52 protein-coding genes (1 of these 52 cut by a window edge) are annotated in these 57,671 nt (G+C 44.4%); 24 read left to right on the forward strand and 28 right to left on the reverse strand.

The features are described from left to right. Positions 1–402: 402 nt before the first annotated feature. Entirely contained in the window at positions 403–3,258 is a 2,856-nt protein-coding gene (locus L4C44_RS08280; RefSeq protein WP_428804840.1) for an FAD-binding and (Fe-S)-binding domain-containing protein, read from the forward strand. A gap of 134 nt (positions 3,259–3,392) precedes the next feature. Here L4C44_RS08280 and L4C44_RS08285 read toward each other — a convergent pair whose 3' ends face one another. Next, complete coding sequence (locus L4C44_RS08285; protein WP_102299817.1) at positions 3,393–3,635, reverse strand: hypothetical protein; 243 nt, start codon at positions 3,633–3,635, stop codon at positions 3,393–3,395. 24 nt (positions 3,636–3,659) lie between these two features. Continuing rightward, a complete protein-coding gene (locus L4C44_RS08290) occupies positions 3,660–4,529 on the reverse strand; it encodes an AraC family transcriptional regulator (RefSeq protein WP_428804841.1) in 870 nt (289 codons plus the stop codon). Between the two features lie 115 nt (positions 4,530–4,644). On the opposite strand from L4C44_RS08290, the gene L4C44_RS08295 reads away from it, so the two are divergent. The 3 genes from L4C44_RS08295 to L4C44_RS08305 all read left to right on the forward strand — a co-directional run bounded on the left by L4C44_RS08295 (position 4,645) and on the right by L4C44_RS08305 (position 7,498). Continuing rightward, on the forward strand, positions 4,645–5,793 hold the full coding sequence (locus L4C44_RS08295; protein ID WP_428804842.1) for an aminotransferase-like domain-containing protein: 1,149 nt from the start codon (positions 4,645–4,647) through the stop codon (positions 5,791–5,793). 301 nt (positions 5,794–6,094) lie between these two features. Next, positions 6,095–7,084 (forward strand): oxygen-dependent tRNA uridine(34) hydroxylase TrhO, encoded by a 990-nt coding sequence (gene trhO, locus L4C44_RS08300; protein WP_428804843.1) that lies wholly within the window; start codon positions 6,095–6,097, stop codon positions 7,082–7,084. Between the two features lie 156 nt (positions 7,085–7,240). Next, a complete protein-coding gene (locus tag L4C44_RS08305; RefSeq protein ID WP_009846137.1) occupies positions 7,241–7,498 on the forward strand; it encodes an HP1242/YdcH family protein in 258 nt (85 codons plus the stop codon). A gap of 90 nt (positions 7,499–7,588) precedes the next feature. On the opposite strand, the gene L4C44_RS08310 is transcribed toward L4C44_RS08305, so the two are convergent. Both L4C44_RS08310 and L4C44_RS08315 read right to left on the reverse strand, forming a co-directional pair. Then, the gene (locus L4C44_RS08310; protein ID WP_428804844.1) at positions 7,589–8,851 is read right to left on the reverse strand and encodes a sensor histidine kinase; all 1,263 of its coding nucleotides are present in this window, start codon (positions 8,849–8,851) and stop codon (positions 7,589–7,591) included. Beyond that, positions 8,823–9,491 carry a response regulator transcription factor gene (locus L4C44_RS08315; RefSeq protein WP_017072378.1) on the reverse strand — a complete coding sequence of 223 codons (669 nt, stop codon included), beginning with the start codon at positions 9,489–9,491 and terminating at the stop codon, positions 8,823–8,825. The genes L4C44_RS08310 and L4C44_RS08315 overlap by 29 nt, the downstream gene beginning before the upstream one ends. Before the next feature lie 84 nt (positions 9,492–9,575). Between L4C44_RS08315 and L4C44_RS08320 the strand changes: the two genes are divergently transcribed. The 3 genes from L4C44_RS08320 (at position 9,576) to L4C44_RS08330 (ending at position 14,302) form a co-directional block, all read left to right on the forward strand. Beyond that, positions 9,576–10,748 carry a DUF5666 domain-containing protein gene (locus tag L4C44_RS08320; protein WP_428804845.1) on the forward strand — a complete coding sequence of 391 codons (1,173 nt, stop codon included), beginning with the start codon at positions 9,576–9,578 and terminating at the stop codon, positions 10,746–10,748. A 145-nt stretch (positions 10,749–10,893) separates the two neighbouring features. Continuing rightward, positions 10,894–11,373: a GNAT family N-acetyltransferase gene (locus L4C44_RS08325; RefSeq protein ID WP_428804846.1), complete on the forward strand. Its 480-nt coding sequence runs from the start codon at positions 10,894–10,896 to the stop codon at positions 11,371–11,373. A 247-nt stretch (positions 11,374–11,620) separates the two neighbouring features. Beyond that, positions 11,621–14,302: a hypothetical protein gene (locus L4C44_RS08330; RefSeq protein ID WP_428804847.1), complete on the forward strand. Its 2,682-nt coding sequence runs from the start codon at positions 11,621–11,623 to the stop codon at positions 14,300–14,302. A 115-nt stretch (positions 14,303–14,417) separates the two neighbouring features. Here L4C44_RS08330 and manA read toward each other — a convergent pair whose 3' ends face one another. The 6 genes from manA to L4C44_RS08360 form a co-directional block, all read right to left on the reverse strand. After that, the gene (gene manA / locus L4C44_RS08335) at positions 14,418–15,623 is read right to left on the reverse strand and encodes a mannose-6-phosphate isomerase, class I (protein ID WP_428804933.1); all 1,206 of its coding nucleotides are present in this window, start codon (positions 15,621–15,623) and stop codon (positions 14,418–14,420) included. Positions 15,624–15,916: 293 nt separating this feature from the next. Then, positions 15,917–17,257, reverse strand: coding sequence for an MFS transporter (locus L4C44_RS08340; RefSeq protein ID WP_428804848.1), 1,341 nt, complete (start codon positions 17,255–17,257; stop codon positions 15,917–15,919). A gap of 8 nt (positions 17,258–17,265) precedes the next feature. Further along, the gene (gene uhpB / locus L4C44_RS08345) at positions 17,266–18,762 is read right to left on the reverse strand and encodes a signal transduction histidine-protein kinase/phosphatase UhpB (RefSeq protein ID WP_428804849.1); all 1,497 of its coding nucleotides are present in this window, start codon (positions 18,760–18,762) and stop codon (positions 17,266–17,268) included. After that, the gene (gene uhpA / locus L4C44_RS08350) at positions 18,762–19,370 is read right to left on the reverse strand and encodes a response regulator transcription factor UhpA (RefSeq protein ID WP_017061545.1); all 609 of its coding nucleotides are present in this window, start codon (positions 19,368–19,370) and stop codon (positions 18,762–18,764) included. Before uhpA ends, uhpB begins: the two co-directional genes overlap by 1 nt. A 217-nt stretch (positions 19,371–19,587) precedes the next feature. Next, on the reverse strand, positions 19,588–20,982 hold the full coding sequence (gene uhpT, locus L4C44_RS08355; RefSeq protein WP_428804850.1) for a hexose-6-phosphate:phosphate antiporter UhpT: 1,395 nt from the start codon (positions 20,980–20,982) through the stop codon (positions 19,588–19,590). A gap of 402 nt (positions 20,983–21,384) precedes the next feature. Then, complete coding sequence (locus L4C44_RS08360) at positions 21,385–21,723, reverse strand: DUF1840 domain-containing protein (protein ID WP_146492573.1); 339 nt, start codon at positions 21,721–21,723, stop codon at positions 21,385–21,387. 314 nt (positions 21,724–22,037) lie between these two features. Between L4C44_RS08360 and L4C44_RS08365 the strand changes: the two genes are divergently transcribed. After that, positions 22,038–23,228 carry a GGDEF domain-containing protein gene (locus tag L4C44_RS08365; protein ID WP_327784963.1) on the forward strand — a complete coding sequence of 397 codons (1,191 nt, stop codon included), beginning with the start codon at positions 22,038–22,040 and terminating at the stop codon, positions 23,226–23,228. 25 nt (positions 23,229–23,253) lie between these two features. Here the strand turns inward: L4C44_RS08365 and L4C44_RS08370 are convergent, their stop codons facing one another. Further along, entirely contained in the window at positions 23,254–23,538 is a 285-nt protein-coding gene (locus L4C44_RS08370) for a hypothetical protein (RefSeq protein ID WP_285954832.1), read from the reverse strand. A gap of 158 nt (positions 23,539–23,696) precedes the next feature. Here L4C44_RS08370 and L4C44_RS08375 point away from each other — a divergent pair, with 158 nt between their 5' ends. Next, positions 23,697–24,569, forward strand: coding sequence for a pirin family protein (locus L4C44_RS08375; protein WP_428804851.1), 873 nt, complete (start codon positions 23,697–23,699; stop codon positions 24,567–24,569). A gap of 184 nt (positions 24,570–24,753) precedes the next feature. On the opposite strand, the gene ppnP is transcribed toward L4C44_RS08375, so the two are convergent. Next, positions 24,754–25,035 (reverse strand): pyrimidine/purine nucleoside phosphorylase, encoded by a 282-nt coding sequence (gene ppnP, locus L4C44_RS08380; RefSeq protein WP_017057600.1) that lies wholly within the window; start codon positions 25,033–25,035, stop codon positions 24,754–24,756. Between the two features lie 307 nt (positions 25,036–25,342). Here ppnP and L4C44_RS08385 point away from each other — a divergent pair, with 307 nt between their 5' ends. Together L4C44_RS08385 and L4C44_RS08390 are read left to right on the forward strand one after the other, a co-directional pair. Further along, positions 25,343–25,807: a DUF2850 domain-containing protein gene (locus L4C44_RS08385; RefSeq protein ID WP_261886660.1), complete on the forward strand. Its 465-nt coding sequence runs from the start codon at positions 25,343–25,345 to the stop codon at positions 25,805–25,807. Positions 25,808–26,208: 401 nt separating this feature from the next. Continuing rightward, on the forward strand, positions 26,209–28,749 hold the full coding sequence (locus L4C44_RS08390) for a glycosyl hydrolase family 18 protein (RefSeq protein ID WP_428804852.1): 2,541 nt from the start codon (positions 26,209–26,211) through the stop codon (positions 28,747–28,749). A gap of 119 nt (positions 28,750–28,868) precedes the next feature. Here the strand turns inward: L4C44_RS08390 and L4C44_RS08395 are convergent, their stop codons facing one another. Together L4C44_RS08395 and L4C44_RS08400 are read right to left on the reverse strand one after the other, a co-directional pair. Beyond that, positions 28,869–29,717 (reverse strand): alpha/beta hydrolase, encoded by an 849-nt coding sequence (locus tag L4C44_RS08395; RefSeq protein ID WP_428804853.1) that lies wholly within the window; start codon positions 29,715–29,717, stop codon positions 28,869–28,871. Between the two features lie 146 nt (positions 29,718–29,863). Next, a complete protein-coding gene (locus tag L4C44_RS08400) occupies positions 29,864–30,457 on the reverse strand; it encodes a TetR/AcrR family transcriptional regulator (protein WP_428804854.1) in 594 nt (197 codons plus the stop codon). A gap of 161 nt (positions 30,458–30,618) precedes the next feature. Here L4C44_RS08400 and L4C44_RS08405 point away from each other — a divergent pair, with 161 nt between their 5' ends. After that, positions 30,619–31,575, forward strand: a complete 957-nt coding sequence (locus L4C44_RS08405; protein WP_428804855.1) for an AEC family transporter — start codon at positions 30,619–30,621, stop codon at positions 31,573–31,575. A 122-nt stretch (positions 31,576–31,697) separates the two neighbouring features. After that, a complete protein-coding gene (locus L4C44_RS08410) occupies positions 31,698–32,738 on the forward strand; it encodes an acyltransferase (RefSeq protein WP_428804856.1) in 1,041 nt (346 codons plus the stop codon). Between the two features lie 123 nt (positions 32,739–32,861). On the opposite strand, the gene L4C44_RS08415 is transcribed toward L4C44_RS08410, so the two are convergent. Both L4C44_RS08415 and L4C44_RS08420 read right to left on the reverse strand, forming a co-directional pair. Continuing rightward, on the reverse strand, positions 32,862–33,740 hold the full coding sequence (locus L4C44_RS08415) for a 6-pyruvoyl trahydropterin synthase family protein (protein ID WP_428804857.1): 879 nt from the start codon (positions 33,738–33,740) through the stop codon (positions 32,862–32,864). Positions 33,741–33,973: 233 nt separating this feature from the next. Then, the gene (locus tag L4C44_RS08420; RefSeq protein ID WP_428804858.1) at positions 33,974–34,798 is read right to left on the reverse strand and encodes an AraC family transcriptional regulator; all 825 of its coding nucleotides are present in this window, start codon (positions 34,796–34,798) and stop codon (positions 33,974–33,976) included. Positions 34,799–34,908: 110 nt separating this feature from the next. Here L4C44_RS08420 and L4C44_RS08425 point away from each other — a divergent pair, with 110 nt between their 5' ends. Beyond that, on the forward strand, positions 34,909–35,385 hold the full coding sequence (locus tag L4C44_RS08425) for a YHS domain-containing (seleno)protein (RefSeq protein ID WP_327784589.1): 477 nt from the start codon (positions 34,909–34,911) through the stop codon (positions 35,383–35,385). A gap of 162 nt (positions 35,386–35,547) precedes the next feature. Beyond that, on the forward strand, positions 35,548–36,174 hold the full coding sequence (locus L4C44_RS08430; protein ID WP_428804859.1) for an START domain-containing protein: 627 nt from the start codon (positions 35,548–35,550) through the stop codon (positions 36,172–36,174). A gap of 34 nt (positions 36,175–36,208) precedes the next feature. Here L4C44_RS08430 and L4C44_RS08435 read toward each other — a convergent pair whose 3' ends face one another. The 4 genes from L4C44_RS08435 to L4C44_RS08450 all read right to left on the reverse strand — a co-directional run bounded on the left by L4C44_RS08435 (position 36,209) and on the right by L4C44_RS08450 (position 38,946). Further along, on the reverse strand, positions 36,209–36,739 hold the full coding sequence (locus L4C44_RS08435; RefSeq protein ID WP_146492591.1) for a DNA mismatch repair protein: 531 nt from the start codon (positions 36,737–36,739) through the stop codon (positions 36,209–36,211). Between the two features lie 8 nt (positions 36,740–36,747). After that, entirely contained in the window at positions 36,748–37,134 is a 387-nt protein-coding gene (locus tag L4C44_RS08440; protein ID WP_428804860.1) for an MAPEG family protein, read from the reverse strand. A gap of 607 nt (positions 37,135–37,741) precedes the next feature. Then, entirely contained in the window at positions 37,742–38,209 is a 468-nt protein-coding gene (locus tag L4C44_RS08445) for a YjiG family protein (protein ID WP_004737023.1), read from the reverse strand. Then, on the reverse strand, positions 38,209–38,946 hold the full coding sequence (locus L4C44_RS08450) for a nucleoside recognition domain-containing protein (RefSeq protein WP_048610036.1): 738 nt from the start codon (positions 38,944–38,946) through the stop codon (positions 38,209–38,211). Before L4C44_RS08450 ends, L4C44_RS08445 begins: the two co-directional genes overlap by 1 nt. A 530-nt stretch (positions 38,947–39,476) precedes the next feature. Here L4C44_RS08450 and L4C44_RS08455 point away from each other — a divergent pair. Both L4C44_RS08455 and nhaD read left to right on the forward strand, forming a co-directional pair. After that, positions 39,477–39,647 (forward strand): hypothetical protein, encoded by a 171-nt coding sequence (locus L4C44_RS08455; protein ID WP_167373185.1) that lies wholly within the window; start codon positions 39,477–39,479, stop codon positions 39,645–39,647. A gap of 235 nt (positions 39,648–39,882) precedes the next feature. Continuing rightward, positions 39,883–41,322, forward strand: coding sequence for a sodium:proton antiporter NhaD (gene nhaD, locus L4C44_RS08460; protein ID WP_428804861.1), 1,440 nt, complete (start codon positions 39,883–39,885; stop codon positions 41,320–41,322). Here nhaD and L4C44_RS08465 read toward each other — a convergent pair. The 3 genes from L4C44_RS08465 to L4C44_RS08475 form a co-directional block, all read right to left on the reverse strand. Beyond that, positions 41,319–41,705, reverse strand: coding sequence for a hypothetical protein (locus tag L4C44_RS08465; protein WP_086714579.1), 387 nt, complete (start codon positions 41,703–41,705; stop codon positions 41,319–41,321). The genes nhaD and L4C44_RS08465 overlap by 4 nt on opposite strands. 171 nt (positions 41,706–41,876) lie before the next feature. After that, positions 41,877–42,359 (reverse strand): methylated-DNA--[protein]-cysteine S-methyltransferase, encoded by a 483-nt coding sequence (locus L4C44_RS08470; RefSeq protein ID WP_428804862.1) that lies wholly within the window; start codon positions 42,357–42,359, stop codon positions 41,877–41,879. A 65-nt stretch (positions 42,360–42,424) separates the two neighbouring features. After that, positions 42,425–43,801: an AlkA N-terminal domain-containing protein gene (locus L4C44_RS08475; protein ID WP_428804863.1), complete on the reverse strand. Its 1,377-nt coding sequence runs from the start codon at positions 43,799–43,801 to the stop codon at positions 42,425–42,427. Positions 43,802–44,037: 236 nt separating this feature from the next. Between L4C44_RS08475 and L4C44_RS08480 the strand changes: the two genes are divergently transcribed. After that, positions 44,038–44,241 carry a hypothetical protein gene (locus L4C44_RS08480; protein WP_146492599.1) on the forward strand — a complete coding sequence of 68 codons (204 nt, stop codon included), beginning with the start codon at positions 44,038–44,040 and terminating at the stop codon, positions 44,239–44,241. A gap of 197 nt (positions 44,242–44,438) precedes the next feature. Here L4C44_RS08480 and L4C44_RS08485 read toward each other — a convergent pair whose 3' ends face one another. Beyond that, a complete protein-coding gene (locus L4C44_RS08485) occupies positions 44,439–45,329 on the reverse strand; it encodes a LysR family transcriptional regulator (protein WP_017630336.1) in 891 nt (296 codons plus the stop codon). A gap of 154 nt (positions 45,330–45,483) precedes the next feature. On the opposite strand from L4C44_RS08485, the gene L4C44_RS08490 reads away from it, so the two are divergent. Together L4C44_RS08490 and nagB are read left to right on the forward strand one after the other, a co-directional pair. Further along, entirely contained in the window at positions 45,484–45,837 is a 354-nt protein-coding gene (locus L4C44_RS08490; protein ID WP_019819999.1) for a MaoP family protein, read from the forward strand. Positions 45,838–46,401: 564 nt separating this feature from the next. Beyond that, positions 46,402–47,202 (forward strand): glucosamine-6-phosphate deaminase, encoded by an 801-nt coding sequence (nagB, locus tag L4C44_RS08495; protein ID WP_008216780.1) that lies wholly within the window; start codon positions 46,402–46,404, stop codon positions 47,200–47,202. Between the two features lie 296 nt (positions 47,203–47,498). Here the strand turns inward: nagB and L4C44_RS08500 are convergent, their stop codons facing one another. The 3 genes from L4C44_RS08500 to L4C44_RS08510 all read right to left on the reverse strand — a co-directional run bounded on the left by L4C44_RS08500 (position 47,499) and on the right by L4C44_RS08510 (position 51,310). Then, positions 47,499–48,035, reverse strand: a complete 537-nt coding sequence (locus tag L4C44_RS08500) for an MltR family transcriptional regulator (protein WP_222433371.1) — start codon at positions 48,033–48,035, stop codon at positions 47,499–47,501. A gap of 50 nt (positions 48,036–48,085) precedes the next feature. Beyond that, positions 48,086–49,234 (reverse strand): mannitol-1-phosphate 5-dehydrogenase, encoded by a 1,149-nt coding sequence (locus L4C44_RS08505; protein WP_146492603.1) that lies wholly within the window; start codon positions 49,232–49,234, stop codon positions 48,086–48,088. A 183-nt stretch (positions 49,235–49,417) separates the two neighbouring features. Then, positions 49,418–51,310: a PTS mannitol transporter subunit IICBA gene (locus L4C44_RS08510; protein WP_146492605.1), complete on the reverse strand. Its 1,893-nt coding sequence runs from the start codon at positions 51,308–51,310 to the stop codon at positions 49,418–49,420. Positions 51,311–51,885: 575 nt separating this feature from the next. On the opposite strand from L4C44_RS08510, the gene L4C44_RS08515 reads away from it, so the two are divergent. The 4 genes from L4C44_RS08515 to norW all read left to right on the forward strand — a co-directional run bounded on the left by L4C44_RS08515 (position 51,886) and on the right by norW (position 56,674). Then, complete coding sequence (locus L4C44_RS08515) at positions 51,886–52,752, forward strand: glycerol kinase (protein WP_146492607.1); 867 nt, start codon at positions 51,886–51,888, stop codon at positions 52,750–52,752. A gap of 339 nt (positions 52,753–53,091) precedes the next feature. After that, entirely contained in the window at positions 53,092–53,748 is a 657-nt protein-coding gene (locus tag L4C44_RS08520; protein WP_428804864.1) for an NAD(P)H-dependent oxidoreductase, read from the forward strand. 264 nt (positions 53,749–54,012) lie between these two features. Further along, entirely contained in the window at positions 54,013–55,518 is a 1,506-nt protein-coding gene (norV, locus tag L4C44_RS08525; protein ID WP_372385466.1) for an anaerobic nitric oxide reductase flavorubredoxin, read from the forward strand. 1 nt (position 55,519) lies between these two features. Further along, positions 55,520–56,674: an NADH:flavorubredoxin reductase NorW gene (gene norW / locus L4C44_RS08530; RefSeq protein ID WP_428804865.1), complete on the forward strand. Its 1,155-nt coding sequence runs from the start codon at positions 55,520–55,522 to the stop codon at positions 56,672–56,674. 201 nt (positions 56,675–56,875) lie between these two features. On the opposite strand, the gene gltS is transcribed toward norW, so the two are convergent. Further along, positions 56,876–57,671, reverse strand: the 3' portion of a protein-coding gene (gltS, locus tag L4C44_RS08535) for a sodium/glutamate symporter (RefSeq protein ID WP_146492613.1). The gene runs 431 nt beyond the window's last position; 796 of the gene's 1,227 nt are visible here — the last part of the coding sequence; its start codon lies beyond the right edge, outside the window — the gene reads right to left on this strand; the stop codon is at positions 56,876–56,878.

A 57,671-nucleotide genomic window follows, 5' to 3' on the forward strand; every position in this document is an offset into this window, starting at 1 on the left:
GACTAATGCTTTGGTCTACTTAGACTGAAGTTCAATCGGTGTCACAGCAATTCCACTGCCGTTGTGACACCGTTTAAGCACTGGAAAATAAAATAAAAACTAGGGCGTGTTGATCTTTCGAGCTGATTTTTGCAGCGAGTTGCTGGGTATTTATACAAGGCAGAGGCGTCGATGTGTAGCTAGCCTACATGAGAAGCCGATAACGTAGTAGAAATGGCCAGCAAACGCTGCCCGAAGGGTTCAGCTAAAAGCGTTTTACTCTTTGTTGAGGGGGATTTGCTTAGAGTGACTAGGCTACTTCCCCCTCGCCGCGATTAAAACGCTTTTATCTTAAACAAAATTTAACCACGAAAGGTCAACACGCCCTAACCAGTGCCAAATAAGAAGCACAAGGAAGCAAAGATGGAGACAAACACATCCCATGAGCGAGTAATAGATGCACAAGCTTATCAGCAGCTTGAAGCGATACTGGCTCAAAAAATAGAAACGGAACGCATTGTCACACAAGAGGCAAAGCGCTTGGCTTACGGCACCGATGCGAGTTTTTATCGCTTGGTGCCGAAAATGGTTCTAAGGCTCAAGAACTTAGACGAAGTCATATTCACCATTCAAAGTTGTCGCGAACTGGGCATTCACTTTACCTTTCGCGCCGCTGGCACTAGCCTTTCAGGGCAAGCGGTTTCAGACTCGGTACTCATCACACTAACCGACGACTGGCGTGGCCACGAGATCGTCGATAACGGTAATCAAATCATTCTGCAGCCCGGTGTGATTGGTGCAGATGCCAACAAATACCTCGCCCCTTTCCAACGTAAAATCGGCCCAGATCCGGCTTCAATCAATACTTGTAAAATCGGCGGTATCGCTGCGAACAACGCAAGCGGCATGTGCTGTGGTACGGCGCAGAACTCCTATCGTACTGTCGAGAGCATGAAAATCGTATTGAGTGATGGTTCCCTACTTGATACAGCGGATAACGCCAGCGTTGAGGCTTTCAAGCAATCACACAAAGCGCTATTTGAAGGCATTGTTGATTTACACAGACAGACCAGCTCAAACCAAGAACTGGCAGACAGAATCCGCCACAAGTACCGTCTTAAAAACACCACCGGCTACGCGCTTAACGCATTGGTCGATTATCAAGAGCCAATCGAAATCATTAAACACCTGATGATTGGTTCAGAGGGCACGCTAGGCTTCATCGCCGAGATCACTTACAACACGGTGGTTGAACACCCGAATAAAGCTTCTGCTCTGCTGGTGTTTTCCGACATCGAGCAAGCAAGCAAAGCCGTGACTACGCTATCAAAAACACCGGTTGCTGCGGTTGAATTGATGGATGGCAGAGCACTTCGTTCAGTAGCTGACAAACCGGGCATGCCTGCGTTTATGCCGAGCTTAGATTTAGAAGCCGCGGCAATTTTGGTTGAATCACACGCCAGCTCCCAGCAGGACTTAGATTTACAATGTAAATCAATTTTGGGCGCATTGACTGAATACACGATTGTAGAATCGGTTCCTTTCACTTCTGATCCAAAGACAGTCGCAACACTATGGGGCATTCGAAAAGGCATGTTCCCTGCCGTTGGTGCGGTTCGTGAAGTCGGCACAACCGTTATCATCGAAGACGTGGCTTTCCCTGTCGAAAACCTCGCTAACGGCATTCGAGAGCTGCAAGAGCTGTTCGATAAATACAACTACAGCGAAGCGATCATTTTCGGCCATGCCCTCGAAGGCAACCTGCATTTTGTGTTTACTCAAGGTTTCGACAGCCAAACAGAAATCGATCGCTACGGCGGTTTCATGGATGACGTTGCCGAACTGGTTGCCGTCAAATACCAAGGTTCTCTGAAAGCAGAACATGGCACTGGCCGTAACATGGCACCTTATGTCGAATTAGAATGGGGCAAAGATGGCTACGCCTTGATGCAACAAATCAAAGCCTTGTTTGACCCAGAAAGACTGCTCAATCCCGGCGTTATTATTAACGACAATCCAAATTCACACATCACCAATTTGAAGCCAATGCCTGCTGCTGACGACCTTGTCGACCGCTGTATTGAATGTGGCTTCTGTGAGCCTGTTTGTCCGTCTCGTACCTTAACCCTATCGCCTCGCCAACGTATCGTGCTGTACCGCGAGTTACAACGCCGCCGTGCTGCAGGTGAAGAAATAGAAGCAAGCGAACTAGAAAAAACCTTCGAATATCAAGGTATTGATACCTGCGCCGCAACTGGCCTATGTGCCGAGCGTTGCCCAGTGGGCATCAACACTGGCGACTTGGTCAAGAAGCTTCGTGTTGCTAAGTATGAGAAATTCACACCAATCGCTAAGTGGACAGCGGATCATTTCTCGACCACCACTAAACTTACCAAGGCCGGCCTCAAAACCAACCAAGTGGCGAGCAAAGTATTAGGCGCAAATACTGTCGGCAAGCTAACCAACGGCTTGCGCTCAATAACTAAAGGTGCGACACCCGTTTGGATGCATGAGATGCCACAATCCAATAGCCACTCGCTAGTCTCATCACCAGTGACGCCAAAATCCTCAAGCAATCATAAAAAGGTGGTTTACCTCGCTTCATGTGCCAGTCGAACCATGGGGCAACAGAGCGATGCGGGCGATCAACGTCCTCTTACTGAAGTGACCATGTCTCTGCTCAACAAAGCTGGTTTTGAAGTCATCCTGCCAAAAAAACTAGACGACCAATGTTGTGGTATGCCTTACGACAGTAAAGGGATGAACGACCTAGCCCAATCGAAAGCGCAACAGCTCGAAGAAGTGTTGTGGCAAGCGAGTCGTCAGGGTGAATACCCAGTCTTGATGGACACAAGTCCATGTGCCAAACGCAGTATTGAGCAGTTCACCAAGCCGTTAGAAGTTCTAGAACCGACAGGGTTTGTGAATCAATACTTGCTAGAGCACCTGACGCTTGAGCCACTGAAAGAAACCGTAATGCTGCATGTCACTTGTAGCTCTCGCCGAATGGGCTTAGAAAGTGCGATGCTAAACCTCGCTAAAGCCTGTACCGAAGAAGTGATTGTTCCAGAGCATATTCAATGTTGTGGCTGGGCGGGTGACAAAGGCTTCACTACGCCAGAACTAAATGAAGCGGCAGTACATCCACTCAAGGAACAAGTGCCGAGAAACTGCACTCGCGGCTTCAGTAACAGCCGAACCTGTGAGATCGGTTTGTCGCACCACAGTGGCATTCCGTATCAATCGATCTTGTACTTGGTGGACGAAGTGGCGCAGTAGCTTCACTCATACTGCGAGCAATGTGCTCTAGTTTAAAACGAAAAATGGCAGCCCAATCAGGCTGCCATTTCTTTATTCGGCTGAAATATATTATTGAAATAAATGCTATTAAGCGAGAGCTACAGAGCCTTATGTTATTGAGCTAAGCGCATCAACTCTTCTGGCGAGTAGTGTTCTGCCTCTGCACCTTTGGCGATTAGGTCAATCACTTGGAACTCGCTCATATCCCCAAACTCCTTGGTCAAGTAATCACGAAACGCTTTCTCATTCGGCCATTTACCTCGCACGATATAGCCCTCTTCTTTGTCAAAATCTTCTGTTTCAAAGAATGAAAAGTCGGTCATACCAATATTGTGGCAATACAAAACGAGATACATAATTATTCCTCAAAAACGGGGTTACTAATAAAAGCTCACAGGTAGATAGAAATCAAGCTCAAACACTTCATCCGTGTTAAGAAAGTGATTCCGATGATAATGCACATAGGCTGGAGTTGAGCGCTGTTTGAAACCAGAGGCCGGTAACCATTTTTCTAATACCATACTGATCTGTGGTAGCAACTCACCGTAGCGGCCATTAAGTCGAAACACAGCATGCAAACCGCCGGGAATCACCATCTGATTGACGACACTTCGATACTTAATCGGTTCATCAATCGCGATGCACGCTACATAGCGACACTGATCCATTTCAACCCAAGCGGGATTGGAGTGATGCAAGCCAAATTGACTCGAAAAATCACGCAGTTCAGAGTTCGCCCACGCTTTCAATATCAACCACGCATTACGAATAGATCGGTTATAGCCAGTATGTCGAACATAGGCGGCCATGCGGTCTGACACTTCAACAATTTTAGGTTCCGGCAATTCCCGCTGCGCGACATTTTGATAGCCCGCCGCCACTTCGGGATCTTTCAGGTAAGGTTTCTCTGCTACTTGTAAATCGTGCTTACGCCACTCACCTGGCGACATGTTAAAGGTCGCTTTAAACGCGCGGCTAAACGAAGACACCGAACTAAAACCACACTTACTGGCGATTTCCACCACCGAGGATGTGGTATCGAACATCAATTGATTGGCCGCATACTCCATTCGGGTGCGTCGAATGTATTGATGTAACGACTCCCCAACCACACTTTTGAACGTGCGATGAAAGTGTTGCTCTGAATACGCAGCAATCTCAGAGAGCGCTTTTGCCGACAAAGGCTGACTGATGTCTTGGTGAATATGGAACAAAACATCATTGATTCGCGATATGTGTTGACGTGACATCGTTTAAATAGCATAAATGGACATGTCTAAGAGCATAAACGGACACGCTACTTTTTACAATTGCCGTGTAATATCAAGCGATAGAATAAAAACGACAAACGACGAGACACAACACATGGAAATCGCACAGTCATTACAACAGATTCAATCATCATACATTCGAGAGATCCTCGCAGCCGCAAGTGATCCAAATGTCATCTCATTGGCCGGTGGTTTACCGGACGAGAAAACATTCCCTATCGATTTGATGAAGCCAACGCTAGAAAACCTAGCGAACATGCCTGAAGTTTTCCAATACGGTTCGACCGCAGGTTACGGCCCGTTGCTTGACCACCTGACGCAAAGCTACCAATTGCCAGAGACTCACACAGCGATGATCTGTACCGGTTCTCAGCAAGGTTTGGATTTGATTGCCCGTGCCTATGTCGATCCAGGTGATGTGGTTGTGATGGAAGCGCCAAGCTACTTAGGTGCGATGCAGGTGTTTGGCCTAGTTCAAGCAAACATCGCGACCGTGTCTCAAACTGAATTTGGCCCGAACCTAGACGAACTGGAAACGTGCTTTGCACAGCAATCACCGAAGATGTTCTATGCCGTGCCTGATTTTCACAACCCAACCGGTGTGTGCTGGGCAACAGAAACTCGTCAAAAAGTGGCTGAGCTGTGTATCAAATACAACGTGGCATTCATTGAAGATGCGCCATACCGCGAGCTACGTTTCACAGGTACGGAACTGCCGTTGGTCTCTTCATTCTGCCCTGATAACTCTATCGTTCTTCGTTCATTCTCTAAGATTGCATCGCCAGGCCTACGTATTGGTGCTGTAACAGGCAAACGTAGTTACCTTGAACCACTAATCAAAGTGAAACAAGGTGCCGACTTACACTCAAGTGTACCGATGCAAGCGCTGCTTGTCGGTCTTCTAAAACATGAAGACTTCAACCTGCATATGGAAAGCATTCGCACACTGTACAAATCTCGTTATGAAGTGCTGTTCTCAGAGCTAGAAAAACAACTGCCTACAGATTGCGTGTTAAAAGCCGTAGATGGCGGGATGTTCATTTGGGTTGAAATCCCAGAGTGCGATACCTTCGAATTAGCTAAGACTTTGCTATCGAATGGCGTCGCGGTAGTACCAAGCCCAGTATTCTATCCACAGGCCGATGAAGCAAAAGCCGCACTGCGCCTAAACTTCACTAATGCCAACCCGGAAGAGTTGACGGAAGCGGTGAAACGCTTAGCGGAAGTACTTAACCAAGCGTAATCGCTGCTTAAGTAACACAGACTAGATACCAAAGCCCTGCTGTATTATTACAGCAGGGCTTTTTTGTGTAATGTCGCCTCCAAGAAAGATGGTGAAATAACTCGGTTTCTTAAATAGTAAATCCACATAACATTTGTTGATAAATAGCCCTACCTTTGGTTGGTTTTTGTCCCGTACCGCCTTAGTTATACTGCGGCTGATTTTAATAAGCCAACAGACTGAACTAAGTTGAAATACTAAGTTTTGATCAAAACAGGCAACCGCTCTGGATTTACGTTCCAGCTCGCAGAAAGGAAAAACCATGTCTCAATATGTTGTATGTGCTCTGTATAAATTCGTAGCACTTGATGATTACCAAGAAATTCGCCAGCCACTCACTGATGTTTTAGAAGCCAACCAAATCCGCGGTACTTTGTTACTTGCGAGTGAAGGTATCAACGGCACCGTTGCAGGTAAGCGCGAATCTATCGACGCTCTTCTTAAATGGTTCAAACAAGATTCTCGTTTGGCTGATGTGGTTTACAAAGAGTCGTTCAACGAAGAACAACCATTCAACCGTACCAAGGTTAAGCTTAAGAAAGAGATCGTAACCATGGGCGTTGAGGGCATCGACCCACGCCACGTTGTCGGCACTTACGTGAAACCAAACGAATGGAATGCGCTGATTTCTGATCCAGATGTGATTCTGGTTGATACTCGTAACGACTACGAAGTGGACATCGGCACATTCAAAAATGCTGTAAACCCAAACACAGAAACCTTCCGTGAATTCCCTCAATACGTTGAAGACAATCTTGATCCTAAGAAGCACAAGAAAGTTGCGATGTTCTGTACTGGTGGTATTCGTTGCGAAAAATCAACAGCCTACATGAAAGAACAAGGCTTTGATGAGGTTTACCACCTTGAAGGTGGCATTCTTAAGTACCTAGAAGAAGTACCAGAAGAAGAAAGCATGTGGGAAGGCGATTGCTACGTATTTGACGGTCGTGTTGCTGTTAACCACCAGCTAGAAAAGAGCGGCTACGATGTGTGTAACGCTTGTCGCTTACCAATCACTGACGAAGACAAAGCTTCTGAGCACTTCGAGAAAGGCGTAAGCTGCCCTAAGTGTATTGATAAGCACAGCGACGAGCAAAAAGCGCGTTTCCGTGAACGTGAAAAGCAAGTTCAGCTATCAAATGCGCGTGGAGAAACACACGTAGGTGGCGAAGCTGCTCACCTTATCGAGCAACGCAAAAAAGAGAAGCTTGCACACAAAGAGCAACAACGCTCTAGCAAGAAAGCGAAGTAGTATTTGCTCCTACTAAAATAACGAAGGGCATTAGCGCATCCACAATGGAACGCTAATGCCCTTTTTTGATCCTGCTCTCGCTTTGTGTTTAGGAACACATTTATCTTCAAAAATAGGCTCTATACTGAAGTTAATTAGACAAGTGAGGAAGTGCCAATGCTCAATGAAAACCATGCCTTTATCTTAGATTTCCCAGATCTTAAATTAGACATTGTTCAGCTCAACCACGACGACGAAAAATTCAAAGCAGACATGCAGAAATACCACCAACTAGACTACGACATCCGTCAGCTAGAAATCTCTGGCAGCCCTATCGATGACGACAGCATGCACAACCTCAAAGTAGAACGCATGGAGCTAAAAGACTCGCTACACAAACAGCTCACACGCCATCACGCGCTTAAGATCGTATAACAACTCATATGCTAGTGTGGCTAACTTAGCCACACTACTCTCCTTCTCAATGGGTTCATTTTTTGTAATCGAAACTACCTGCTACCCAACCTAATTATCCACTGAGAAATCTAAGTAAGTACTGAATTGAAGCCCATCATCTTGAGTTTCAAAACTCCAACCCATTCGCTCACAAATTCGTTGCACAATCACTAGGCCACAACCATAGCCAGCATTGTAAGTCTCGTTGCCATCATGACGGTTAGTGATCACTAATTGAGAACCTGTCACCACAATTCCAACATCGCCAATACTGTAGCTAAACGCATTTTTAATTAAGTTATTCAATACAATAGTAATAAAGCTCTCTGGCGCATACACAGTGACAGTCTCTTTGACGTCCAGATCATAACTCGCATCCTGCTTGGCAAACAAAGGCGCCATTTCAAGCAACTGATTCTGAACTTCGACTGCCAAGTCATAGTGACCGAAATAATGCTCATCGATACTCTCTTTACCAAGCAGCAAAAACATCTCAGTCAGCACTCGCATCTGTTCACTCGCTTCTTGCAAGCGATTAATCGCTTTTAACGCAACAGGAGGTTGATTGGGTACTTTAGTTAGCAGCTCTGCCGACCCTTTTATCACCATTATCGGGGTTCTAAGTTCATGAGAAGCAAATCGATTGAACTCTTCTTCCCGCTGAAAAAAACCTGAAATATGATTCTTCGAATCTAAAAGTGTTTGCTCAATATGTCGTGTTTCAGCGTAAGATGTCTCAACTTCAAAACTTGGCTGCTCAGGGTGCATTTGCCCTATTTTCTTTTCTATTTGATTAAGTGGCCTCGACAGCGAGCGTACAACATAGATCCCATACAGAACCATGAAGATGGAGGTTAAGCCACCTAGTATGAGGGTGTAGTTGTGGAGGCTCCATTCATACTCGTCGAGGTAGTCGTCGGCGTCATCTTGAAACAAGATATACATCAGCCCTTTGCCTGACGGGTGTTCGAATACGTAAAAATGTTTATCTTCTGTACCTAACAGATGTTCATAGAAGCCGGGCTCTTTGTATCGAGCTAACCAATTGGGCAGTTCACTTTCGCTCCAATAGGTTGAAAACTCATTTTCATTCGGCAACAACGCATCTTCGCCAAGCGACTGATATTCAGACGTATAACGGTTAGCTTCAGTGTCTAGCCAGTGATGGAGGCTGATCACTTCCATCTGGTTTTCAGCGATATAAATCACTGTCCAGAAAAGCCCGAACATGACCAAGGTCATCAAGCCAAAGCTGCGGCGGATTTTTCGGTAGATGCTCGGGTAATCGCCGTGGCTTGAGCCGTTATGCTTTGAGTCGGTAACCTTGTCCATGAATAGTCTCTAATCGTGAATGTTCAAACCCTTTATCGAGCGCGTTACGCAGGCCATAGATATGACTTCGAAGTGCATCACTGCTTGGCGATTCATCCCCCCAAACGGAATCAATCACTTCAGTTCTTGAAACAATCGCTGGCGCGTGTCGCATAAGGACTTTTAGTATTTTTAACTGGATTCGACTCAACTTAATTAGCCTACCTTCTCGGTATACCTCGTCGGTCTGCGAGTTGAGAGAGATATCGGCAAAACTCAGCTTTCCGATATCTTGGCGTGGTCCTCGGCTTGCCAATGCGTTGAGCCTTAAACTGAGCTCTTGCATTGCGAAAGGCTTAACCAAGTAATCATCTCCGCCCGCTTGAAAGGCAGCGATTTTGTCGTCCAACCTATCTTTAGCGGTTAAAAATAGAATTGGCGTAGGGCACTGCACCTCTTCTCTTAACTTTCTAACAGCGGAGATGCCGTCTAATTTAGGCATCATTATGTCCATGATAATCACGTCATAATGATTCTCAGACGCTAACTTTAACGCCGCTTCTCCATGATAAGCACAATCGATCACCATCCCTTCTAACTCTAGGTAATCGGCAATGGTTTCTGCAACATTGTGGCTGTCATCAACGATCAAAACTTTCATCGATTTATTTCACCTTTCTTCACGAGTGCTTCACGTTTGAGTTTATAAGATACACCCTCAATAAACCAAATAAAGAGTATATAGATGAAAAAGTTAGCGCTGATTTCGGTTGTCGGTTTAATTCTAACTGGCTGTGGCGGTAGTGACAGCAATAGCAATGGAAGCAACGATAACAACACGCAAGCTCCATCAGCAATTCAAGGTACCATTGACTCTGTTTCTGGCAACACCATTGTTGTGAATGGCTATAGCTATCAAGTAGACAGCGCCACTTACGCGGGTGAGGACGTGGCTATTGCAGACTTAGAAAAGAACATGATGGTCTCTATTTCATCTAATGCTCGTAGCGCTTCAGCTCACACTGGCGGGGCTCAAGTTGGTCTTGAACCGACCATCGTTGGTCTTATTTCAGACACCAACCACAATAATGGCACATTTAAAGTCAATGGCATCGCATTGACCTTTACAGATCTGTCACGTGAAATTGAAAATGGCGATTGGGTTATGGTCTCTTCTTTACCAACAGCGAATGCAGGTTACAAAGTACTTTCTGTTGTTAAGTTTGAGCACTCTAACTTAACTGAATCCGTTGAAGTTGAAGGGCTAATAAGCGATTTAAATGAATCGACTTTCAAACTTGGTGCTAATCTAAGTGTTGATTATTCAATTGCCCACATAGACAACGATGACAGCAGCAATGGATTATCTAACGGTCTTTGGGTTGAAGTGACAGGCTCAATGGCTGGCTCTCTATTGAAAGCAGATGAAGTAGAAGTCGAAGATTTTGATGAGATCGATAATGATACAGAAATTGAAGGTATTATTACTTGGGTAGCTAACGACAAATCATCATTTGATTTAAGCTACAAAGGTCGCTTTTTTATCAATGACAATACTCGTTACGAAGATGGTAACCAATCAAACTTGACCGTAGGTACAGAAGTCGAAGTAACAACGGAACAAGCTAACGGCGAAAATGTTGCTACCGAAATAGAATTTGAACACGACGATGACTCACAAGACTGGAATGACAACGATATAGACCTCGAAGGGATTGTTCAGAGCATTGACGAGTCAGCATTAAGCTTTGTTATTCAAACGTTCTCCGGCAATCAAACTGTCTACGTTAACCAAAATACTCGCTATGAAGACGGCCTAAGTTTCGATACGTTACATGGTCAACGTATTGAGGCTGAAGCTTACAAGGCTAATAACCAGTACATCGCAAGCGAAATCGAAGCAGAAGACAACGACTAACGCATAGAACATCCTTGTTACTTAATTCAGAAGCCATGCACTACGCATGGCTTTTTTCATCAAAATATTCCAAACGACAGATGAAAACTACCTTTTTAACTATGTTACTGTTTGCTTATTCAAAAGCGTTTAATAAGGAAACTGAGTGACAATAAAAGAAGAGAATATACAATTCCAGCTCGTTTCAAATTCTGAATTCGAAGAACTGTTTGCGTGTGTTAAACAAGGTATTTTCATACACGTAGATAGCGTTTTCGGCTGGGACGACGACTTTCAACATCAACGACTTTTAAACGATTACCATCCTTCTTGGTTTCATTGGATATACCATAAAAACGAAAGAGTCGGACTCGTCTGCTTTAAGCCTTACGGAAACACCTATCATATTCATCTGCTGATCATTTCCCCTCAATACCAAGGTCAGTCTCTTGGTAAAAAAGCCATGTTACTCATCCACAACAAAGCCCATCAAGAACAACGAAACCAAGTCACTCTGTCGAGCTTTAGAAGTAACACTCGCGCCATCAGTTTTTATCAGGCACTTGGCTATCAAATTGTTGATGACAGTGATGCTCACTTTATCACCTTAGCTGCAAAAGTTTATAAAATACAAATAGATATATAATAATTACAATTGATAAGTATGTAAATTACAAGCACCAAACATTCACCGTAGATATCACTCGCATATATAACTCCACTAGTTAGATATGTCTCTAGAATAAATACTCCGGCTATTTCCACCACATTCCGCTTTGATACATTTCTCATCAATGGCATTCAATTTATAAATAGTCATATTTATCAATGACATTCTGCCAATTGATTCCAGAGTAGTAAATTTTTATCAATAACTTAATAGGAGAACTAACATGAATGGTCAACGTTCACTGTTAGCAGTGGCAATAGCCCTAGGGATAGCAGGATGTGGTAGCGACAGTTCAAATAGCTCCACAACTGATACTGGCGGTTCAACAGCAACTTCAGCGTCTTTAACAGCAAAGGCCGCTGATGGCTATTTGGTAGGAGCCAATGCGTGTTTGGATCTAAACAGTAATAAAGTTTGTGATAAGGATGAGCCAAGTGCCGTAACGGGTGACGATGGTTCATTTACAATTGATAATCTAACTCAAGAACAACTTGAACAAAGTACTCTGTTGATCGAAGTGGTTGCCGGACAAACCATCGATACCGATAATCCAGGAGTCGTTCTAAGCAAGAGCTATCGCTTAACTGCACCACCAAAATCCGCCTTTATTAGTCCATTAACGACTCTGATTCAAAATGAAATCGAGAGTGGTTCTTCGTTAGAAGAAGCTAAAACAGCTATTCAAGAGAAGTTGGGGACAACACTCGATTTAACGCTAGATTATATCGAAGCCAAAAACAATAGTGACTTAGCCGATTCACAAAAAGCGGCTTTTGAAAACCTACACCGCGTTGCTCAAGTTACCGCTTCAGTCATGGCAGAGAACACGGATGCGCTATCAGAAACAGCAGCGGGCGCCGGTATTTCTGTCGAAGCACTCACCGCATTGATTAATGAAGAAGTCACTCGAGTCCTCGAGGAAGTCGTAAAAAATATTGAAGCAGCTGGAGATAGCTTCAACCCAAGCGATATTGCTGGCAGCATTAATCACGATCACATCGCCATTGATGACTCAAATCTCGAAGATAAAGTTAAAGAAAACGAAGCAAACAAAGGTTCTAAAAAAGCCGATCTCGCTAAGCTTATCAAAACAGACGGTATCAATTGGTTTGGTGGCGATAATGACACAGGCAAAGATTTAGTGGTTGCCTATGGAACATTGAAGTCTGATTCAGATAACTCAGTGACCGAAACCAGTTATATTTATGATTACTTTGCTGAGCAATTTGTTGAGTTTGAATATACCCCTGACACAAATAACATGGTATTGGGTCAAAACGGTTGGGAAGCGAGCGATGATACCTTAACCAGCATTAAACCCAATAAAGATGGAAGCTTAACCCTAGAATCTAGAAGCTCGATTTTTAGTGAAGTTGCTAGCGCTAAGCAGTTAGATATAAGTGGACTCAATGTTCGTTCCATTATGGATCAAACGGATGATGAGAACGTTTGGTCTAACATTATGCCAGTAGGTTTAAAATTCCCTGACAACACAACCGCATACAAATTGTCTGTGGAAGATATCCACGACGACATTTATACCTTTTACAAGGGTGATTGGTGTGCAGAGTATGATCCAGAACGATATGCCGCACTCAATAACATGTGTAATGGCATTAGCGCCTTTAAGAATGGCAGCGATACATGGCTTGCCACCTTGGCATCGACTATCGCAGAAGATGAATCAGATCGTCATGACACAGCGTCTAATAATCATGCGGATTTAATTCCGATGGCAGGCACGGAAAATGGCGATATATTCGCTCAACTATTGCCTAACGGTACCGTGATTTACTATATGAGAGCATGGGATTGGGAGGCTCCTTTCTCCAAGCTTTCAGAACTCGGTTCATGGAAAGATGTGTCTATAAATGACGAGCTATTACGTCAAGTGACGATTCCTGAATCTATCCACTCACAAGCTACTTGGTCTAACTACCAAAAAGAAGATAACTCCGCTTATTTGTCTGTAGTCGAAGGCTTTGTACGTATTACCTTCAAAGAGATCGAAGAAGCTAGTAGTGAGGCTTATATCTTTGACGAAGCAACTAAACAGTTCATTTTGGATAACGCATTAACGCCACAGCCTCTGCATCCTCTGAACCTACAAGCTTGTCTCGACTCACTGCCGGATGCTGAGTTCATTGCTACAGCTAATGACGTCACGGTTTACGATGTGCAACGCACACCTATGTGGGAGCCGGAAGCAGTAACACAGAACCTAACTTATGAGTTTACCTACTTGGGTGACACTTTCTCTTGGCTGAATGACGTTACGTTAGTCACCGGACTTCCAAGTTGGATTTCTGACTTAGCAGGTAGCCTAGAAAAAACGCGTATCGATATCAAAGATTCGGAAGGTGCTTTAATGGGGTATGAGTATTCATATAGCTCTGAAGATCACTATCTAGGTCAAGAAGGCTTTAACTCTGATGACTCATTGGTATGGGGCGCGGCTAAGGTCGTAATACCACCGGTAATAGCTGACAACCAAAAAATCATCAATCAAATGGTAGATTTCGGTACCTCAACCAATGCACCGCTAACATCACAATACGACTCTTGGTATGACGAGATCAGCGGTGAATTCGGTGAAACAGAGTACCCTGGATTAAGAACCGTTTCTGCAGAGACCTCACTAAGCGACATTATCGATGCGCAAACTTACTTTCTATCCACCTTCAACTACCAAGAAACTTACCTAGGTAAAGAGGAAATCACTGTACCTGCAGGTACTTTTGCAGCATGTAAGGTAACAAGTAAAACACAGTTCGAAGACTATGGTCCCCTTGACACTCAAACTACTTGGCTTACAAACCGAGGATCAATTAAGTCCATTCGAGAGGAACAATCTTGGAGCATGTCGATTAATATGGAAGCAGCTAGCTTACCTTCTATTCAATAATCGATAGATAATAAGAACAAGCCAATATGAATTTGGCTTGTTCTTTTTCGTATTAGCTCTTTAAGCCAACACCTCCATTCACAAAACTTGATAGCATTTCCAGCTGACCACTCCCTTAATTAAACGCCCTAGCAACTCGTCCTTCACTACTCAATTCGTAATGACCAATATAGGCTGGAACAAACACTGATTGCCCTTTGGTGAGTGTTAAGTGTTCACCTTTCTGACTTATTAGCGTTAAATCATCATCGATTGCCATTAAAATTTCAGCGCCGCTTGTGATGATTTCTTCTTGCTTGGGGCTATGAAAGATATTGAAATCAAAGTCACTAACTGGGATATCATAGCGATCACATTGACCCAGTTTTGAGGGCGCTAACAACAAGCGTTCGAACGGGATTGGGGTGAACTCAGTGCAGGCAACCAACTCAGCGACATCAATGTGTTTTGGCGTTAAACCGGCACGTAACACGTTGTCTGAATTGGCCATAATCTCGAGTCCAGTTCCCTTAATGTAAGCATGCGGAGTGTTTGCATTCAAATACATCGCTTCACCTGGCTTCAGAGTGATAAAGTTAAGCAGCAAAACACAAAACAGACCGATATCGTTCGGGTATTGCTGGCTAAGATCAGTAATCAAAGCAAACTCAGCTTGGTCTTGGTGTGCGACTACGTAAGTCAGAAGTTGCTCTAATGCTCGGTGTTTACGTTGGTCATCTAGAGTTAACAGATCACGAAAAAACGCTTTTAAACCCTGAGAATCAAGGTGGTTGCCAAACTCTTCAACCAAACCAGCCAGCTCGCCAGAATTCAATTTTCTGAATAGACCTAATATTTCATCGAATTCTCGAAAGCCATTCATCGCTTGATATTCAGTGATCGCGTAAACCAATTCAGGTTTGTGGTTCGAGTCTTTGTAATTGCGATGCCCTGCGTTTAGGGGAATTCTTGCTTGCTCTTCTCTCGCAAAGCCAATTTCAGCTTGGCGCTTGTTTGGGTGAACCTGAACCGATAACGCTTTTTCTGCTGCCAAGATCTTAAACAAGAACGGTAGTTCACCGAACTCCTGCGCAATATCAGTAGATAGATAAGCGGGTTTATTCTTGTTAATCAGCTCAGATAGAGGTACCAAATGTTGGTCAAGCTTGACCATTGAGCAGCCCTTCGGATGCGCTCCCATCCAGACTTCCGCTTGCGGCTCTTGTGACTCATTCTTAAAGCCAAACAGCTCACGTATCGAAGAAATACTCCCCCATGCATAATTTTGAATGGTGTTTTCCATTGGGAAAAATGAGTGTTCTGAGAAGTGGCTGAGTGACATGGCGTTTTCCATAGTGAGCCCTTTGAACATAATTCAGAGAGCTGATTTCTAATAACGTAAATAATTAGAAAGACTACAGAGAGCAGCTAGGACCCACATGAGATGAGGTCTTAGACGCAATAGGAAAAATTCTTAGAAACAGGTGAGATCGATGAAAAGCGTGAAAAGAGTCACATTTGAATATCACGAGTAGAAAGCGCTGGATCAGATAACTGCTTGTATCGCACTGGTTACAGCAGCGATACAAGCAACAATACAAACACTAGCGACTATCTTGTTATCGAGAAGGCTCCTTAAAAGCCAGAGCGAACCTCTGCACTTTTCTGAGGTGATTGAGCTTGTAGAAAAGGGAGTAGCAGTAAACCGATGACCGCAGCACAAGTAGAGATGGTAATGAAGAATCCACTCCAGCCATAAGTTTCTAGAACGAGCGCTAATGGATAACCCGAGAGTGCTGCACCCATGTAAGCAAACAAGCCAACAAAGCCTGTCGCCGCCCCAGCAGAGTCTTTGTGCGAGCATTCTGCCGCCGCCATGCCAATAAGCATTTGAGGACCAAAAACAAAAAAGCCTACACAAAACAGCCCTGCCGCTTGAAACACAAAGTTGGTTAAAGGCATCAACCACAATGCAGAAACTGAAAGAAATATACCGATGGCAAACAAGATGTTCATTGGACCGCGGTTACCACCAAATAGCCTATCCGAACCCCACCCAGCAACAAGTGAACCAACGAAACCGCCAATCTCAAACAGAGACAAGGCAGCGTTGGCGTTGATCAAACTGTAATTGTGTTCTTCGGTTAGGTATAAGTTACCCCAGTCGTTAACCGCCGTTCTTACGATGTAAACCAACACATAACTAAAGGCGAGCAACCAAATATACTTGTTGCTGAACACGTAGGTTTTCAGGATTTCTCGATAGCTTAACCCTTGCCCGTGGCTCTCTTGTGCCAACTCTAGATGGTCATTGCGCCACTTTCCTACCGTCGGAAGTCCCATGGTGGTGGGCTTATCACGCAAACGCCAACAAACGATAAGACCGATAAATACGCCAATCACACCCGGCCAAATAAACCCCGCTCGCCAACTGAATTGCAGCGTCAGATAACCCACAAGAATAGGAATTAGCGCCCCACCCACGTTGTGTGCTGTATTCCAGATTGCCCAGCGAAAGCCTCTTTCGGAGCGAGAATACCAAGTCGTCAATAACTTAGAACACGATGGCCAGCCCCAACCTTGGAACCATGCATTGAGCACCCAAAGCAAGATAAAAGCCGCCAAAGAACTAGAAAAGCCAAACGCTATATTGATCAAGCCTGTCGCGATTAAGCCAAGCCCCATGAAGTAGCGCGGGTTTGAGCGATCCGATATCGTGCCTGAAATAAATTTCGATAAACCATAAGAAAGATAAAAGAGCGTGCCAATTAAGCCAATATCTCCTTTGTCCAAACCAAGATCGGTGATCATTGCGGGCGCGGCATAATTAAAGGTTTTACGAGTGAAGTAAAAACCCGCATAGCCGACATACATTCCTATCATGATGTGTAGGCGCCAGTAGCGATAACTCTGGTTGACTTCATCATCTGTTAGAGCATGAGTATTTGACGTAGCTGAGCGCAGAAATCCAAACATATTCGTTCTCACACTTTAGGTAATGTAACGCTGATATTGGTACCCGAAGATGAGCTATTAGCGTTAATGGTCATCTTGCCGCCGAGCGCCTGAACACGCTCTTGCATACCGCGAACCCCCATTCCTTTGAGAAGATCTTGCGCTGTAAAACCAACGCCATTATCTGATATCTGAAGATAAGCCTGATCATCTAAAATCAGTTCAATTTTAATCTCGCTCGCACTCGCGTATTTATGGGCATTGTTTAAAGATTCTTGACACAGTCGGAAGATAGTGACCTTGAGCGTGTCACTCAAACATGAATAATCACCTTGCCAATTTAACTGGATATCAACGCCATGGTCCGAAAACTCCATCTCCCGAATAAGCTGTTCCACGGAATCTTTTAGATCAAGATCGTCCAACATTTTAGGTCTTAGTTTTGTAAGTAGACGTTTGGTGGTGTCATAAACATTCAAAGACAATGACTCAATCGTACCCGCACAGCGAACACTCATCTCAGCGGCATCGACGCGTTTAATAATGCTTGCCTGTGTACGGATTGCCGTAATGTTTTGGCCTATTTCATCATGCAGCTCACGAGCTATATCACGACGAACCGACTCTTCTGCCGTCACTAGCTGGCGTGAAAGATTTTGATTCCTGGAAAGTTCACTTCGCAATTTCGAGTTGAGATCTTTCTGCTTTTGAACCGCTAAACCAAGCAATATACCTGTGATGGTTTGAGCAGATAGAGACAAGAGTAAGTCGGTAATTTCGAGTTTAGATGTTCCACTGTGAGCAGCAATCAATGCGACACTGTTTAACAGGGTCGCTAACAAAGCACCTTGCCACCCGTAACGAACCGCGAGCAAGATAATAGGGATCGCCATACAGAACGGGGCGAAGCGTCTTAGCTCATCAGGCAAACTGGTTTGTATCAAAATACTGGCGACCAACAAGACGCTGTATAAAGCGATGTGACGGATTTTGAACTCAACGACATTGTTGATTAAGTAAGAGCTCAGTGGCGCCCACTTGTTTTGGAATAGGTAGTTCCAGACTAGATAACACATCGGTACCAGCATCAGTCCGCCGGTGATACTCACCAACCACACCATATAAACGGCCGGAACATGAGAGCCTACAACGGCAACATTAATGAATGCTGTGACCATGATTAAGCTCGCCATCACTAACAAGTGACGATTCTGGTCACCAGAATAATAACGCTTGGCAATTAGCGTAGCAGGAATACTCAATCCACTGGCGATGAGTATCGTCAGCCATTGAGGTTCATCAAGCAGTAGAGCTAAAGCAATCGCGAGCCCCCACTCTGCAATATAGATGGCAGGCCAATAGTGGGTGCGAGTGTGCAGCGTCATTCCCAGTCGAAGTGAAAACGGGAAAAGCAGAATGGCTAACTCAGGGTCATTAATGAAATAGAAGGCAATAACCCATAAACAGAACCATGCACAGCCAGCCATAAAAACCCCACACAGGGAGGTGGCTAGGTAAGAACGCATTAGTACTGGTCTTGTGTAAACAGTTTCGCTAACTCGACGTTATTCTTAACATTGAGTTTGTCCATCGCATTGGCACGGTGTACATGCACCGTTTTATGGCTAACCCCTAGCTCTACGGCGATAGATTTTACATCGAGCCCTGTTGCCAATAACTGGCACACTTCGCTTTCTCTGCGGGTGAGCTGATTTAAAGAGGCTTTATTCTTCATGGGTGTCGCAAGCTTTATGGCGATATCAGGCGTGAGATAACAGCCACCATTTGCGCTCGTGTGTACGGCTTGGATTAACTCATCAGGGCTACAGCGCTTGCTGAGATAACCTTTGGCTCCTAACTCTAATGACTTCTCAACCATCGCCGGAGAGTCATGAACGCTCAACATGATGCTGGCAATGCCAGATGGAATCTCTTCCAATAAGCTCAGGCCACTTTCGTCCTGCATTGAGATATCCAAGATCACGACATCAGGGTGACAGCTTGGCAATCCTAGGCGCGCTTCTGCCGCAGAGTTGAATTCACCCACGACCGTAATATCAGCTTCAAGACTGAGTAATTGAGCAAAGCCAGATCGAACAATGACGTGGTCATCAACAAGCGCAACATTAATCATGATATTAACCAAAATTAAGAGTAAGAAAGAAAAATAGCCCCAACAGGAGCTATCTAAAATTAAGTTTATTGATAGAGATGATACTGAATCGAACTAACGATTGGTATGATCTCACGTGCTTTAAACCAATAAATCACGTGAGACTATCTACCCGAAACTCTCTTTGCGACCACAAATGCGCGAGAGCAAATACACAAGAACAGGCTCACCAAACTCGCTACGCGTTTTGAGCCGCTAAATGCATTTTCTTAGCGTGGCGAATCTTCTTCTCTTCGGCAACCGCAACGAATAGCAGCAATACGATACAAATAGCCGCTGAAGTATCGAGTGCAGCGAACGTTCCTTTCCAACCCGTTAAGCCGAAAATAGGCGTTCCATCCGCAATCATACCTAGGCCAAGTTTGGCAAAGCTATCACCAATTAAGTAAGCAAATGTGCCTTTCACGCCATCCGCAACACTGATTGCTTTCTTCGGCACGAAACCTACCGCAGCAACACCAATCAGCAACTGAGGACCAAATACTAGGAAACCAAGCACAAACAGTGACGCTAGGTACATGAACTCACTCGTTGCATGCTGGTAGAACTCTAGCGAAACGATAATCAGGCCAAGCGATACACAAGCAACTAAAGCACGGCGCCCATTCGCAAGGTCTGATAAATAGCCCCACATTAGCGTGCCGACCAGTGCGCCAACTTCAAACAGTGTGAAACCTGAAATCGCGGTTTCTTTTGATAGACCTAGCTCTTGATACGCATAAACGGTAGACCATTGATCGATACCGATACGAACAATGTACAAAAAGATATTCGCGAAGCAGAGCAACCAGATCACCTTGTTTTTAAGAACATACTCAACAAAGATCTCTTTCTTGGTCATTTGATTTTCTTCAGCGGCTGTATCTTCTTCGCTGATTTCTTCACCAAACAGCTCTTCAACTTTACCTAGGCCGTAGGCTTCTGGAGAGTCATTACCAAAGCGCATACCAATAAAGCCAACCACAATCGCGATGATAGATGGGAAAACGAACATACCAATCACATTGCCATCAAATATGTAGTTAGCGCCAAACAGAGCAACACCAGCTGCACCCGCACCACCCACGTTATGTGACATATTCCAAAGACCTAAATATGAACCACGCTTGTTACGAGGCGTCCATTTAGTGATGGTTGAGTAACTTGAAGGGCCACCGGTACTTTGGAAAAAACCACTCAATGCGTAGAAGGCCACCATCATGAATAAGCTAGCGCTGCCACCCCCCATACTGAAGCTGAAGCCCAACATGGCAATACCAGACAGGACAAGCATGAATGGCAGGAACTGCTTGGTGTTTTTACCATCGGCGTAATAGGAAACGACGGTTTTACCAATACCATAAGTAATTGAGAAACCAAGACCGATAAGACCTAGATCCGTCATTGATAATCCATAAGTAGAAATCATGTCGTTTTGCGCGACATTGAAGTTCTTACGGATTAAATACATGGTTAGGTAACCAATGAACACGACAAGGTAAGATTGTAGGAATGGTTTAAACCACATTTTTCTTCTAGTTTCGACCGGAAGATCCAGCGTCGGTTTTCTAACCTGATCTAGGAACTTTAACATTGTGAACTCTCTTATTTTTTCATGAGGTCTGCACGGCATAATTGCGACCATGCATTTTGTTAGTTGACCGTGAAATAATAAGGAGTCTAAAAATCGACCGCATGAGAGAGGGTCTTAGAATAACTAGGAAAAATTCTTAGTTCAGAATTGGGAGTGAAGAAAGCGTGAACAGTATCACTTTGTTTACGTTCTGTTATGTATTGATATTACGATAACAAAAGTCACTCATTTCAAGGCTGACGAACCTTGTAAACAAACAGAAACAAACTAAACACTTCGCAACAAACAAAGCGCCAGTATCGGTTCATCACCGTCAATTTCCATGGTATGACCGATACTGGCTCAACATTCATTCTTATTAAAATAGATGCAATAGGCTTGTTACGCTTCGAGCAAATCGTACTACAGTCGCTTACCGCTGCCGTCTTCCCACATCACTTCGCATTCATCCTTGATGGCGGCTTTTAATAATTCAACCAGTGGGAACGCTCGGCTACCGATATTAACAGACGCTTCAACAGCCTCTTCTTCATTGTCGTCACCAACATTCTCTTGCTCTACCTGCTTGCTCTGCTCAGAGGCAATCGCAACACGTAAGTTATTTAACGCTTGAGGAACCTCTGAAGCATCAATAGCACCTGGAATGGTACCGCTGTGCCCAAGCATCTTGATAAACTGAAGGCCGACTTCACCAAACATCGTGACGCTAGCATGGGCTTTACAACTAAAGGTGATTAACATAATGAGCCTCTCTTAATTTTGGTAGTTTACAAACTATGTTGAGTAACTCACTGGAAAGCAAGTAGATAATCACCAAATCGCTTCTTCTAAATCGAACCTTAAGTTACTCGTTACCAGGCAGTTTTGCACCTTCAGCGACACGCATCACCAATAATTATAGGTTGAGCATGTTTAATCCAAAACATTGATAGCAGTCACACTAAAAAGACGACTAGCACTCCGCAACGGCTATTATTTAATCTACTATTAACTCCATTATCAAAATCTTTGGCATAAATCACATGAAAAGGCTCGTCGGCAGACACCTAGAAGAAATGGCGGACATACGATCCACTCGCAAACAAAAAATTGTTTACTCCTTTTCACTGACTGCCGCTGTGTTATTCATTTTCTACACTTGGGCTTATTTCCAAGGTCAGCATTACACACTGTCGATTTTCGAACTGTGTTTTGCACTTATCGCTATCTCCAATGCATTTTACGTAAAAAAAGTTATTAATCCTGAATATTCAGAATTGATCCTGAGCGGAGTCCTTCTAGTTCAAGGCCTCATCCTATTTTTGTACAGTTATGCTATTCCCGACCGGATACTTTGGCTCTACCCGATTCTGGCGGCAGTCATTTTCATTAACGATTTCAGAATTGGCATTATTTTGAGCACCTCATTTTGTGTGTTTATCAGCACCTTGATTACCGCTATGCCTAACAACTTTTCTTTACCCTTTAACAGTACCCATCGATTTATTCTTAGTTTATTTACCATGAGCTTGGTGTGTCATACATCTGCCTATTACTACACAAAAGCCGTCAGTTATATTCAACGTCTGTATAAAGAAGGCATCGAAGATCTTGCCTACAGAGACCAACTTACCGGCTTGGCAAACCGCTGGAGCTTTGAGCGCTGGGCGGCTGAAAAACTTGCGACAGTCGATAGTGAGCGATCACTTACGGCACTAGTCTTTTTGGATATTGATGACTTTAAAGGCATTAATGACAGCTACGGGCACGACGTCGGAGACAGTGTCTTGCAGCATTTTGCCAATCGCTTGAGCAACAACATTCGAACCAGAGACAGAAAAAACCATGAATACGATTATTCCATCGCGCGCTTTGCTGGAGACGAGTTTGTTTTAATGCTCTACGATGTGCCAACTCGTAAAGATTTAGACGGCATTCTAGATAGGATTTGCGGGCTGTTCGAAAGCGGTTGCCAAACAAACGAGAGAATCAAGGAATTGACGCTAAGTGTTGGGGTTTCTTTATACCCACAAGACGCTCAAGAATTACATGAACTGACTAGATGTGCTGATAAAGCGATGTATGTTGCCAAGCATTCAGGCAAGAACCGATACGCTTATTATCACGATAATCCAGTATCGACCTTGATTGAGGAACTACCGACGAACCTAGCCTGCTTAGAATCTGATTCATCTGAACTTAAAGATTGTCTTGAAGCGCAGGTCGAAGGGAACAATGTGACGCGATTAAAAATGCGTCAACGCTAACCAGTACTATAACTCATCGGTGCTGCTAACCTGCAAGGTACATAAGCCAAAGGCTCACTAACCCAAGCATAATAATCCATATGACTTGCCGTGTTCGGTTTGGGTTATTACCTTTAGGTCGCCTCGCCACTGTTTTAAAAGCGGCTTGCTTAGCCGACTGAATAAACGGCGCCTCAATCTCACGTTTTTTCACGCGGCGTTTAACCGCGCTGTTTGCAACCTCTGTAAAACGCTGACCTTGCTCCGTTGTAAAGTCGTTATCAAAACCCATCCGACCATGCCTTTCGCCATGTTTTTGCTGAACTGCCATAGCGGCCTCCTTGGCGGTCTACTCTCTATTCAAGTATAGACATAATTTCATCTTGTTACCTGTTCAAGATTTTCGAATAAGTCACTCAACGCTATGCCATCTTCTTTTTCAATCAAATTACATAAACTACAGCTATTCAAGTTTATGAGGGTTTTAAAATGACGAATGTAAGAGCAGTAGATCATGTGATTGCAGCACATGCCACCTCCGACGGTGATGGCGTCAAAATCCAAAGACTCGCTGGTTTTAACAACGCACGTTTCTCTCCATTTTTGATGATTGATGAACTTAAATCGGATGAAAGCAAAGACTATGTTGGCGGCTTTCCTCCACATCCTCACCGTGGGATAGAAACGCTCACTTACATGCTGCAAGGTCACTTCCAACACAAAGACCATATGGGGAATGTTGGAGAACTGCGCAGCGGTGGCGCGCAGTGGATGGCTGCAGGTCGTGGTGTCATTCACAGTGAAATGCCAATGATGGAAGAAGGCGCGCTGCATGGTTTCCAGATTTGGATAAACCAACCTGCGACACACAAAATGCAGCCGGCGCAATATCACGACTTCCAAAGTGAAAGCATTGTGGAACATCAAAGTGAACAAAGTGGTTTGTTAAGAATGATTGCCGGAGGGTTTGAGCTGCACAACCAAACCGACGATGACTCAGAGGCTTTACGAGCTCAAGGCCCATTACAGAAAACAGGTGTGCCATTAAGCGTTGCGGACTGGCGAGCTCGTTCAGGCCAAGAAGTTTCCTTGGGCACTGAGGCTGCTCATAATGCCATGACTTACGTGTACCGAGGCAGCATTAAGATCGGTGGTAAGGTCATAAACCAAGGTCAACTTGCGTTCCTGACCAAAGCTGAACTGCTTTCTTTGAGTAGCTTAGAAGATTCAGGGGTGTTGATTTTTGCTGGTCAACCGATTGATGAGCCTGTTGTGCATTATGGTCCGTTTGTCATGAACTCGATGGAAGAGATTGAACAGACTATTCAGGACTACAACAACGGCGTTTTTGAGACTTATTAATGCCCGTGCTTTGAGCTTTGATGAGCTTTGATTAAGGGACTTAGCAACGAACAACGAATTTTGGTCGTCCATTTGATGACTGTAAAAACAAGTGACACTATCCACTGCCGGTTACTATCACTTATTCAACCACGCTCTAGGAGCGTGGTTTTTTCTTATTGAGCAGAAGCTAGTTTGAGGCTTCTTATAGGTACTCACACAAGTAAGCCGTTGCTTCTTTTACTTGCAGGTCGAAAGAAGAATCGCCCGCAACGTCAAAAGACTCACCAGATTGGTATGTTGTCCAATCGTCATCGCCAACACGCTTTACAATCAGAGCGCCTTTAACCACAGTCATCTTTTCAGGAGCAGCAGTTCCGAATGTGTATTCACCCGCCGCCATCACACCAACACTCACATCAGCGCCAGATTGGTTAAACGCTAGCGACTTAACGCCACCTTCAAAGTATGTGTTTTCTTTAATCATTGTACTTCCTTGTTATCTTCAAATTGCAGTTATTGGGCTCAACGAATAAGCCTATGCGTAAATTTAGGTGATAATTGTTTTAACCAATTCACGGCTTTCCCACAAGAAATAAATACGCATAGCTTAAGCATTTCGACAATTGAGATGCATTGATTGAGCAAATACCACCAGAAAAGCTGAAAATTATCCAAAGCAACCCATTTATCTAGAACATTCGATCCTGCTTCTAACTCTTATAACAATCTTTGCAAACTAAGATTTTAATTTATAGACTTAAGAACGGTACATGTGAGGAAATGAAGAGATAATGGCAAAAAAGCCCACTAAAAGCAGAGATCTATTTGCCAACTCGCTACTTTACGGCTTCCTATTAGCTGGCTTTATGATTGCCCTCACCGCAGGCTATTTTGCTTATCAAGCCCACCAACAATCTGTCAGTCCAAGTAATGTTCATGGCACATGGATAGAAATTGGTGCTCCCCCTTACAAAACCGATATTCTGACGCTTTCAGACAATGGCGTGATGATGAACCATCGCTTCATCAGTACTTCGTTTGATTTTGATGGCAAGGTTGTCACGATCAATACAGGTTCTGGACCGACGGTTTACACCATCAGCGGTACCTACGACTCTCCTCGTTTAAAGCGATTGGTGCCTAGTACACCCTCTCAGCAGTTCATCAAAGAAGGTTATGAAGATACCGCAACCGGTGACACTCACAGCATCATGCAGCAACGACGAGCTTCACTGGCAGAGCAATTCAAAAGATAGCCATCGATCCCCTAAGAGCTCTCGATACGCTTTAAGCACTTTCTCAACACCCTTTAAATACCTTACCTAACGTTCAATACTCTGTGATGCTGCTTCAAGGTTGCGATATTTTCATATAGTTTGTCGCACCTTTACATAACTTCATGTCGTGTAATTTCACTTATGAGACTTTCCTACTGAATGATGTTTTATTTTATAAAACATGGACTCAATCTCTCACTCATTAAGCAACAAAATTGTAACAAGATACAATTTTTTAGTTGTCCATCGAAAACGGATTTATTTTCAGTTATGAAATTAAAACTCTCTCGAATACTGACGAGGAAGCTCCTTCAAAACTGACTGGAGCCGCTTATGGGGCCATTTGGTTCTCGTAACCTTCAAGGAATGAGAGAAATAGTATGATTCGTATAAATACCTGTGCTGCAAGCATTGCTCTAGCGCTATCTGGTACAGCGTTAGCTGCTCCGACAGCACCGAGCATCGACATGTACGGTTCCAACAACCTACAATTTTCAAAAATCGAACTCGCGATGGAAACCACCTCTGGCTACAACCAGATGGTTAAATATCACGACAAAGCAAAAGTCGACGTTAAGTTCAACCAATGGAGCGGAACGTCAGGAAACACGTACAACATCTACTTTGATGGCGTTAAAGTCGCCACAGGCCCAATCACTGGCAGCCAAACCACGGCTTCATTCGAATACGGCCAAGGCGGCTTATTCGATATGGAAATTGAAGCGTGTGACGAAACAGGTTGTAGCAAAAGCGCACCCGCTAAAATCACGATTGCCGATACCGATGGCGCACACTTAGCGCCACTTGCGATGAATGTGGATCCAAACAACAAGTCATACAACACAGATCCAAACACGGTAGTAGGTACTTACTTTGTTGAGTGGGGTATTTATGGTCGTGACTACACGGTAGATAACCTACCCGCTGATAACTTGACCCACATCCTTTACGGCTTCATCCCAATTTGTGGTCCTAACGAATCAGTAAAATCGGTAGGTGGAAACAGCTACAACGCCCTAATGACAGCTTGTCAGGGTGTTAATGATTACGAAGTAGTGATTCATGACCCATGGGCTGCTTTCCAGAAGAGCTTCCCTCAAGCGGGGCACGAATACAGCTCACCGATCAAGGGTAACTACGCGATGATGATGGCGCTCAAACAGCGTAATCCTGATTTGAAGATCATCCCATCGATTGGTGGTTGGACACTGTCTGACCCATTCTTCGATTTCACTACCAAAGCAAACCGTGACACCTTTGTCGCATCGGTTAAGAAATTCCTTAACACATGGAAATTCTACGACGGTGTGGATATCGACTGGGAATTCCCTGGCGGCGGCGGTGCTGCGCCCGATCTAGGTGACCCAGTAAATGATGGCCCGGCTTACATTGCACTAATGGCAGAACTACGCGTGATGCTAGATGAGCTAGAAGCTGAAAATGGTCGTACTTACGAACTCACATCAGCGATCGGTGTTGGTCACGATAAAATTGAAGACGTGGACTACGGCGATGCTATCCAATACATGGATTACATCTTCGCAATGACTTACGACTTCTACGGCGGTTGGAATAACGTGTTGGGTCACCAAACAGCATTGAACTGCGGTAACTTCATGCGCCCTGGTCAATGTGATGGCACAGGACTTGATGAAAATGGCGAACCATACACAGGCCCTGCTTACACCACAGACAACGGCATCCAACTGCTTCTTGAGCAAGGTGTTCCAGCTAACAAGCTTGTTGTTGGTACAGCGATGTACGGTCGTGGCTGGGAAGGCGTATTACCATCATCACTTTCAGATCCGAGCGACCCTATGACAGGGGTTGGTAACGGAAAACTGAAAGGCAGCTCTGCACAAGGTGTATGGGAAGATGGCGTTATCGACTACAAAGGCATTAAGGCGAACATGCTTGGTGCGAACAACCAAGGTATCAATGGCTTCGAATACGGCTACGACGAAATGGCAGAAGCGCCTTACGTTTGGAACCGCACTTCAGGTCAGCTGATCACATTTGATGATGACCGCTCTGTAAAAGCAAAAGGCGCGTACGTTCGTAGTCTTGGTCTTGCAGGTCTATTCTCTTGGGAAATTGATGCAGATAATGGCGATATCCTAAATGCAATGCATGAAGGTCTAGCAGGTGGTACCACCGATCCTGTAAACCGTAAACCAACTGCAGCAGCAGGTGCCGACCAATCGGTTGAAGGCCCAGCTTCTGTTTCTCTAGATGGCAGTGCTTCAAAAGACAGCGACGGCACAATTGCGAGTTACTCTTGGTCACAAGTGAGCGGTCCAGCCGTAACACTGGCTAATGCCAATGCAGCTATTGCAAGCTTCGATGTTGTTGAAGTCACACAACAAGAGACTCTAACATTTAGCCTAACCGTAACAGACAACGAAGGCGCAACGTCAACAGACACGGTTGTTGTAACGGTAAATCCTAAAGACACAGGCCCAGTCAACACAGCACCAGTTGCAGCGGTTTCGGCTCCGGCTGAAGTCAATGCGGGTGACGTTGTTGTGGTTGATGCGTCAGCGTCTAGCGATGCGGATCAAGACACATTAACCTTCACTTGGGATGTACCAGCAGGTATCAACGCAACAGTACAAGGCGCTTCAGTAAGCTTTGTCGCGGCGGAATACACGCAAGACACGGTACTGAACTTCTCTGTAACAGTGAGTGATGGTACCGATACATCAGTCGCGGCTACTTCAGTGAAAGTCCTCAAGAAAACCACAGGCGGTGGCACGTGTACTAACGCTTGGGATTCAAGTGCAGTCTACACTGGTGGCGACCAAGTGACTCAAGGCGGTAAGGTCTGGGAAGCGAAATGGTGGACAACAGGTGAAGATCCAACAACGACGGGCCAATGGGGCGTGTGGAAAGAGATCGGCCCAGCAAGCTGTGCTAACTAAGACAACATTCGTTAAAGCCAATTAAATCACTAAAAACAAAGGCCAACCGGAACAAGTCTGGTTGACCTTTTTGGTATTTGTTTTCTTAATCCACGTTCTACTTGTTTGAGTAGTTAAACTCAACTAATCAGGTTATCAAAGCTCTCGAATACTTGCGGGCACTTCATCACTCGACCGTGACCTTGGCCTTGAGTGGCAATCAAAGTAACGCGGTCCATCTCATTCGCAGCACGTTGAGACACATCAAACTTAGTAAACTTGTCTTTCTCATCATGAACAATGATCGTTTGAGACTGACGAAGCGCTAGCTTGCCATAAGGATCAACAGACTGAATTGGGTAGTTAAATTGCTCTTCAACTTCACCAACGACCGCCTCAAACAACTTCATTGAGTAACCAGAACGAGCCACGCTGCCAAATAGGTTTTCGAGGTAATCGAGTACTGGAGCGATCAACAACAGTGGCTTGTTTTCCAACTTAACATGCTTACATTCCAACGCAGAAGCCGTACCCATACTGTGGCCGACCAAGCCTGCTACTTCGCCAACCGAATCTAGAATCGCTTCCAAGCCATTCACAAACGCAGGGATATGACCATGAACACCATCACTGCCACCATGAGCTGGATGATCGTAAGCCAAAGCCGTAAAGCCTTTAGCAGCGATATGTTCCATCAGAGGAAAGAACTGACTCGCAGTGCCAGACCAACCATGAGTCAGCACCCAAACTGGACCTGTACCCAAAGAGTACGTTTTTAAAACGCCATCACGGCCTTTGATTTTACTCTTGATCAGCCCTTTAGGATCAGCATTTTTTTGCTCGGTACGCATTGGGGTCAGCAATAACTTACGCGCTGTTTTCTTTGCATGGCTCGGCGCGAGAATGTAATGCAGGTTGGTTGTTGCACCGATCAGGCTGCGCTTGAAACTGAATTTGTTCGATGTATTAAAATAGATTTTGTCACTCATGACCGTTCCTTGTATCGCCATCTTGATTGGCGGCTCGAGCTCGGCCCTAAAAAAATCGAACGACCGTGCTATTTGTTGATTTAAAAATGGGGCAAAGCTCTGTACAGCTGCTTGCCACCACTTCTCTTAAAATTGTTAGACGCGAGTTAAGCCGCTTTCCAGCTAGCGATTAAGCGCTCTACGCCACTCCAAAAATGGGTGTGGCTCGCTTCCTGCCCTCGCAATGAGTAGAACAAGTTTGCACTCAGGTAGAGACCGTATAACTCGAAGGTTGCCTGTTTCGGATCTAAGTCGGATCTGAACTGCTTGCTCTCAACCGCTTTTGCTACCTGAATCGTCAAGTAATCAATCCAAACCGAAATGGTTTTCTGCAGTGCTTTCTGAATCACAGACGTTTCACTGCCTGCATCTTTCCAAGCATCAATAAACATACAGCTACCTTGGAACGAATGATTCCAGCCCAGCCAGTTATCGAGCAGCTGCTTCAATTTCGCTTCAATATCACCATCACCGAGCTCTCGCGCAGGAATGATGACTCTTTCAGTGAATATGGCGTTGGAATATTCGAGTACAGAGAGCTGCAGGTTCTCTTTAGAGTTGAAGTGCGCAAACAAACCACTCTTAGACATGCCACACTGCTTGGCTAATTCGCCAATCGTCAAACTCTCAAGCCCATTCTCACTCGCAAGTGCGAACGCATGGCTCAAAATATACTCTTTGGTTATCTTTCCCTTGCTCATTATTCACCAATAATAAATCTGTTACGTTATTTTTAGCACGTTCGTTCTTTTTTTCAAGAATTTTTACTTAACCCTTGCTATTCATTTTGTCTTATCAAAGAACTGTGGAAAAATGCGACAGTATTCAAAGGAAATTGAAATCGACTAACAGAGGGAAAAGAATGAACACACTTTGGGAACAGTTTGCGTTTTCGGCGTCAGTAACAGGCCCTATCTGTTTAATGCTGTTTCTTGGTGTGATGCTCAAGCGAATTGGCTTAATCAATGACAACTTCATTGATGTCGCATCCAAGGTGGTGTTTCAAGTCACTCTACCCGCGATGTTATTTCTCAGCATTGTTCAGTCTAACCACGATTTTACCGCAAGTGGAAAGCTCGTCATCTTTGGCTTGTTAGCCAACCTAGCCTTCTTCGTGTTCACCACTGTCAGCACTAAAATGGCCTTTAAAAAGCCTCAAGACCAAGGTGTGATAGTGCAAGGTGGCTTTCGCGCCAACACCGCTATTATCGGGCTTGCTTATGTTGCCAATATATACGGCAACGATGGTGTCGCACTCGCTGCTCTTTATGTCGCCTCCTTGACGGTTCTCTATAATATTCAGGCTGTTATCGCGCTCACTCCAAAGGGCCAAGAGTCGGGTGACAAAGCCATTCAAGTCATCGTTAAAACACTCACCAAAAACCCTCTTATTATCTCGATCGCCTTAGGTGTACTATTCTACTTACTGTCGATTCCAGTACCGAAAATGGTGACTGATGCAGGACAATATTTCGCTAATATGACGTTACCGTTAGCCCTTTTGTGCACGGGAGGGTCGCTTGATATACGCTCGCTGAAAAAAGATAAGGGCCCGACTTGGTTCTCGACCGGATACAAACTGGTTTTGGCTCCGTTACTGATCACGCTTGCTGCCCTGTTCTTTGGTTTTAGAGGATTAGATCTTGGCCTTATCTTCTTGATGAGCGCCGCACCGACCGCTGCTGCGAGCTATGTTATGGCACGTGCTATGGGCGGTAATTCAACATTGGCTGCTAATATTATCGCACTCACCACTGTTGTTTCACTAATCACTTGCACGCTTGGTATTTTCGTACTTACTGCAATGGATTTAATATAGCTGCGACAGGCTTCAAAGAATCAATACAAGCCTTAAAACAAAGCTCGCAACCCTTGATTTAGCGCTAACTGATTCAATAAAAAGGCTGTTAGATTCTACGAAAATTTTATTAGAGATCTGATATGTCTTCCGTTCAACATACGCCTTCACAACGCATCGCCAGTATTGAGTTAGGCCGAGTGATTGCTATCTTAGCGATCATTGGCTTACACGGCCAAATGGCACTTACTTACTGGCAAATCGATGAAGTGCCTTGGATTGGTTATGTGCTTAACCAAACTGCTCGTTTTGCGGTGCCTTTGTTTTTCCTAATTTCCGGTTATCTTATTAAGCCCAAGCTAACTGCATCCCCGTGGCAAACCGTCATTAATTACTCCAAACCACTGCTTAAGGTTTGGTTGGCATGGAGCATCATTTGCTTAGTGATGCCATTCAACCTCGCAAAGGTAGAAGAGTTTGGCTACCTAGGTGAGCGCGAAGGCTATTGGGGTTTCTTAATGAACACTCCACTTAACTCTTTCTTAGAGGGCGGATTGGTGCATTTGTGGTTCATTCCAGCCCTTGTGTGCGCAGTGTTGATCATCGCTTTATTGGTTGAATTGAAGCTCAATAAACTTCTATTGCCGATCGCTATTGCGCTCTATGGCTACGGTGCTTTGGCAGGAAGCTACGCAACGCTAACCGGATTAGAAGCCCCCTTCTTCACGCGCAATGGTCCGTTCTTTAGCACTTTACTCGTTACCGCTGGTTTTCTGATTCGCCAACACCAATGGCACCTATCATCAGCAAAAGCGTTGGGGTTAGTCGCTGTGGGAATGATCATCCATTTTTCAGAAGCAGCATGGTTAACCCAGTTTGATATCGCCTTTAATATTCACGATTTCTTATTTGGTACGGCTTTGTGGGGGATTGGTGTGTTCATGTGGCTTTTAGCAAATCCAAACATCGGCAATTACGCTTGGGTTCGTGCCATTTCAAATCGCATGCTGGGTATCTACGTAAGCCACTTACTGATCATTATCGTGTTGTTCAATGTCTGTGGAATCTTAGGCATTACGGAATTGGCAAAAGACGTTACGGTATTTTTTGGCACCGTATTACTCAGCTTTGGGGTGGTCGTTGCGATTGAGAAAAGCCCACTGCGACACGTACTGCTTCGTTAGCACCAACAAAATCGCGCTAATAACCTTCTCGGTTTAACTAGCCACAAAAAAGAAAGGCAAGATAACTTAGTATCTTGCCTTTTTTGTTCAGATTGAAAGTGAACTTGCGTCACTCATGAGGTGTTATCGGAACGCCATCGCGCCTTTACCTACCCCTTCATAAGCCACAATTTGTAGTGATTGGTTTTCTACCAAACTTGGGGCTACTTGATCCGCAATGTAGCCTGCCAGTAATTCCACCGTGGTATCGGTTGGTAAGATTTCCGTTTCGCTCTTAGCAATCGCTAGCTCAAATTCGCCTTGTGGCGCTGTGTAGCGGAAGCCATAGTGACTTTCATCATTAACACTGTTCGCTTGTTCACTCAGGTTAAGTGATGAAACTGAAACTTGGTCTTCTTTAGAGCCTAAATAGATATCTTCCCAGCGCTGAGCAAACGCCTGCTCGCGTTGTTCATCACGTTGACCATCAACCACAATTTCGACAGGAGAACGGTGACCATGTGCGATACGCTGGCAGTTACCGTCGTGCTTTTTCAAGCCATGGGTATAGTGGTAAAACGCACCATTAATGTTTTCATGGCGAAGGGTGATCTCTAACCCTGTGACGTTACTTGGTAGGTTATCGCGAAGAATATGATAAACATGAGCGGTCACACTCTCGATGGTGATCGCTTCAGCATCAATCAAACAGTATGCTTCATCAGGGCAGTGCAGGTGCAGGCTTTTATCACCACGCAACACATCCACCTTAGAGTAACCGGCTTTGCTCGCCTGATGCACGATTGCAGCGCTTTTCATTGGCAGCAGTAAGCGGTGGTCAACATGTTGATCAACCAGCTGTTTGATCTGCTTTTTGACCTTACTAAAATCCAGCACCATGCTCATTTCATTAAGTTCACCAGACATGGTGACATCTAAAATCCAACTATCTCCTACGACCCCTCTGTGCTCACAAATGTATGAAGAATCGATAACGGTAAGGTCTCTTACAAATAGGTTCAAGTTGAACTCCTTAATACTTTAATGAGATACGGGAGGCTGAATAATGTTCAGCAGGCACTTCGTCTCATTGGTGTCTAGATAAAATAGGACGGGCAGGATGTTACAACGAGCTTATAAAGTCCACCTTTTTACACCCTCTTCCGATAAAAGAACAAACTACATACAATTTCCGCTAAAACATAGACCAGCCTGATGCGAATAGCCATAAACCGAGTGGGGGAGTGCCTGGCGCTTCACGACACATTTTGCTTTAGCCAAAGGCGCGGCGACACACCCGTAACATGTTGAAAGGCACGTGAGAATCCTGAGTAGCTAATGTAACCCACTTCATCGGCAACCCAATTGATGGGCTTATTTTGCAATAACAGCGATTGAGCCACTGATACTCGCCACTTTTGCACATAATCTCCCGGCGTTTCACCCACTTCTCGTTTAAATGCTTCAATAAGCTGAGTACGAGACATCGCGGCCAATGACGCCATTTCGGCAATCGAGTAATGACGAGCGGGTAATCGATGAATGGCCGTCACTACAGAAGCCAATCGAGGGTGTGCAAGAGCCGAGAAAACACCGCTATCAATTTTCTGTTGCTCAATAAGATGACGAAAAATCAAAGCCATCAAAGCGTCACTCAACTTGTCCATTAAGTACTGCTGCCCCGACGATTCTTGGCTCGACTCGTTAGATAACACTTCGATCACTGGCATTAAGTTAGGTGCGTCCACAAACGGAATCACTATCACATCAGGAAGCGCAGACAACAATGGGTTCATCTGTCCTGAGCGATACTCTACGTTCGCACATACGACCTCCGCGCCGTCTCCCACACCTTCAATCGCATGTGGTGTGCTATTCGGCAGATAAACAATACAAGGTTGCGACAGTTGCCTGTGTTCCGTGTGAGCACTAGACAAGCTCAACTCCCCCGCACTCAGTACATGAAGGTGCCCCTCTTTACCTTGTTGCGCGTTAAATGACGACACCCCACACAAGTTCCCTGAATAGAAAACGCCTGTACGTATCGAGAAGTGTTCCATTAATTGTGAAAGCAGATCCATGCACCCTCCGAACGATTCGCTTAGTTTTTAGTTCTTTTGTCCCTCTATAGACCGGACGAGTGAGCTAATTTATTTCATACAAGTTAACTAATACTGACAAGGAACTTGATATGTCACATTTGAAATCGACCAGTCAAAAAATCACTCTAATGACCGCGTTATTAGGTGCCAGCTTTTCCATCATGGCAGCCGACCTTGATATGAGCGTCGACAGCAATGACCTCGCGATTAAAGGTTATGACCCTGTTGCTTACTTTGCCAATGAAGGACCAGTAAAAGGTACATCAGAGTTCACAGCGACCTATAAGAATGCGATCTATAACTTTGCGAACAGTGAAAACAGAGATGAATTTCGAGCCAATCCAGAAGCCTATGCTCCTCAATATGGCGGTTACTGCGCATTTGGTGTGGCAATGGGTAAGAAGTTTGAGACCGATCCACAAGCTTGGAAAATAGAAGATGGAAAGTTATATCTGAACTTAGACAAGTCAGTACAAAAACGTTGGTTGGAGAACACACAAGAATTCATCCAAGATGCCGACAGCAATTGGACCACTATAAAAACGGTTGAAGCCTATAAGCTCTAGATAAATTGCCACTACCCTCCCTTCTATAAACGGAAGACCTCTGTCTTCCGCTTTTCCCAATATCAAATAACCATATTCAATACGCAGCATCTTACGACGCGAATCCAACCTATTTTTATTCTATAATCATGGAAGATAAGCTTTTCATTTCATGGAAGAATAATGATATTACCTAGGATTTTGGTACTTGGACTCTGTCTATTTTCAGCCCTCTCTTATGCGACTCCGTGGCAGTTCGTCAAAAGTGAAAATGGCATCACCATTCATAAGCGCAATCATGGGAATGGTCTTGTTGAAGTTCGAGCCCAAATGCAGGTCGAAACGAGCTACTCAGGTTTTCTCTTATTGTTGGAAGACAGCGATAACGTGCCGAATTGGATCGACAATGTGTCGCACAGTGAAGTATTAATGCAGATCTCTAGTAATGAGAATATCGTCTATACCCAGTTCAAAGCTCCTTGGCCAGCTCGTGACCGTGATATGGTGACGTATTCGAAATATGAAGTAGAAGACGGTCAATTCACCTTAACCATTAAAGATGCATCCAATTACTTGGCTAAAGAGTCTGGGTATATTCGAATCAACGAGGTCGATGCGCTTTGGGTTTTACAGCCTCTAACCAATGGCCTGACTCACATCACTTATACGGCATATGCGAATGCGGGCGGTATCCTGCCTGACTGGTTAATGAACCGCTTATCAGCTAATAACGCATTCAGTACCTTCAAAAAGCTTAAAGACCAGCTTCCAAAGTACCAAGGGAAACAGCACCCTAATCTCGACAAATAACTCAACATCAGGTTTGGCTGCAGTTGTAGAACGGTTAATTTCGTCTCGCTAGGTCACGCGCAAGAATCAATGCTAAACCAAAGATCTGAAGAAAGAGCGCGATATTTTTATAGAGGGTCATCTGCTCTTCAAGAGCTTGGAGGAGTTCAGATAAGGTTAGATTATCAAGGTAGAAGTCATCGATGCGTATGCGTTGCGATTGCTGAGCTTGGTTAATCAGCATCATGATCTGAGAAAGGTTTTCGACAGTAATCTCTGGAACTTCGCCACTGACCCACGCACCAAGCTGACCGCGCCTCGCTTCTTCTAATTCCGGCGTCACCGCCGAACTTGAAGAAGTACTAATATCCATGTGCAGCAACATAGATTCACGCTTACGTTCTAAGGTTTCAATCGTATTCCAAGCCAACTGAATCGAGTAGACATTGCCCTGTTGGCGCTCTCGATACTGTGCTTGTTCAACCACCATTTTGTCGAGCACTAGGCTCGACACAACAATGGCCAGAATATTCAGCACTAAACCTGTTAATACAATCATCCATGGTGGAGGGAGGCGTAGCGCCATGCTTGTCCTTACATAAGCTTATCAAACGGGAGATAAATCAAGTTTAGAACAACTAAAGACACCATGCTGGCAAAGGTCAAATACATGCCTTGCTTTCTTCCCTTCAGGCTACGAACAAGAATGCTTTTTCCATGAATAATACGACCAGCAACAAAAGCAATACCAATAACGTGAATTAGCCATACATTGGCGCCGTTGAACTCTAGCAACGCCATCAGTATCACGGTAATCGGAATATAGTCCATTGCGTTACTTTGAGCGGAACGAGCCACTTGTAACGATTCAACACCACCATCTGCGTGTGCTACTTGATTCTTTCTTCTTTGCTTAATCACTTCAATGGAAAGCCCTAACATGACTAACGTAAGCAACGAAGCATATAACGCTGTAACCATTATCATTTCCTACTGGTTAGTTTATTCGGCGGACTACCTCAACGTATCTGTATTCAGAAAACAAGGAGCATTCACGCCCGCACATGTGTAAGAGATCTCTCACAACAAACGTAAGAGATTACAATCAAGCTTCGCAGAAAAATCCTAGATTACAAACCCAAGCCCTTGTTTTGTATGAGTCCGCACAGTTTGCTTAGCTTTGCCTTCAGATTATTTACTTGAGGTAGATTGTCGGAGAAGCCTCCAGAGTGTTTAATATACATGTCGACAGGGAGTTGGCAGGAACAGGAAAAAGCCTAATGGATTAGGTATCTTCAGGACGAAGATTTGATGACTTCGGATGAGTTATCAGCAAGGAAGTTATACTCTAGGATAGAGTCACTTATCAGGATGATGAGTTAGTAAGGACACCGCTAGGACGGCGATGAATTGGATAGGTTAAAGGATTTAGCCAAGTCAAGGAACGATGCAGGGAGCATGTGTTACCTTATTGAAAAATAAGTAACAACGTTAGTAGCAGGATGGCTACGAAAAAGAACAGAACCCGTTTGGTGAAAGCCAAACGGGTTTTCCTTTTTCTAAAGCTTATAAAGATTCAGAAATCGGGCTATAGGATGATGTTCATCAAGAACATCGCGCCAAATGCGTTCAGTACCGAAATCGCGATCATCACTGGGATGTAACGACCTTCAGTTCCGATTGGCCCCATGATACGGCCCATGTATTGCACTTGAGAACCCATCAGGTAGATAGCTGGCGCCAAAATAGCAATGTGGTTGCCGTTCAAGATGCCTTGGTCAAACAACGTGATAACCACACCTACTGCGCCACCCATCGACATCCACGCGCCAATCAACACCGCTGCCGCTTCACCTGGTAAACCAAATACCGCCATGATTGGAGCAAATACGCTGCCCATCAGATCCAACGCGCCCGTAATCTGCAATGCCTTGATAATCACAAACGCCATCAGAACATTTGGCACGGTCGAGGTGGTCGCAATAACCCAGCCTTTCTTGGCACCTTCAACGAAAATATCAGTAACCATAGGTTTCTTTGCTTTAACTTCGCTCATTATGCTACTTCCTCTTCCAGTTTTTGTTCTTTGTCTGATTTTGGTTTGTCTTCTTTGCCTTCAGTAATATTTAGGTAAATGCGGAATAGGTTCGCGCCAACAAACTTGAAGATGAACATCACTGCCACAGCAAGACCAATTGACGAGGTTACTGCCAAAGAGCCATCCATCGCGGTTAGAGTGAACAACACGGCACCCGACGAGAAGAAGTTAACGATCGCGGCACCCGCGGTGAACTGGAACATCGTAAAGACATCGGTTTCACGCTTAGTTAAATGCCCTTCGTCTTTTAGCTGACGCGTCATCGCTGCACCCGCATCAGTACTTTGCAGAGAAGCAATCAATGCCAAGCCAGAGTTACCCGGAATACCCATCAGAGGGCGAAGTAGAGGTGTCAGCAGTTTGCGAGCCGCATCCAGCGCACCATAGTGCTCAAGTACGTTGATCATACCCAGTGCAAACATCACGGTCGGAATAAGTGTCAAAGCAAAAATGAAACCGTCGCGAGCACCACTACCACCTTTACCACGCAATGACGTCGTTGCCGCTTGAATACCATCAGCCGTTTCACTCACATCGTAAGCGACCTTACCGAATGAACCGTTGAGCGTTGTAAAATCGAACACTCCATACCATTCATTGGACTGCATTAAGCCTGAAAAGAACACAATCGCGAATGCGAGTGCGATATAGCTACCGATCGTGACTTTACGATCGGTTTTGGTTGGATTCGTCATAAGGACCTCTATACATCTCGTTTATGTGGAACAGAACACGTATAGATAGTGCAAACTAATGAGTAAAAGGTTAATGACCAAAATCAAATAGCGTATCGGTTTGAATAAAAGAAGCACAACAACATATAAAACTGTGACTTGGATTTAAAAGCAGGACCATACGCTAAATAAATTAGAATATTTCACATACAAAACTAAACAAACCTTGCTTCAACACCGCAACCAAAAACGCACACAATCAACACACAACTCTGGCTTCTAGTGAGAGTTTTTACCTAATCAGATCTCTGATAATGATGTAAGTGATCTCTTACATGGTGTTTTTTTTAATTTTAATTCAATTATAATACAGAGACTTAAAGAGTGAGTTCGCTTCCAAAGTGCAACCGTTTGCCCTTAGTTGATTGAGTTTTGAGCCTAGCGAAAACGGTGAGCCCGTTTATAAAGAATTTGAGCTTGATTCGAAATTTCAGCCCTCAGAGGTGCTATAGACTTCGCGCAGCCAATATTGAAGGAAAACGGTGATTACAATGGAAATGAGAACGCTTAAATATCAAGTAATGGGCAAGGGCATGTGGATCACTGCAACGGTATCTCGCGCAGTAGCGGACAAGCTGGCGCTGGAATACCAATCCTACGGCTGGCCTGTTGAAGTATGTGCTGCAGAACAAACACTGACGTTTGATCTCAATGCTGCATAATATTGGCAATTTCGAATAAGCTCTATCGGCAGTGAATCCGGTAGGGCTTTTTCTTTAGGCTTTGAGTTCTCAAGACAGTAATTTTGAGCATGTAAGACCATATTTCGTTCACATCACAGTCTATTGCTTTCACTATAATCTATTGAATTATTAAGATATCTATCACACTCCACATGGTTATTTAGGTCTACGCTTTTACGCGTGTTAATAACTTATTAACTTTGGAGCGTAATTCATGTTAGGTATCCAGCTTCCTGCTGTTCTCTTTTTATTCTTCTTTTCTTCAGTAACAAGTGCGGCTACCTCTCAGTTAGGAGAGCCTCTCAAGCTAACTAACTCATTTGTCGGCTACCTATCACTGACCATTTTCGTTATCGCCTACATTGTGGTGATGATGGAAGAGTACCTAAAGCTCCGAAAATCCAAGCCAGTGCTACTTGCGGCTGGCCTGATTTGGATAATCATTGGTTTTACCTACCAAGAACACAACCTCGTTGAAGTCGCTAAACAAGCGCTCGAACACAACTTACTTGAATACGCCGAGCTATTACTTTTCCTACTCGTCGCTATGACTTACATCAGCGCCATGGAAGAGAGAAGACTGTTTGATGCGTTGCAAGCGTGGATGGTCGGCAAAGGCTTTAACTTCCGATCTCTGTTCTGGCTAACCGGTATTCTGGCCTTCTTTATCTCACCTATCGCAGACAACCTCACGACAGCTCTATTGATGTGTGCCGTGGTTCTGAAAGTCGCAGGATCCAACCCTAAATTCGTTAACTTAGCCTGTGTAAATATCGTAATAGCCGCTAACGCTGGCGGCGCATTCAGCCCATTCGGCGACATCACAACACTGATGGTGTGGCAAGCTGGTTATGTGAGCTTCAGTGAGTTCATTCCTTTATTTATTCCTTCAGTGATGAATTACCTCGTCCCTGCACTGATCATGTCTTACTTTGTTCCAACAACCCAACCCGATACGGTGCATCAACACGTTGAATTAAAACGTGGTGCAAGACGCATCGTGTTCTTGTTCATCATGACGATAGCCACTGCGGTTGCTTTCCATGCCGTACTCCACTTCCCTCCGGTCATGGGGATGATGATGGGGCTGGCGTATCTACAGTTCTTTGGGTATTTCTTGCGTAAGACCTTACCTAATTCACTGGCCAAGAAAAAAGCGGTGGCGATTGCCAATAATGATGAGGGGGCATTAAAGAGACTCGGTTCTGTTGTGCCATTTGATGTATTTCGAAGAGTGTCGCATGCCGAATGGGACACGCTGTTGTTCTTCTACGGTGTGGTGATGTGTGTCGGTGGTTTGAGTCTGCTTGGATACTTGGAACTTGCCTCTGGCGTGATGTATAACCAATGGGATCCTATTTGGGCCAATATCATGGTGGGGATCTTATCTGCGATTGTCGACAACATTCCGGTGATGTTTGCCGTGTTATCCATGGAGCCGCAAATGTCGATGGGCAACTGGCTACTGATCACCTTAACTGCAGGCGTTGGCGGCAGCTTGTTATCTATTGGTAGTGCAGCAGGTGTCGCATTAATGGGAGCGGCACATGGTAAATACACCTTTTTTGGCCACTTGAAATGGATGCCAGTAATCATGATTGGATATGCCGTCAGTATCGCCGCCCACTTATGGCTAAATGGTGGGCTTTTCTAATTCGATGCTCCTTTCAAAGGTTGTTCAACACGTGTCCAGACGTTGCTTAACTGCATTGCTGGACACCGATTACAGGTTAGCACCTCGCCTTCGTGTTGTATTCGCATTACCAGTCCAGAATCTGATCGGCTATTCGCTGAATTCAACTTAATGTTGAGCAAATCACCTTCGACACTATAGGTTCGAGTCACGGAATTATCCGTTGTTTGATAGGTCACTTGCCCAGATTCAAAAACTAGAAAACTGTCATTATCTGCGTTCTCATACATACCTTTGAACAGAACAAGCTGTGGTACTTCGAAGGGACGACTGGTATCGGTTAAACAACCGGCTAGCAATAGCGCGCTGCTGCATCCAATTATCAGAGAGTGATGGCTATTCATTTGGGCATCCTTGCCAAGAGAACATAGTCAAAGAATATGCAACCAAATCGACATTTTCCAGAAAGCGTTGATTTTAATGCAAAGTCACATTTTAAGAACCACTAGCCTTCACCATTGAGTAGTACGTGATCCTCAGCCAGCATCGCGACAGGCTCGTTGCCAAATCGCTTACTAGTCTTGATCTCTGCCCTCTATCACCAATAAGCGCTGTTTGCGTTCTACACCACCCGCATAACCCGTCAGCTTGCCATTTTTGCCAATCACACGGTGACACGGCACAATCACAGAAACCGGATTTTTGCCATTGGCTAAGCCAACAGCACGAACGGCTTTCGGATTACCTATCGCATCAGCCAGTTGTGCATAGCTCCAAGTCTCTCCATAAGGAATGGTCGTCAGCGCCTGCCAAACCGACTGCTGAAATGGCGTGCCCTTGGCTGCGATAGGCACAGAAAATTGGATAGTTTCACCTGAGAAATAGCGATTAAGCTGCTCGATTGCCACTACAAAGATCGGAAAGCTATCATCTTGAACACCTAACTGTTCCGGCTTAGTGGTGTGTGTTTCAAACCACAGGCCTAGCAACCCTTGATCGTTCGCCTGTAAAGTCACGATTCCCAATGGACTCTCATAATAAGTAAATCGGTTAGCCATAATATCTCCTAGCTTGGTATTTCAGATGTTTGTGGATTGCTGATGTTCGTGGATAGCTATTTCTATTAAGACTGATTCCAACAGTGGAACGTCGCGTAACTCCCCCAAGGCGAAACACTCTCTATATTGATGGTGGGGCGATGCTCAATAAACTTCTTCACCACTAAATCGCCAACCAACAGATGGTTAGGCTCACTTAAACCACGAAGCAGTGCATATTGAATCGTCCAAGGTCCAATGCCTTTTAGCGCAATCCATTTAGAAGGATGCTCAGCTTCATTGTCGACCATGTATTCAGCAAAACGCTTTAAGGTCTCTTTGCGGCTTCCCGGCATTCTCAAGAAGCTCAAATCAGCCTTCGCTATCTGTTGCGGCATGGGAAAGCTAACCTCCTCATGTGCTTCAGAAAGCTCTTTGACCAATAAATTGAGCTGACCAATTGCAGCGGTTACCGAGACTTGCTGCCCCAAAATCGCTCTCACTCCGGCTTCCCAAGCACTCCACACGCCAGGAATACGGATACCACTCTTAGCGACCAAGTTAGGATCGATCGTCGCAAAGAAAGTCTCGACCTTTACAATATCGACATCAAGATCGAACATACGTCGGATATTCGTAATCAAACTTCTTAATTGGCTTATATCATCCAACTCAAACTCAATATCTAAGCGGTTCTCTTTGGCTAAAGTCGCCTTGAACCACCCCTTCGCGCCGTTCACATTCACCGTGCGCTTATAACAATCTTCGCCAACCTCTTCTAAGCCTTCAATCATTCTTCGTCGATAAAAACCCAACAAGTGCTTCCAGTCTAAAGGCCCATTAAAACCAAGCTGAATATGATTACTCAGTGTGTCACTTGGCTTCGTTCGTCGAATTTGGCTCGGCGAAAGCTGCAACTCTTTTTGGAAAGCATCGTTAAAGCGACGTGTGCTATTAAAGCCACTCGCAAAGCCGACATCAGTAATGCTCATACTGCTGGTATGTAGCAACTGTTTGGCGAACATCAATTGGCTATAAAGGCTGTACTGCTTGGGTGACACACCGATGTAATTGTTGAATAAGGTCCGTAAGTAACGATCGGAAATACCTAACCGCGTTGCAAGGTCAACGATAGATCCTGAATTCAGCGCGCCGTTATCAATCAACTGCATCGCACGTAAAAAAGTGGTTTCAACGCCCTTCCATGCCGGAGAGAAAGGCGCACTGTCTGGTCGGCAACGCAAACAAGGACGATACCCCGCTTTCAATGCTTGAGCTTGATGAGAAAAATATTCGACGTTTTCTTCTTTGGGCGGGCTTGCTGGGCAAATCGGACGACAAAAAATCCCTGTCGTTTTCACTGCTGTAAAAAACATACCATCAAAGCGAGCATCTCGCGCATATCGAGCCAAATGGCACTGCTCACTCGTTAAGGTACTATTGTGATGAATATTTTTCGACATTCTGTGCTCTTCCCATTTGCCATAGCTTTTGCTCCTATAATTAAAAGTTTACCGTGAACCAGCATCATCGCTAGCCACTTTCGGAAGCGAAGGTTAGATAAATCACAAAAAAGGGTTTTAATTTTATTCAATTCGACTAAATTTAATCTTGAGAAGAAATTCTTCTCACAACGTCAACGATAGGTACTTAGCACACCAAGATGCAGAGACCTATCGAATATAAAAAGGAAAAGGCTATGGTTCTACACACATGTCGTATTGTTTTATCAAACCAACAGGTTCTCACCAGTCAATCAGTCGAGCAATCTCTGAGCTTTCTTGAAGACAAAGCGGACAACGGGATTTCTATGATTGAGATTGACGCAACGGATGGCCACACAATCCATTCGTACATGTCACACTCTCTCGAAGAGTCTATTGAGAATCTAATGAACCTATAAGTGTGTTAACACTATAGAGCCTTTAAATAGGGCTAGGTATACCAGGCTTAAACGATTTTATTTGAATTAGAAACGATCTCTAATTCAAAAAAGAAGTACATCTCTGGTTTAAAACAAAAATGGCTCCCAACTATACAACTAGTTAGGAGCCATTTTTTTATCTCGTCAACAAAGCATATTGCTGGCTGCGCGTGCTATTACTCTGGCGTCTGTTCAGCGGCTTGTTGCAGCGTGTAAGCGGTCGATGGGTCAATCTCATTAACCAATTTCTCAACCTGCATGATCGCATCCACCGAGGTGCTGCTTTTGCGGTAGCTCAGATAAATTGGGCGATACCAGTCTTCAACCCCTTTCACCTTGTGCAGCTGACCCGAATCGATAAAAGGTTCGACTAGAGAAACCGGAAGATACGCACTACCGCCTTTCTCTAAAATGAAATCGAGGGCAATACGCGCTGTAGAGGTACGAAGATAAGGTGCCGGAACTTTAGGGTGACGTTCTGCGTGTTCTGAACCGAAGCGCGTTCCCCAATCAACATACACATATTTATGTTGGAATACCGATTCCAGATCATCTTGCTGTGTTGATACTAACACCAAAACCAAATCAGCCACTTTTTTACAGTTCAGCTCTTCCGCTTTGATCTGATCGAACGCGAACGCCATATCTAAAGTTCGTTCTAACAAGTTTCGGTTCAGTTGCTCGCGCCCCATCACCTCTGCCATAAAGCCGTAACCACCAAAAGAGTCGGTCACCACACTTAAACAGTTTTGTAGATACGCATCCCAAATATTCGGCGTGCCACCCAGCGTTAACTGCAAGGCTTTACCACTCTCTAACGACAGCTCAAATTTGGCTTGTTGTAGGGTGGACACCATCACTTCGGCATAACCAATCAAACGTTCACCGGAAGATGTGAGTTTGATGTTATTGCGATCACGAATGAAGAGTTGAGTATCAAAATAGCCTTCAAGCTGTTTGATCCGCGCACTCACCGCCGCTTGTGTTAAATACAAGTTTTCAGCTGCACGCCCAAAATGGCGCACCCTTGCAACCTCAAGAAAGGTTCTAAATACTTTCACATCCATCAAATACATCTCTGTAATAAATCTGCTAACTAGCCGATCTAGGATTGTTTATCGTAAAGGCAAAAACGTTTTGTTTCCTATTTTAGCCTTTTAACAATATTTTCGCGTGAACAATAAACACTAATTTCTATCTAACCACATTACTGAGGCTGATATGTCTGAGACCGAATTCCGACACGGAAAAAAACGTTTTTATGACACCATTAAATTCCCACGAGGGTTCGCTAAGTCGGGTGATTTTACTCTTTCAGAAGAGGAAATCCTAACCTTGTTTGGTGACACTATGCTTGCACTTGAAACTGGTGAACTAGCACCAATCAATGCAGAAGAAAAACACTTCATTAAAGTGTTATCTCACCCTCATAAGGCAAAGTCCAAGTTAGAGCGTGTTTGGTTGAAGTACATTCAACTGGCTCGTGGACGCCGTCGCTTTCATACCCTAAACGGCTGCAAACGCGGTGAAGTGCCTAGGGAAGAATACGAAAGTGAGTTAGTGTTAGAAGATTAGTAAAACCGCTCAAAGTGATTCCTCATCACTTTGGGCTTTTTTTGTCTTCGAACACACATCTCATTGTAATTGATAAGTTTAGCCAAACTGCCCATTTTTACCAATATTTATATATAATTCATAGCGATAGCGTGAATAAAACACGGCTCTTTCTCAATATCCTAGGGATTCATCCCAATGATATTCATCGTTCTTTATCCCGCTCCCGTCTTTTATCACGATAGCACCTCATTGCCATCATTATTTTCTAGCCTCAACTATACTTTCAAAGCTTGTTAATACGCCGAAGTATATCAAAACCTCAATACCTATTAATACGTAGAAACACCGTCCCTTTCAGGTGCTGAATTAGATCAATATTGCTCTATATGACAAACGTATTAATCTTGTTTAACGTAACTAAATATCCATACAATAATTGTGCAATTTTGATAGTTCCAGTCACACATATGACGAAAAAAGCAAAAACTTGACCTAAAACAATAGCGGAACTCGATAACTTATTTTATAATGCGAATTAATGTTTCAGAACACTATAAAATTTTATTTCTAGGGGCAAAATCAATGAGACTTATTCCATTAAGCAACAAAGCAAAAGTAGGTAAATGGGCTGCTCGTCATATCGCAGATTCTATTAACAAATTCGCGCCAACTGCTGAGCGTCCATTTGTACTAGGTCTTCCTACTGGTAGCACACCTCTAACTACTTACGCTGAGCTAATTGAACTTTACAAAGCTGGCGAAGTTAGCTTCAAGCACGTTGTAACATTCAACATGGATGAGTACGTTGGTATCGACCCTAACCACCCAGAGTCTTACCGCACTTTCATGCACGAGAACTTCTTCAACCACGTTGATATCCAAGCAGAAAACATCAACCTGCTAGACGGTCAAGCTGAAGACATCGATGCGCACTGTGCAGCATACGAAGAGAAAATCCGTTCATACGGCAAAATCAACCTGTTCATGGGCGGCGTAGGCATCGACGGTCACATCGCATTCAACGAACCTGGTTCTTCTCTATCTTCACGCACTCGTATCAAAACGTTAACTGAAGACACTCGTATCGCGAACTCTCGTTTCTTCGATGGCGACATCAACCAAGTTCCTAAATACGCACTAACTATCGGTGTTGCTACTCTTCTAGATTCAGAAGAAGTAATGATCCTTTCTCTAGGCCACAACAAAGCTCAAGCGCTTCAAATGGCTATCGAAGGCTCTGTAAACCACATGTGGACTGTTACAGCTCTACAGATGCACCGTAAAGCGATCATCGTTGCTGATGAGCCAGCTCAACAAGAGCTAAAAGTTAAGACTCTACGTTACTTCCAAGAGCTAGAAGCTGAGAACATCCAAGACCTATAATCTCAGGTTTTGTTGAAACAAAAAGCCACATAATGTGGCTTTTTTTGTACCTGAAATTCGCGGTCAAGGTACAAAAATACCCAGCGATTAAAACAAAAGGTGCAGATAGTAATCGACATAAGAATCGTCAATTCGTGTCATGCTTAGCTCGAAAGAAATAGTAGAGCTGGAGTGAATACAAAAAAGCGATTTCTCAAGCTAGAGAAACCGCCATCAATTTAAGTTTGGAATGAAACAAACGAGCAAATGCAAGATATGTATGTGAAGGCTCGACACAGTGAACGAAGAATAGAAAGCTAAGAACTCAGCGCGTTATCTCGGCACAAGGTAGTGATAATGTCAGTGATAGCTAAAACGATCGTCGACTTCACTTTTTGATTATGTCGCCCCAAAAACATTTCAAGCATTGGACCAGACATGGTCTCCACCATCTCCGCATCATATTCAATTGGCATAATACGCTGAATCGCGTGTACCTTATTAAGCTCAAATATAATGTCGACTTCTGTGAAACTGGTGTCGTCACCCTGTATTTTCGCCCACTCTTTCAAGGTAACGAAAACCTCTAAATCGTCATAAAGCTCTTTACTGATGACACCAAGCCCTAATAGTAGCTTAGCGCGAATCATAATCTCGCCTAACGGGCCACCGCTGTTAAGAAGAGGTTCTACAACAAACTTAATTGCAGTATCGTCTTTCTTGAAGATATTCTTTAATACGGCATCTACCGTGTCATCCAATGCATCGTAAGCAGCCATTAGGCAGGCGCCAGCACTCTCAGCTTCTGATAGGGCTTCAAGTAATTCAGTTTCATGGCTAGTTTGTATTGGCATAACGGCTCGGCAATAAGAAAGTGCCACCGGGGTGGCACTTTGATGATTTATCATTTCAATGCTAGATAAGCTTGTTCCGCTAGTTTAACAACTTCTGAGTCGATATTCAGCTCAGAATAATGCGCTAATGTCTCAGCAAAACCTTTTTCTGCGAACATTGCCTGAAGTTCAACCGCTTGAGGGTCATCTTCATTCTTATAGTGGAACGCAGCTGCGATCGCTTTTACAAGGTGCGCATTAGGAAGACCGTATTCTAGCGTACCGTTCAATGGCTTGACTAGACGATCTTGTGGGCTCAGCTTACGAATAGGCTGACGGCCAACACGGTCAACTTCATCACGTAGGAACGGGTTAGCAAAACGACCAAGAATTTTCTGGATGTATGCCGCGTGCGCTTCAGGATCAAAGCCGTAACGCTTAATCAGAACAGCACCGCTTTCTTCCATCGTTGCTGTTACTTCAGCGCGGATTTTGTCATCTTCGATAGCATCTTTGATTGTCTCGTGACCCGCAAGCACACCAAGGTATGCCGTTACCAAGTGACCTGTGTTCAGCGTGAACAGTTTACGCTCAACGAACGCCATTAGGTTATCAGTGCATTCCATACCAGGGATGTTTGGAATATCACCTTTGAATTGTGTTTGGTCTACGATCCACTCGCTGAACGTTTCAACCGTTACTGCAAGAGGGTCTGTTTCGCCCGCTTCTGCAGGTGGAACAATGCGGTCAACCGCAGAATCAACAAAGCCAATGTGCTCTTCAGTGAACGCTTTCATTTCATCAGAAAGGTGCTCTAGAACCGCTGCTTTTAGTTGGCTAGTACCGCGAACCATGTTCTCTGCCGCGATGATGTTCATTGGCGCCGTGTTGTTTGCTGCTGCACGCTTTTCGATACCTTGAGCAATAGACTTAGAAATGATTTTAAGAACCGTTGGGCCAACTGCTGTCGTCACAATGTCAGACTCAGCAATGCAATCTACCACAGCGCTTGTTGCTGAGTTTACTGCTGTCACGTTTTTAACGGTTTCAACAACGCACTCTTCACCAACAATCTTCACTGGGTATTCTTGGCGTTCAATTAACGCGTTAACAACCGTTTCATTTACGTCAGCAAAAGTAACCTTCATACCAGCGTCAGAAAGAAGTTTACCAATGAAACCACGACCGATATTACCTGCACCAAAATGTAACGCTTTCATAATTTTGACCTTATAAATATTTGAATCTAGATAGCTAACTGCTCAACAACATGCCTGATGATTAACTAGAGACATTAAGCAGTAAGCTATTCAGACTGAATCTTGTTAAGACAGATTTAGACCGAAAATGAGGCCAGTAGGGGGATACCGGCCTCCTTCACTTAGGAGCTTGACTAGAGCTTTTTAGTTTCCGTTGAGAATACGTAGAACATCAGCAGGGTTTGTTGTGTTCTGTAGGCATTCCACAGCGTCTTCATCATCAAGTGAATTGGTAATAGCCATCAGCACCATGTTGTGCTCATCGCCTTGTGCGGCAATACCGATAACCATCTTCGCGATATCGTCTTCATCTTCGCCCCACTGAATACCTTCAGGGTACTGACAGAATACGATGCCGGTTTTTTGTACGTACTGTTTTGCTTCGATTGTGCCGTGTGGTACTGCGATAGACTCACCTAGATAGGTAGACACAAGCTCTTCACGAGCAAACATGCCGTCTACGTATTCTGGAGATACGTTGCCCAGTTTGACCAGTTGCTCACCAGCGAACTTGATTGCGTCTTCTTTTTGAGTCGCTTTAAGGCCAAGGAAGATGCTGTCATTAGTCAGTGCAAGCTTGTTGCCTTCTTGTGCTGGAGCCGCTGCAGGAGCCGGAGCTTCTACTTTTGCTTCACCACTTTGAGCGTCGGTAAGCTCTGTAACTAGCTGGTCGTATACACCGCCGTCTAGGAAGTTGCTTAGAGACATGTGCATTGCACCTGGTACGGTGTTACGAGCACGGTCTGTTAAGTCTTTATGCGTGATAACAATTTGCGAATCAGCTGGTAGGTTGTTGATTGCGTAGTTGGTTACCGTGATATTTAGGCCCGCTGCATCTACTTTCTTACGCAGTAGACCAGCACCCATTGCACTTGACCCCATACCCGCATCACACGCTACGTATACTGCTTTCACGTCAGCTAGGTTGATGTCTGCACCCGTTGCTGCACCTTTAGAAGACGCTTTCATGTCTTTCATTTGCGCTGATGCTTTCTCTAGTGAATCTTCCTCATCATCTTGCGCTGATGTTTTAAGAAGGATTGACGCTACAACAAACGATACTGCCGTTGCTGCGATAACCGATAGAATCACGCCGATGTAAGAGCCTTTTGGTGTCATCAACAGAATCGCGAAGATAGAACCAGGAGACGCTGGAGAGATTAGGCCAGAGCTGAACATTACGTTAGTGAATACACCAGCCATACCACCTGCGATTACCGCTAGGATTAGACGTGGGTTCATTAGAACGTATGGGAAGTAAATTTCGTGGATACCACCTAGGAAGTGGATGATAGATGCACCCGCAGCAGATTGCTTCGCACTGCCTTTACCAAATACCATGTAAGCAAGTAGTAGACCTAGACCAGGACCTGGGTTCGCTTCAATTAGGAAGAAGATAGAACGACCGATCTCTTCAGACTGCTGAATACCTAGTGGAGAGAAAATACCATGGTTGATTGCATTGTTTAGGAATAGGATTTTCGCCGGTTCTACAAAGATAGAAGCAAGAGGTAGTGCACCCGCTTCAACCATCACGTTAACGCCAGCTGCTAAACCAGAAGACAGAACTTTCACAGCAGGACCAATCACGATGAACGCGATGATCGCGCAGATCATGCCGATGATACCAGCAGAGAAGTTGTTCACTAGCATTTCGAAACCACTCTTCACTTTACCGTGAATAGCTTCATCGAATTTCTTGATTGCGATACCACCTAGTGGACCTACAATCATTGCACCCATGAACATCGGGATGTCAGTACCAACGATAACACCCATTGTTGTGATGGCACCCACTACCGCACCACGGTCACCACCAACCATTTTACCACCGGTGTAACCAATCAATAGTGGCAGCAAGTAAGTAATCATAGGGCCAACCATTGATGCTAACGTTTCGTTAGGCCACCAACCTGTTGGGATGAATAGTGCTGTAATGAAACCCCACGCAATGAATGCGCCGATGTTTGGCATTACCATATTGGATAAGAAACGACCAAAATTTTGAACCTTGATCTTCGCTTCTGGTGATAACATAGGTAGAACCCCGTAGTGTATTGGTTGGTCAAATGACCGAAAATGTGTGCTCAAAAGTTGATTGAAATGTATCACAACATTTCCAAAATGCACCTCAAGCCAATTTTCGTGATAGCAATCACACACAAAAAACACTTAGGGGTTACTGGGAACGATTTAGATCACAAAAACGCCATGAATTAAAATTACAAAGCAAAATTAACGATAATAAATCTCATTTACACAAGATCTAGATCACACTTATGGACTCAACCATCAAAAATAATTAGCGATACGGATCACACTTAATGAAAGGCACACCTTAAAAACTATAAACCATGTATGAAAGAACGCCATTCCAAGTGTGTTTTCTATGCACCCAGATGAATTTATCTTGTTATTTTGTAATTTAATTACAAAAACAGATTAATGCCTGTTTTTCAAAATTCTGATTTTCCTAGCGCCCAAACTTCAAAATACATGAACAATGAAGGAGCGAAATTGCGTAAAATAGATGTGTTATTCTAGTAATCAGTTCCTTTGTAATTCCTATCCCAACGTTATCCAGTAGCCCAATAACGACTTAAGAGAAGACTATGTCAGACAAGATCTCCACATCGGCTCTCGCTAAACAGAGAGATATAGACGCTAAAACTCTATTCAGTGACCTAAAAACGGCCGGCTATATCGTACGTTCAGAAGACCGCTGGGTGCTGACCGAACGAGGGGAAAGCTTTGGTGGGGAATATGTCAAACACAAAAAGTTTGGTGTCTTCATTGTATGGCCAGAGAAACTGCTCATCGACTTGGACACCTTCTCAGGGCAAACACTAACCGCAACTCAGCTCGGCAATGCCTTTCAACTCAGCGCAAAGAAAATCAACTTACTGCTCAATGAGCTTGGTTGGATCACAAGAGAAGAAGACGGTTGGCACGTTACCTCGACAGGTTTAAAGGCCGGTGGTGAACAGAGAGAAGATAAAGCCACACAAAACTTATTCGTGGTGTGGCACGATTCATTGGTTCGCAATAAACGTTTGAAGCAGTCTGTTGTTGAATTCCTAGGGCATGATGCTGAAAGCCACTCGACCGATGTGTCATTCTCCAGTTTTCGTCAGAAATTCGAGGCGAAGCACCGAAGCTTAGATGGGCATTATGTTCGATCAAAGGGAGAGCTGATCATCGATAACTGGCTTTATATGGCAGGAGTGGTTCATGCGTACGAGCGACCGCTTCCGATATCAAAAGAAGTGATCAGCGATTTTTATCTACCAAGTGGCAAAGTGTACATCCAGTTTTGGGGAACCGATTCCGCGCCAATCGCCGAAGATAAACGTGAAACTACGAGAAAAATCTATGAAGAGCATGGTTTTGGCTTAATCGAAATCACGCCAGAAGATATCCCAAATCTAGACAGCGTACTTCCACCATTATTGCGTCAATATGGCATCAAGGCGTACTAAACGACTGAATCTAGACAATTCAAACCTATTAAGATCACACTTATCGAATCATTATGGACATTATTAACCATAGTGATTTGATATGTTCGCTATTTTTCCCGAGTAACTCTTCTATTATCTTACACCCATCGACTTGAGCTACCGCAGATACTCGATTTCTTGGGGCATGTTCGATAGCCATTTAAGCGTTCAGCCTTTTAAGCGTTCAGCCTTTTAGAGGCTGACTGTTCTAGAAACGACTTCTATAGAGATCTAGCCTAAATGCGTTATCCGTTTATTGTTGACGTTACCGAACATAAAACCCTACAACATTTATATTGATAGATATTAGGATTCAACATGACTCATCCAATCATTTCAGATCTAAACACTCGCTACACAGCTAAAAAATACGATGCAGAAAAGCGCATCTCTGCGGAAGACATGGAAGTAATCAAAGAAGCACTTCGTTTGTCAGCTTCTTCTATCAACTCTCAGCCTTGGAAATTCATCATCATTGAGAGCGACGAAGCAAAACAACGTTTCCACAACACTTTCGAGAACATGTTCCAGTTTAACCAACCACATGCGAAAGAAGCGTCACACACAATCCTGTTCGCTCACGATCCTAAGTACACTAAAGAGAAATTCGCGAAACGCGCAGATACGGAAGTAAGCTCTGGTCACCTACCTGCTGAAATGTATGAACAGTTTTTAGGTGCTTACGCATTCGCAGAAATGAACACTGACGAAACAGGTTTCAACGGTAACTGGACTAAATCTCAAGTGTACATTGCACTGGGTAACACACTGCACACACTTGCTCGCCTTGGTATCGCTTCAACTCCAATGGAAGGTGTAGACGCGGCTATGATCAGCGAAGAGTTTGCTGATGAGCTAGAAGGCCACGTTGTTGATGTAGCACTAGCTATCGGTTACCACAAAAACGGCGAAGACTACAACCACGGTAAACCAAAAGCGCGTTTAGCTCTTGATGAAGTCGTGACTACGCTTTAAAAACTAACAAATAAATTGCACTGCTTTATTTGGCCAGACTCTTGTCTGGCCTTTTTTATGCGCGTCTTTTGGCTATTAATCAGCATTGAAAACCACCCGAGTCAAATGGACACTTTAGAATCATATTAATCACAATGCTAAGGATGTCATAAAGACACAAAAACAAGCTCGAGAATTAAACAAACCATTCAAAAACAACACCTTAAAAACATGGCACGACTAGTGCAATGATGACCTTAGATATTTCAATAAGGTATTATCATTATGACTATTCACGTTAAATCAAATGTTCACTGGGTCGGCGTCCATGATTGGGAAACCGAACACTTCCATGGTAAGGAATACCACATGAACAAAGGTACTAGCTATAACTCGTACCTGATCCGTGAAGAGAAGACTGTACTTGTCGATACTGTCGATCATCGCTTTACAGAGCAATTCCTTGCAAACCTTGAGATGGAAATCGACATCAACGAGATCGACTACATCATTTGTCAGCATGCCGAAGAAGACCACTCAGGCGCACTCTCTGCGCTACTGGCTAAAATTCCGAATACACCGGTTTATTGTACTGAAGCTGGAGTGAACTCCATTGTTGGCCACCACCACCAACCAGACTGGAACTTCAGAACCGTAAAAACTGGTGACACTCTTGATGTCGGTAACGGAAAACAACTTATCTTCGTAGAGATGAAAATGCTGCACTGGCCAGACTCAATGGCGACTTACTTAACCAGTGATGAAATCCTGTTTAGTAACGACGCTTTCGGCCAGCACTACTGTGACGAGAACCTATTCAACGACCAACTAGACCAAGTTGAACTGCATGAACAGTGCCTGCGTTACTTCTCGAATATCCTGACGCCGTTTGCGCCGCTGGTTAAAGCAAAGATTGAAGAAGTGCTGAGCTTAGGCGTACCGATCGATGTCATTGCTACTTCTCACGGCTGTATTTGGCGCGACAACGCGACTCAAATCGTTGAGCAATATTACGAGTGGTCTAAGGCCTACAAAGAAGATCGTATTACCATTGTCTACGACACCATGTCGAACAACACTCGTATGATGGCTGATGCTATCGCAAAGGGTATCCGCAAAGGCAGCCCAGAAACGGCAATCAAAGTGTTCAATATTTCTAAGCACGATAAAAATGACATCCTTGCCAATGTCTTCCGCTCAAAAGGCGTGCTCGTTGGTTCATCGACCATGAACAATGTGATGATGCCGCAGATCGCAGCCTTACTTGAAGAGATACACGGATTACGCTTTGCAGGTAAAAGAGCAGCAGCCTTCGGGTCTTCAGGTTGGACTGGTGGCGCTGTAAAACGCATTGATGCTCGCCTACGTGAAGCGAACTTCGAGGTTAGTGCACCACAACACATCCACTGGAAACCAGACACAGATGCCCTTCGTCAATGCATTGATTACGGCATGACACTGGCCGAGGTTTGGCGTGTAGAAGCAGACGAAGTAAGCGCACCGAAACAAGTATCACGCAATGTAACACCGCTTGAAACCACACCTGCACCTGCAGAAAACACTGCCGAACTCAAAGACACGACAGAGCAGGAAACAGAAGTAGCTCAAGATAACTCAGTACACACGGCAGACTGCACGTGCTGGCGTTGTACAGTGTGTGAATGGGTATACGACCCACAATTAGGTGAACCGTACCAAGGTGTTGAACCAGGAACACCATGGGCACAAGTGCCTGACGACTTCCTTTGCCCTGAGTGTCATTTAGGCAAAGAAGTATTTGTGGAGAAGTAACATGTCGAACATTGTGATTGTGGGTGGTGGTTTCGCTGCCCTACAAACTATCAAGATGGTACGTAAACTCGACCAAGATATCGCGATCACCATGATCACGGCGGACTCGGGGGTTGAGTACAGTAAGCCGAACCTTTCGCATGCGTTCAGTCAGGAACAAACGCCCGAAACACTCACCGTACATAATGCTCAGCAGTTAGCTGAGCAGTATAACGTGGTTATTAAAACTAAAGCGCTCGTTAGCGAAATAGATATCGAGCAACAGTATATTCGTGTCGATGGCCAACCAATCCACTACACAAAGTTAGTGTTAGCAACGGGGGCCACACCATTTATTCCACCAGCAAAAGGGCTAAAACGCAGCGCGACCATTACTCTCAATAGCTTGGAAGAGTTCGAGAAACACAAGGCTCAAGTTGACGATGCCCAACGAGTCACTGTGATTGGTGGCGGCCTGATCGGGGTTGAGCTCGCCTTCGATCTTCAAACTGCGGGCAAAGATGTCACGATCATCGAGCCCGCGAGCTATCTATTAAGCAGCTTGGTGCCACCTTTCGTTTCTCTAGAATTGGAGCAAGTATTAAGAAAGTCAGGAGTCACCGTTGAAACCGATTCTGCAGTGTGTAGAGCAACTTATCTGCCTGATGGCGTCAGGCTACAAACTACCGCCTCACGATTAATACGAACTGATATCGTGATTGCAGCAGCAGGGCTAAGACCAAACATAGCTTTAGCAACACAAGCGGGAATAGTGGTAAACAAAGGGATAGTGGTTGATGAAACCATGAGAACCAGTGCCGAGAATGTGTATGCGATCGGTGACTGCGCCGAAATCGAAGGTCGTGTGATGGCTTATCTGCAGCCCGCTATTTTGTCTGCAAACGTGTTGGCTAAGCAGCTGACTATAAAAGTGGGTGAAGCAAATCTCAGCTTGCCTCATATCATCACCAAGGTGAAAACACCGAGTTATCCTATTCAGCTGGCAGGGCGCAATATTCACACAGCTCAGATCTGGGAAACTCGATTCGATCCTAAAGGCATTGTCGCCAAAGGCTTCAATGAAGATAACCAGTTGGTTGGATTCATTGTCACAGGAGAGCACATCAAGGCTGCATTTCCTTTACTAAAGGAGTTGCAAATAAGTTCACCATCATAAGTACAAAGGTGTAAAAGCAGTCGACGCATTACATAAATCGGCTATATTCAACACAAAAATGCACATCAAATTCGGGAAAATTTGATGCTTATACTAGAGCAACTCGAGTATAAGCAAGCAATAAAAAAGCCAGTCAACAGACTGGCTTTCTTGTATTCATCTTAGTGCGATGAGCTTATCGCACTTAAGCAAAGGCGAACATTAACCGATAAACGAGATATACCCTTGCAGGATAATCAAGTTAACAATATCAATGAAGAACGCTCCAACAATTGGCACCACCATGAAGGCTTGTGGCGATGGTCCGTATCGATTCACCAAAGAACCCATGTTCATTACCGCTGTTGGTGTTGCACCTAGGCCGAAACCACAGTGACCACCCGCCATAACCGCTGCGTCGTAGTTAGAACCCATTACTTTGAACGTCACAAAGTAAGAGAAGATACCTAACACAACCGCCTGAACCGCAAGGATAGCCAAGAATGGAATCGCAAGGTCAAAGATGTTCCAAAGCTTAAGGCTCATTAGCGCCATTGCTAGGAATAGTGACAATGACACCGTACCAAGAATATCGACCGTTTCGCTGTCAGTCTTATGCAGCTTAGTCACTTCAAACACGTTAGTGATGAACACACCGATAAACAACGCGTAAACGAAGTCAGGAATCATCAACCAAGAAATTTCAAAAGTCGCCACCCACTGCTCTAGGTACCTCGCACCCGTGATACAGATAAGAAGGATGAACAACACTTCAATCACCTTCTTCGCCGTCACTTTGTCTTCTTCATACTCGTTGTAAGTAACAAGTTCAGGGAAGCGTTCGTGCGTTTGCGTGCCAGTGCCGTACTCAGATTCAAGTTGGTTTTTGTCAATCAGCTTTTGCGCCACTGGGCTACCGATAATACCACCGATGATCAAGCCAAAGGTCGCTGAAGCCATTGCGATTTCTAACGTATTTGCAATGCCAAACGTGTCTGCAAAAGTTTGAGACCAAGCC

It is taken from the genome of Vibrio satsumensis (assembly GCF_050337435.1).
In the GTDB taxonomy this organism is placed as follows: domain Bacteria; phylum Pseudomonadota; class Gammaproteobacteria; order Enterobacterales; family Vibrionaceae; genus Vibrio; species Vibrio satsumensis.

Bases quoted from the DNA above. Each gene is read 5' to 3' on its own strand.
- L4C44_RS08280 (WP_428804840.1), top strand. From the start codon at position 403: ATGGAGACAAACACATCCCATGAGCGAGTAATAGATGCACAAGCTTAT.
- L4C44_RS08285 (WP_102299817.1), bottom strand. From the start codon at position 3,635: ATGTATCTCGTTTTGTATTGCCACAATATTGGTATGACCGACTTTTCA.
- L4C44_RS08290 (WP_428804841.1), bottom strand. From the start codon at position 4,529: ATGTCACGTCAACACATATCGCGAATCAATGATGTTTTGTTCCATATT.
- L4C44_RS08295 (WP_428804842.1), top strand. From the start codon at position 4,645: ATGGAAATCGCACAGTCATTACAACAGATTCAATCATCATACATTCGA.
- trhO (WP_428804843.1), top strand. From the start codon at position 6,095: ATGTCTCAATATGTTGTATGTGCTCTGTATAAATTCGTAGCACTTGAT.
- L4C44_RS08305 (WP_009846137.1), top strand. From the start codon at position 7,241: ATGCTCAATGAAAACCATGCCTTTATCTTAGATTTCCCAGATCTTAAA.
- L4C44_RS08310 (WP_428804844.1), bottom strand. From the start codon at position 8,851: ATGGACAAGGTTACCGACTCAAAGCATAACGGCTCAAGCCACGGCGAT.
- L4C44_RS08315 (WP_017072378.1), bottom strand. From the start codon at position 9,491: ATGAAAGTTTTGATCGTTGATGACAGCCACAATGTTGCAGAAACCATT.
- L4C44_RS08320 (WP_428804845.1), top strand. From the start codon at position 9,576: ATGAAAAAGTTAGCGCTGATTTCGGTTGTCGGTTTAATTCTAACTGGC.
- L4C44_RS08330 (WP_428804847.1), top strand. From the start codon at position 11,621: ATGAATGGTCAACGTTCACTGTTAGCAGTGGCAATAGCCCTAGGGATA.
- manA (WP_428804933.1), bottom strand. From the start codon at position 15,623: ATGTCACTCAGCCACTTCTCAGAACACTCATTTTTCCCAATGGAAAAC.
- L4C44_RS08340 (WP_428804848.1), bottom strand. From the start codon at position 17,257: ATGTTTGGATTTCTGCGCTCAGCTACGTCAAATACTCATGCTCTAACA.
- uhpB (WP_428804849.1), bottom strand. From the start codon at position 18,762: ATGCGTTCTTACCTAGCCACCTCCCTGTGTGGGGTTTTTATGGCTGGC.
- uhpA (WP_017061545.1), bottom strand. From the start codon at position 19,370: ATGATTAATGTTGCGCTTGTTGATGACCACGTCATTGTTCGATCTGGC.
- uhpT (WP_428804850.1), bottom strand. From the start codon at position 20,982: ATGTTAAAGTTCCTAGATCAGGTTAGAAAACCGACGCTGGATCTTCCG.
- L4C44_RS08360 (WP_146492573.1), bottom strand. From the start codon at position 21,723: ATGTTAATCACCTTTAGTTGTAAAGCCCATGCTAGCGTCACGATGTTT.
- L4C44_RS08365 (WP_327784963.1), top strand. From the start codon at position 22,038: ATGGCGGACATACGATCCACTCGCAAACAAAAAATTGTTTACTCCTTT.
- L4C44_RS08370 (WP_285954832.1), bottom strand. From the start codon at position 23,538: ATGGCAGTTCAGCAAAAACATGGCGAAAGGCATGGTCGGATGGGTTTT.
- L4C44_RS08375 (WP_428804851.1), top strand. From the start codon at position 23,697: ATGACGAATGTAAGAGCAGTAGATCATGTGATTGCAGCACATGCCACC.
- ppnP (WP_017057600.1), bottom strand. From the start codon at position 25,035: ATGATTAAAGAAAACACATACTTTGAAGGTGGCGTTAAGTCGCTAGCG.
- L4C44_RS08385 (WP_261886660.1), top strand. From the start codon at position 25,343: ATGGCAAAAAAGCCCACTAAAAGCAGAGATCTATTTGCCAACTCGCTA.
- L4C44_RS08390 (WP_428804852.1), top strand. From the start codon at position 26,209: ATGATTCGTATAAATACCTGTGCTGCAAGCATTGCTCTAGCGCTATCT.
- L4C44_RS08395 (WP_428804853.1), bottom strand. From the start codon at position 29,717: ATGAGTGACAAAATCTATTTTAATACATCGAACAAATTCAGTTTCAAG.
- L4C44_RS08400 (WP_428804854.1), bottom strand. From the start codon at position 30,457: ATGAGCAAGGGAAAGATAACCAAAGAGTATATTTTGAGCCATGCGTTC.
- L4C44_RS08405 (WP_428804855.1), top strand. From the start codon at position 30,619: ATGAACACACTTTGGGAACAGTTTGCGTTTTCGGCGTCAGTAACAGGC.
- L4C44_RS08410 (WP_428804856.1), top strand. From the start codon at position 31,698: ATGTCTTCCGTTCAACATACGCCTTCACAACGCATCGCCAGTATTGAG.
- L4C44_RS08420 (WP_428804858.1), bottom strand. From the start codon at position 34,798: ATGGATCTGCTTTCACAATTAATGGAACACTTCTCGATACGTACAGGC.
- L4C44_RS08425 (WP_327784589.1), top strand. From the start codon at position 34,909: ATGTCACATTTGAAATCGACCAGTCAAAAAATCACTCTAATGACCGCG.
- L4C44_RS08430 (WP_428804859.1), top strand. From the start codon at position 35,548: ATGATATTACCTAGGATTTTGGTACTTGGACTCTGTCTATTTTCAGCC.
- L4C44_RS08435 (WP_146492591.1), bottom strand. From the start codon at position 36,739: ATGGCGCTACGCCTCCCTCCACCATGGATGATTGTATTAACAGGTTTA.
- L4C44_RS08440 (WP_428804860.1), bottom strand. From the start codon at position 37,134: ATGGTTACAGCGTTATATGCTTCGTTGCTTACGTTAGTCATGTTAGGG.
- L4C44_RS08445 (WP_004737023.1), bottom strand. From the start codon at position 38,209: ATGAGCGAAGTTAAAGCAAAGAAACCTATGGTTACTGATATTTTCGTT.
- L4C44_RS08450 (WP_048610036.1), bottom strand. From the start codon at position 38,946: ATGACGAATCCAACCAAAACCGATCGTAAAGTCACGATCGGTAGCTAT.
- L4C44_RS08455 (WP_167373185.1), top strand. From the start codon at position 39,477: ATGGAAATGAGAACGCTTAAATATCAAGTAATGGGCAAGGGCATGTGG.
- nhaD (WP_428804861.1), top strand. From the start codon at position 39,883: ATGTTAGGTATCCAGCTTCCTGCTGTTCTCTTTTTATTCTTCTTTTCT.
- L4C44_RS08465 (WP_086714579.1), bottom strand. From the start codon at position 41,705: ATGAATAGCCATCACTCTCTGATAATTGGATGCAGCAGCGCGCTATTG.
- L4C44_RS08470 (WP_428804862.1), bottom strand. From the start codon at position 42,359: ATGGCTAACCGATTTACTTATTATGAGAGTCCATTGGGAATCGTGACT.
- L4C44_RS08475 (WP_428804863.1), bottom strand. From the start codon at position 43,801: ATGTCGAAAAATATTCATCACAATAGTACCTTAACGAGTGAGCAGTGC.
- L4C44_RS08480 (WP_146492599.1), top strand. From the start codon at position 44,038: ATGGTTCTACACACATGTCGTATTGTTTTATCAAACCAACAGGTTCTC.
- L4C44_RS08485 (WP_017630336.1), bottom strand. From the start codon at position 45,329: ATGGATGTGAAAGTATTTAGAACCTTTCTTGAGGTTGCAAGGGTGCGC.
- L4C44_RS08490 (WP_019819999.1), top strand. From the start codon at position 45,484: ATGTCTGAGACCGAATTCCGACACGGAAAAAAACGTTTTTATGACACC.
- nagB (WP_008216780.1), top strand. From the start codon at position 46,402: ATGAGACTTATTCCATTAAGCAACAAAGCAAAAGTAGGTAAATGGGCT.
- L4C44_RS08500 (WP_222433371.1), bottom strand. From the start codon at position 48,035: ATGCCAATACAAACTAGCCATGAAACTGAATTACTTGAAGCCCTATCA.
- L4C44_RS08505 (WP_146492603.1), bottom strand. From the start codon at position 49,234: ATGAAAGCGTTACATTTTGGTGCAGGTAATATCGGTCGTGGTTTCATT.
- L4C44_RS08510 (WP_146492605.1), bottom strand. From the start codon at position 51,310: ATGTTATCACCAGAAGCGAAGATCAAGGTTCAAAATTTTGGTCGTTTC.
- L4C44_RS08515 (WP_146492607.1), top strand. From the start codon at position 51,886: ATGTCAGACAAGATCTCCACATCGGCTCTCGCTAAACAGAGAGATATA.
- L4C44_RS08520 (WP_428804864.1), top strand. From the start codon at position 53,092: ATGACTCATCCAATCATTTCAGATCTAAACACTCGCTACACAGCTAAA.
- norV (WP_372385466.1), top strand. From the start codon at position 54,013: ATGACTATTCACGTTAAATCAAATGTTCACTGGGTCGGCGTCCATGAT.
- norW (WP_428804865.1), top strand. From the start codon at position 55,520: ATGTCGAACATTGTGATTGTGGGTGGTGGTTTCGCTGCCCTACAAACT.